Here is a 57,213-nt window from a genome sequence, read left to right on the forward strand (position 1 = left end):
TGATGATTGGTTCGGCTATTTCGCTGGATGTGATTGACGAGGAAGTTATGGCGCCGGGAAGATTTGATGTTCTTGTTCCTATTTTCCCACCAAATGTGAAAGAAAGAGCAGAAATGATTCAGTTTGCGATGCTCAAAAACTTAGAAAAAACATCGACTCTATTTAAAATATTAGAAAAAAACAATGCAGATCATCTGCCGTTTTGGAATGAAGTTGCTTTGAAGATGAAAGCCTTTAGCAACACGATGGTTATTGACTTTACACAGAGTTTAAAGAAACGAATTCGAAATCAATACTTAAAATCTCGAGACGAAAACCTGAAAATAGACATCAAACTTTTGGATGGTGCTTTGCGAGATTCGGCAAGTAAATTAACTTCGGAATACCTTGATCAAGTTCAGCAGTTCTTGCATGAAGTGATTGTAAATAATTATGATGATTTTGTAAGTCGAATAAAAGATTTACAACAAGAACTTGACGCTTACAAAGTGGTTGAAGAACCGAGAAGAGCAATTGGTTTTCAAAATACCAATGGTGAAAAAAAGTAGGAAAGTCAACTAACAAGGCATTACTAAAACCAAATTATCCGTAAATTTGCCATCTTAATTACGCAACATTGATCAACCAAGACCTCTTAAAAGAAACCCAATCTCGAATTGAAGATTTGTATAAATATTTGCAAATCGAAAAAAAGAAAATTGAAATTTCCAATGACGACGAAAAAACGGCGGCACCCGAATTTTGGGACAATCCAAAAGAAGCGGAAGTCTTCCTAAAACAGCTTCGTTCCAAGAAAAAGTGGGTTGAGGAGTATGAAGAAATTTATACGCAATTTGAAGATTTACAGGTTCTAAGTGAGTTTGCAAAGGAAGATCCCGATTCGGAAACAGAATTGGAAGAAACCTTCCCTCAATTGGTGGAAAAAATTGAGAATTTGGAGTTCAAAAACATGCTTTCCAACGAAGGTGATGAACTTTCTGCGGTTCTTCAAATCACCGCTGGAGCTGGTGGAACCGAAAGTTGCGATTGGGCTTCGATGCTGATGCGTATGTACACGATGTGGGCAGAAAAACAAGGCTACAAAATTCGAGAACTGAATTTTCAAGAAGGTGATGTTGCAGGTGTAAAAACCGTGACCTTAGAAATCGATGGCGAATACGCTTTTGGTTATTTGAAAGGCGAAAATGGTGTTCACCGTTTGGTGCGTATTTCTCCGTTTGATTCCAATGCAAAACGTCATACAAGTTTCGTTTCGGTTTATGTGTATCCGTTGGTTGATGACACGATTGAGATTAACATTAATCCTGCGGATATTAGTTTTGAAACCATGCGTGCCTCTGGAGCCGGTGGGCAGAACGTAAACAAGGTAGAAACGGCAGTACGATTGCGACACGCTCCTACCGGAATTATTATTGAAAACTCAGAATCGCGTTCTCAGCTTCAAAACAAGGAAAAAGCGATGCAACTTTTACGTTCTCGATTGTACGAAATGGAATTGGAAGAACGTATGCGAGCTCGAAACGAAATTGAAGCCAACAAAATGAAAATTGAATGGGGAAGCCAAATCAGAAACTACGTCATGCATCCGTACAAATTGGTGAAAGACGTTCGTTCCGCGCACGAAACTTCCGATGTGGATGGCGTTATGAATGGCGATATCACGCCTTTCCTAAAAGCCTATTTAATGGCAGATGGAACAGCTGTTGGTGAAGATGATTTAGAATTTTAAATTCAAAACATAGAAAGTAAATAAGGAAATCGAATATCGGTTTCCTTTTTTAGTTACATTTACCCAAAATCAGCAATTTGAAAGAGCAAATTTCCCAATTCTTCTACGATCACGGTTTATTTAGTCCATTGGATTTCACGGATCCGGTGACGTATTTTATTCCTGGATTTATTTTGTTGATTCTTGGCGAGACTTTTTTATATCAAATTCCGCAAAAGCTTTTCACGAAAAACCTCGTAAAAGATGAAGTTTCGAGCATTGGTTTGGGAGTTGGCGCCGTATTTTTAGATTTCGGAATGAAAGCCGTTTCATTGGGCTATTTTTTCTGGATTTATAACAATTTCCGTTTGACGGATATCTTCGGAGTCTCAAGTTTAGCTGAATTTGCCACTTGGAAATGGCATAAAGAGCATTGGTGGCTATGGTTTTTGGTGCTTGTCGTGCAAGATTTTGGATTTTATTGGCATCATCGATTGAGTCACAAAATCCGTTTGTTTTGGACGGGACACGTCAATCATCATTCGGCGAAGCACTTGAGTTTTGCAATTGCTCTTCGGCAAGGCTGGTTTGAGATTGTTTATCGTGATATTTGGTATATTCCTTTTGTGTTGATCGGTTTCCATCCTTTGATGATTGCGATGATGCATCAATTCAACTTAATTTTTCAATTTTGGCCACATACCAATGCGATTGGAAAGCTCGGTTGGTTTGATCGCGTTTTTAATTCGCCTTCCAATCATCGTGTCCATCATTCCCGTCAAATCGAAGAACTCGACAAAAATTACGGCGGAATCTTAATGCTTTGGGATCACCTTTTTGGAACCTACCGTGCAGAAAAATCAAAAATTCACGATTACGGAATCCTTCATAACATCAACACCTACCATGTTTTTCATATTGTTTTTGATGAATTTGAAGCGATGATTCGAGATGTAAAATCAGCGCCAAATTTAAAATCAAAACTAGCCTATATTTTTAAAGCTCCAGGCTGGAAACACAACGGACCGGATGAGCGAATTGACACCTTGCAAAAAAACTCACGCTAGATTGTGTTAAAAATATCCTAATAATTTTTATTCCTTACTCAATTCCATTATTTTTGTAGAAATCATAAACGAAATATGGATCATTTTGAAAGTTGGAAAGACCTCCTAAATCCGGAGTTTTATATTAAAATGGGTGGATTTTGGCTGGTATTGTTTATCATTTTTGCAGAAACAGGCCTTTTCATCGGTTTTTTCTTACCTGGAGACAGTTTACTTTTTATTTCTGGAATTTATGCACGTGAAATTATCGCCGAGACTTTTGGTTCGTTCGGAAGCGATTTTCTGGACACGACAATTTTAGCGAGCTGCATTGCTTTGGCTGCAATTATCGGTAATGAAGTGGGTTATTTTTTCGGTTTAAAAACGGGACCTTCTTTGTATAAGAAAAAAGACACGTTACTTTTCAAGAAAAAATATCTGTATCAAGCGAATGATTTCTTTGAGAAACACGGCTCATTAGCCGTTATTCTAGCAAGGTTCCTTCCTATTGTACGAACTTTCACACCCATTGTTGCGGGAATCGTTCGCATGGATAAAAAACGTTTTTTACGTGACAATATCATCGGAGCTATTCTTTGGTCGTTTTCTTTGGTGTATGCGGGACATTATTTGGACAAAGTATTCATCGATAAATTCGGGATCGACTTAAAGGAGCACCTTGAATATATTATTCTTATCTTAGTACTCATAACTACATTGCCTGTTATATTAAAGATTGTTTTTGGAAAAGCCGAGGCTCCTAAAGACTTTCCTGAATAACCTTAATTTTTCACTATGGAGGAAATGGTCGTTCTCATCAACGAAAATGATGAAGTAAAGGGATTAATGGAGAAAATGCAGGCGCACAAAACTGGACTACTTCACCGTGCCTTCTCCGTATTTTTATTCAACAATCAGGGCGAAATGTTGCTTCAAAAAAGGGCAGCGCACAAATACCATTCACCAAACCAATGGACGAATGCCGTATGCTCGCATCCTCGTGATGGCGAAACGTATAAAGATGCCGCTTTACGAAGGTTGAAAGAAGAGTTGGGAATTGAAGTGGAAATTGATCATAAATTTTTCTTCATTTACAAGGCGGACGTTGGTGATGGACTTTGGGAACACGAATTAGACCACGTTTTTGTAGGAAACTATCAAGGAGAATTTCAATTAAATCCGGAAGAAGTTTCGGAGGTTCGTTATATTTCTCAAGAAAATTTGGAAAAAGAAATGACCGAAAACCCTGCGAATTTTACAGAGTGGTTTAAGATCATTTTAAAAGAATATCAAGAACATTTATAAAATCAAAGACATGAAAAAATGGATTTGGATTTCTTTGGTTTGGCTACTGGCAACGTCGTTTAGCTTCCTAAAACCACAAGTTCTAGAAACATCAAACTTCAAAATGGACTATCCAGAAAACTGGAAAATAACCAATGATGACGGAATTTTTAATGTATTTCCTGATAATGAAATTGGTGCAATTACCATTTCAGGATATGAAAACCTTAATCTTCCCGATGCGGATGTTAAAAAATTTATTCTAGAACTTAATTCAGCCAATCAGCCAGAAACAGCCGTAAAATCTAAAAAAGTAGGCGGTACCACCGAATACTATTACGATTTTGAAGATCAACAATCTAAAATTACGGTGATGACGAAGCTCATCAAAAAAAATAATTTGGTGTACATCATCACGCTTAATTGCAAAACCAAATATTGGAACGGGCAATATAGAAGTCAATTTTTGGAAACATATAATAGCTTTAAACTCAAAAAATAAAAATGAAAAAAACTCCACTTTACGACAAACATGTCTCTTTAGGGGCAAAGATGGTACCTTTCGCAGGATTTGATATGCCTGTACAATATTCGGGTGTTACCGAAGAACATTTCGCTGTACGTGAAAAAGCTGGAATGTTCGATGTGTCTCACATGGGACAATTTATGATTGAAGGACCAGGTTCTGTCGAACTTTTACAATATGTTGCTACCAACGATGTTACGACTTTAGAAAACGGAAAAGCACAATATACGTGTCTTCCAAACGGAAATGGCGGAATTGTAGATGATTTAATCGTTTACAAAATGGCAGATGAAAAGTATTTTGTGGTTGTTAATGCTTCAAATATCGATAAAGACTGGGCGCATATTTCAAAATACAATGAAAAATTCGGTGCAAAAATGACGAATATTTCAGATGAGATGTCGCTTTTAGCAATTCAAGGTCCGAGAGCAACGGAGATTTTACAAAAACTAACGGATGTCAATTTAGCAGATATTCCGTACTATCATTTCACTGTTGGCGCTGTAGATGGTGTTCAAGACGTGATTATCTCAAATACAGGATATACAGGAAGCGGAGGTTTCGAAATTTATTTTAAAAATGAAGCCGCAAACCAATTGTGGGATGCGCTAACAGAAGCGGGTAAAGAAGAAGGCATGATTCCTTGCGGATTGGCTTCTAGAGATACATTGAGACTAGAAAAAGGATTTTGTTTATATGGAAATGATATCGACGATACAACATCGCCGCTAGAAGGAGGTTTAGGTTGGATTACCAAGCTTGATAAAGGCGATTTCGTAGATCGTGATTTCTTAGCAAAACAAAAAGAAGAAGGTGTTACTAGAAAATTAGTTGGTTTCGAATTGGTTGACAAAGGCGTTCCAAGACACGATTATCCAGTTGTAGATGCAGAAGGAAACGTTATTGGGAAGGTAACTTCGGGAACCCAATCTCCAATGAAGAAAACGGGAATTGGTTTGGCTTATGTTGCTAAAGGGCATAACAAAATCGGTTCTGATATCTTCATTCAAGTACGAAATAAGAATCTTGCAGCGAAAGTGGTGAAAACTCCTTTTATATAAGTAAAAATTCAAAAAATACTAAAACCATTCTTCTTCTTGAGAATGGTTTTTTTTTATATATTTAAGCCAAATTAAATGCATGAAAAAAATCGTTTCACTTTTCATTTTATTTGTATGGTCAAGCTTTTACCAAGCTCAGGAGTATCAAATTATTTATAATTTCAAATACAAAAGAGATTCCCTTTCAGACAATTATAAAACCGAACCTTTTGTTTTACAAATTGAAAAAGACATCTCTAAGTATATGTTGAAATCAATGGTTGATAATAACAAAAAATTAGGCCCAAACTCTAAAATGTTCTACAGTCTACCTCAAGAACAAGTGGTTTCCAGAAAAAGACAAACCAACGAATTCACAAATTATGATGCTCAAGGAATGGCGTATTATCAATATCCATCTCAATCTACTATAGATTGGAAAATTGAGACCGATACGAAATCTGAAAACAACTATCAGCTGCAAAAAGCGACAGCGAAATTTGGCGGAAGATCTTGGGAAGCATGGTTTATCAAAGACATTCCTTTATCCGAAGGACCCTTTAAATTCTACGGATTACCAGGTTTGATTTACGAAATCAAAGATTCCAAAAATAACTTCATTTATAACTTAACTGAAATAAAAAAATTGGATACGCCATATGATACCTCCAATATTTTAGAAACGCATTTCGGAACAAGCCCCGTAAAGATTGACCGCAAGAAGTATGAAAAAATTATCCTAAACGATTATAACAATCCATATGCAGAATATCGAAGCATGAAAGAAGGAAGTTGGATGATTGGTGTGGATAAAGATCGTACTATAGAAACAATAAAAGATTTAGATTTGTACGTAAAAGAATATCAAGAACAGAAAAAGAAAAACTACAATCCTGTTCAGCTAGATCAAGCTATACAATTTCCAAAATAAAACAAAAAGAGGCATACAGCCTCTTTTTTATTTTTCAAAATAGTCGTTTAATGCTTCGACGTTTTTTTTATCATTTCCAATGAAAATAGCATCATCCGAAATAAAAACAGGACGCTTCAAAAACGAATAATGATCAAGAATCAATTTCTTAAAATCCTTTTCTTTCAAGGATTTAACATCCAATTCACGCGCTTTTATTTGAGTTGATTTTTTACTGAACAAAGCTTCATACGATTTTGTTCGAGCATGCATTTCTTCTAATTCGGCTTCTGTAATCGGTTCCGATTTTATTTCGCGAAGTTCCCAACCTTCCAAATCGAGCGGACTCATAATTTTCTTATTGGTACCGCAGGTTTTCAGATAAAATACTTTTTTCATACCTCAAAAATAAAGCTTCCTTCAGAAAACCCCAAAATTTACCTACCTTTAATTGAAATTAGATAAATCGATATGCAAAACACAACCACTTTTCAGTTTATATCCGAACCGAGCGATGTTAATTATGGCGGCAATGTTCATGGCGGAAGCGTGATGAAATGGATTGATCAAGCGGGTTACGCTTGTGCAAGTTCGTGGAGTTCGAGTTATTGCGTTACGGTTTATGTGGGTGGAATTCGTTTTTATTCGCCTATAAAAATTGGACACATTGTAAAAGTTGAAGCCGATGTTATCTACACCGGTTCTACCAGCATGCATATTGCGATTAACGTGTTTTCACGGAACATCAAGCGAAAAGAGTTTGAAAAGAAAACGCATTGCATTATTGTTTTTGTCGCTGTTGATGATGAAGGAAACCCCATTCAAGTTCCGAAATTCACTCCAACGACAGAAGCGGAAGAAAAATTGGAGCAATACGCCATTAAATTAATGGATTTGCGACGTCAAATCGAAGATGAAATGAAACCGTTTTTATAATGAATCGGAAAACATTTCTTGCTTCTAGTGGACTTTTGGTTTTTGCTTCTTGTCTTCCAAAAAATATGCTGAATCCATCAAAAAAAAATTTGGGGTTGCAACTTTATACCATTCGGCATTTACTTGAAAACAATGTTGAAGAGAGTTTATATCATGTTTCGCAATTAGGCTTTCAAAATGTTGAAATTTACGGATACAACGGGAAATTCTTTGGAAAAACCATCACCGAATTTGGCGAAATTTTAAAGAAAAATAAGCTAAACGTTTTAAGTTCACATCATTCACTTTCTGATTTCAAAAATGAATCATTCTTTGAAAAAGCATGTCAAGATTTACAATATTTAGGTTGTCAATACATGATTCTCGCCTATCTTCAACAAGAAGAACGAACTGAAAAAAGCTATCAAGAACTTCCAAAAATTTTAGAAAAAGCGGCAGAAATTGCTAAAAAATATGGAATCCAAGTTGGTTATCACAACCATGATTTTGAATTTAAAGATCGTGTAGATAATCAAATTGCATATGATTATTTACTCACCAAAACCCCGAAAAATATAGTTTTCGAAATGGACTTGTATTGGATATATCAAGCAGGAAAAAATCCAATTGAGTATTTCAATAAATACCCGAAGCGTTTTTCTTTGTGGCATGTAAAAGATCGTGATCCAAAAGATTTCTCGTTTAGCGAAATTGGAAATGGAACTATTCCCTTCCAAACAATTTTTGAAAATCGAGATTTAGCAGGACTAAAACATTGGTTTATTGAACAAGATGAAAGTAAAAAACCAATTTTGGACAGTCTAAAACAAAGTGTTGACTATGTTAATCAACACGCCTATTTTAAGTAAAAAAACCGGACTAATCATCAAAACGCTCTAATTGATCCGTTGCGTTGTAAGGTGCATAACTCTTGGCTTCTTCCCGAAATTTGACAATTTGTTTAGCATTTAGAGTTTTATCTTTTAGTAATTTCTTGGCATAAACTTCAATTTGAGCATTGTAATAGTCTTGAAATTCCTGATTTCGGAAGCGTCCAAAATCATCGTAATACGAACACATGCCTCCGTAAAAATAACCCAGTTCTTTGAACGTTTTAGGATCAACACCTTCATTCGCTCCAAAAACCGCACAGTAAACAGGAATTGGATCAGCGATGACATACGGCTCTCCCGTTTCTTTGTAATCCAAAATATAGTTCATTTGCTTTTCTGAAAACTGATATTTAAAATCTTGCACTCTCTTTTCCCCTTGAAGCAAACCTAAAAACGTATTGCCACCATACGAGTTTTCTATTTCAGCATAAACCATCACCCAGCCTTTCTTAAGAAATGAGGTATAATTCAGGATTTCAGGCAAAGAATAGACCTGCAAAATTGTATTGGTAACACCCGAATAATCTACTCCATCCTTACGATCTGCAAAATAAAGAATCAGCTTTTCACCATCCGCATGTGCCGTTTCCAAACGAATACAGTTTTTGTAGGGTTCAACCGTCCACAAAACTTCATTCATACGATAATTCTTTCCACCCGTTTTATAGGCTTGATCCCATTCGGAATAACCCGTTAAGTCTAAATATTTTTCATTAACTACCTTTGCTTGCGCTTCAAAAATCTTATGATTAAAATTCACTCGAATATGGTATGTAGGATCTTCTTCACGTCCATTATTTTCATGAACATATGCGAATCCTTCCGAATCTTTTGGATTAAAAAAGTACGTTAAAGCAACTCCATTTTCATGTTTATAAACCAAATTATCCGTCAATTCATAGGGAACAAATTGAGCTTGAGAAAAGATATTAATTACTAAGAAAAGTGCGATGTAGAGTTTGTTCATCCTAGATTTTTTGCATTTTTTATAGAATGGAAAAATACTAAATATTTGAAATTATCTTGTAATACTAAAGTAAATTATAAACATTAATTTTAATAAAAATACGTCTTATGAAAAGAAAAACCCCTATTTTGACTTTGACATTCGTAGCTGCGGCTTTTGCAATAAGCTGTGAAAAGAAAGAAGTTGTGGTTCACAATCCGAATACGGAAACACAATCTAGTGAAACCCAAACCATAGAACAAGTTCCTGGTGATGTGACTAACAGTGCGACTTTTAAAGACATGCCGCAGACGATTAAAACATTTCTTGATGAGCATTATGCAAAAGTTCCTATCGTGAAATACGAGAAGAAGACCGAAACATTCGATGGCACTTCGTACGAGGTACGTCTGAATTCTGGTGTAAAAGCGGAATTTGACGACAAAGGAAATTGGAAGGAAATTGAAGATGCTGCTGGAGTTCCTAAATCCTTAATATCTAAGGAAGTGCAAACCTATTTTGACACCAATTTTAAAGGAATAACCATTAAGAAGATTGAAAAAGATAAAAAATCCATCAAAGCCGAACTTGCTAACGGCACCGAATATGAATTTGACCAAAACGGAAAGTTCATCAAAATGGATCCATAAAAAAAGCCTCAACATTGAGGCTTTTTTATTTATAGAAAAGGGGTTATTATCTCGCGATATTTACCGCTCTTGTTTCTCTAATTACCGTGATTTTCACTTGTCCTGGATATGTCAATTCATTCTGAATTTTCTCTGAAATATCGTACGACAATTGTGCTGCTACCTCATCATTAACCTTTCCACTTTCTACCATCACGCGAAGCTCACGCCCTGCTTGAATCGCGTAGGCACTAGAAACTCCATCAAAGCTTAAAGCAGCTGCTTCAAGATCTTTAAGACGTTGGATATAGGATTCTAAAACTTGTCTTCTTGCGCCTGGTCTTGCTCCCGAAATCGCATCCGCAACTTGGATAATTGGTGACAATAAAGAAGTCATTTCAATTTCGTCATGATGCGCTCCAATAGCATTGATTACTTCTGGATTTTCTCCAAATTTCTCTGCCCATTGCATACCTAATAGCGCGTGTGGAAGTTCTGATTCTTGCTCAGGAACTTTACCGATATCGTGTAATAGACCTGCTCTTTTCGCCAACTTCACATTCAATCCTAATTCCGCAGCCATCGTCGCAGCTATATTTGCTACTTCTCTCGAGTGTTGCAATAGGTTTTGTCCGTATGAAGAACGGTATTTCATTCTACCCACGATTTTCACCAATTCTGGGTGCAATCCGTGAATTCCTAATTCAATAATCGTACGCTTACCAACTTCGATAATTTCCTCTTCAATTTGCTTTCTCGTTTTATCCACCACTTCTTCAATACGAGCTGGGTGAATTCTACCATCGGTAACCAAACGGTGTAATGACAATCTTGCGATTTCTCTTCTTACTGGATCAAAACACGATAACAAAATTGCTTCCGGAGTATCATCTACGATAATTTCAACACCTGTTGCTGCTTCTAAAGCACGAATGTTACGTCCTTCCCTACCGATAATTCTACCTTTAACTTCGTCCGATTCAATATTGAAAACAGAAACCGAATTTTCAATCGCTTGTTCTGTCCCAATTCTCTGAATGGTTTGGATAACAATTTTACGAGCTTCGTTTTTTGCATTCATTTGAGCTTCCTCCATGATGCTTTGTACGTGTGCTTGTGCTCTTGTTTTCGCTTCTGCTCTAAGTGATTCTACCAATTCCGCTTTTGCTTCGTCAGCTGAATAATTAGAAATTTTCTCTAAAATTTCCACTTTTTGAGCCGTTATTTGGTCTAATTCCGCTTGTTTCTTTTCAACAATTTCCGTCTTCTTCGAATAATCAGCAATTTGTCGATCCAAATCTTTTTCTAGTTTGGATGTCTTACTCAATTCATCGTTTAGCTTTTGCTCTTTTTCCTTCGTTCTTTTCTCTACTTCTTGCATTTTCTTTTCTCTTCCTTGAATATCCGCATCATGTTGCGATTTCAATTCTAAGAACTTTTCTTTTGCCTGAAGTTGTTTCTCCTTCTTGATCGATTCTGCCTGTACTGAAGCTTTTTCTAGGGTGTTCTCTGCATTCTTCTTCGCATCTTCCATTATGAATTTTGCTTTAGAATTAAGTGAACTTTTGGAAAATAACAATCCCGCCAAAGCTCCTACAATAAGGCATACAAGGCCAACGATTATAGGTATAGTCATATATTTATGTTTTATTTATGTTTCGTATTCGTTTTGTCCAATAAAAAAACCTACAACAATTCAAAGATTGAGAGTAAACTCCTAATCAACACGATTTGAACTGATTTTCACTTTCTGTAATCCGCGAGATGCGGCACGCCATTAAGTGAACATTTGTTCGGTAATTGTTTAGCGTTGAGTTTACCTTTAATGTGTTAGAACTATTGTAGGCAGTCGTTAAAATATTGTGCAGTCTAATCCTCCAAGAGCGAGTTAAGCTCTTTCACCTTCTCTAAGGAAGAGACCATATTTTTATCTAAATTAAGCTGAACTACTTCGGCACTAGCTCCCAATTTCAGGGCGCACATCGCTAAAGCATCTTGCTTGTCTTTAACATCAAAACTTGCTTCAAAATCTTTGATCATTCCTTCAATCTGTTTTCCTACACGACGAAGGGTTTCTTCTTCGGCAGCAGGGACATTCAAAGGATATGTTCTCCCGGCAATATTGATGGTAATTCTTCTTACTTCCATTATAAGCCGCTATTTTGAAGTTGGGCAATACAGAAATCTACTTCTTTTATCAATCGGTTAATGTGATTTTTCATTAAACGATTATGTTCTGGATTTCCCGATATGGTTGCGTGCAGTTTTATGTTTTTGTTGTCTTCTACCAATTCCTGATTTTTCTTCTTCTCAACATGGTATTTCTCCTTCATTTCGGCTAAATCTTCGGATACTTGAAGATAAGTTTCTTGAAGACTTTGATAGTCTTTTTTAAGCTTCAAAATCTTTTTTTCTAGTTCTGAAAAATTACTTTCAAGTTCTTGTAGCATCTCTAGGAATCATTCTAACCTATGCAAAAATAGGAAAAATACTTATTAAAAGATAATTTTTGACGAAGTATTTAGTTGAAAATTAAAAAAAGAGAAAAATTGATATTTTTCTCTTCATTTTGGTATCTAATTAAAATTTTGAATAATCTTATTCGAATTTCAACACAAACATAAAGGCTCTAGATTGGGCTTGTGAAATTCCTGCAGCCCAATATGGTGGTGTCCCTGCATTATCTTTCACAATTTCATTGTTGGTGAAAAATGTTCCTCTAAAAGCGGGAGTTAGTTTAAATCGTTTAAAATAAAATTGCATTCCGATTTCTGCAGTCCATCCAAAATTATGCGTCGTAGAACGAAATGTGTTCTGCATATTATCTGTTTCCGACTTTTCATTACTTTGCAAATTCACTAAATAATTAATCCCCGCCGCAGCGTAAGGTCTCGAGTTGTACCAACGATCTCCGTGATATTCCACCAATAAAGGAATATCAATATACGTAGACTTCACCGTTTTGTACATATCCGTTTCTGATAAGGTACGAACAAGTGTAGGATCGGTTATAAAACGATCATTTGCCTGCGTATCGAATGTTAAATCTCTTTGTACAAACTGAAGTCCGGGTTCAATACGTAAATCAAAACTCGAATTCAAACGCATTCTACCAATTAAACCTGCCCCAAAACCCATAGATGATTCAGATGAAATTAGATTTTTCTTTCCATCTTCACTCATCCCGTATTTCGGATCAAGAATTAATTTATAATCGTAGTTATTCGCCGCGAGATAAAAACCCCAACTAAATTTTTTCTCATCAAAATCTTCCAAATTATCCATACGATCTCTCGTATTGAATAACTGCGCCTGAAGCTGAATTCCGGAAAACAATCCGAGAAGCAATATTAAAGAGGTTCTTGTCTTCATAATCTATTTCGTTGCTTTATAAATAGTGGCAATTCCGAAGGTTAGTTTTTTATAAACCACTTCCGAGTAGCCTCGCTGTTGTAGTATACTTTTCATAATCGCACCGTATGGAAACGCCTCTACAGAATCTGGAAGATACGTGTAGGCACGATCGTCTTTCGATACCAACTTTCCGATACGTGGCAATATATTTTTAAAATAAAACATGTAAAACGGTCGCATCATGCCCTGGACTTTAGAAAACTCTAAAATATAAACACTACCACCTACTTTTACCACACGCTTCAACTCGTCTAAACCTTTTTCAAGATTTTCAAAATTACGTACTCCAAATGCAACGGAAACAGCATCAAATTTATTATCTTCAAAAGGAAGATTTTCTGCATCCCCTTTCACCATTGTGATTTTATCTTGAAGATTTTGTTGCTTTACTTTCTCGATTCCAACGTTCAGCATTTGCTGTGAAAGATCTAGTCCAACAACATTAGCTCCTGTTCCTTTTTGAATTGTAATAGCCAAATCTCCTGTTCCTGTTGCGACATCTAAAACCAGTTTTGGATTATCATTTTTCATCCATTTTACCAGTTTATTTCGCCACGTAACGTCTATTTTCATAGAAAGCATACGGTTCAACAAATCGTATTTTGGTGCGATGTTGTCGAACATATCTTCTACTTGATCTTTCTTGCTCTCGGTGTTATTGTATGGGGTAACTTCTTTCACAGTTAAAAATTATAATATTCTTTATAGTATATGATATAGTCGTCTTTGCGGAAAATTTTTGTTCGCGTTTCAACTTTGTCAATATTTTTAATGAGTTTATCATAATCCTCATCAATATTGTAATAAAAATCGTCCGAATACAACTTTTTAAAAAGCTTAGGCGCTCCAAAATACGGCTTTCTATCAATCGTTGTTGATCCTAAAGCAGAAAGCAATGAATCTTTTTTGATGTTGTACCCGTAATATTGGGTATTAATGTAATAATCGGCATGTGTAATATTCAATAAACCACGTAGTTTATTCACCTGAAAGATAGAATCGTACATCAATTTCTTATCTTTATCGTACACCTTGATTGCATTTTTTCCCTTTTCCAAATCAATTTTTACATATTGTCCAGGTGCAACGATTTTCTCGGTACCGTTATTAATCTTGAAATAATAAGGTTTATCAGTCGGATTATCTACGAGATATTCATTTTTCTTAGCAAGAAATAGGAAGTAAACCCCAAACGCAAAGATAAATATCAATAAAGCAGCAAAAAGTCCGAATAATGAAGGATTTTTCTTCATTTTAAGAATCAATTTTGTGCAAATGTAAGAATATTTTTGCATTGTCTTTAATTGCAGATTTATTCTTAAATTTGCTTCTTTAATTATTTTTAAATCTACTATGCCAAATACCATAATTATTGGTTCGGGAAGTTACATTCCAGAGAACATCATTGAGGGTAAAGACTTCCTAAATTCGGAGTTTTATGATGACAATTATGAAAAAATCGACAAGCCAAATGATGAAATCATCAGCAAGTTTGTAGAAATTACCGAAATTGAAAGAAGGCGTTATGTAGATGAAAATCTTTTGAATTCGGACATCGGAGCTATCGCTGCACAAAGAGCTTTAGACGATTCTGGGTTGGACAAAGAAAGCATTGATTATATTATTAGTGCAACGAATTTCGGAGATATCGACACAAATGGTCAACAAAGTTTCATGCCTTCACTTTCGGCATTAATTAAGAATAAATTAGGAATCGAAAATCCAAAATGTATTAATTACGACATGATTTTCGGTTGTCCAGGTTGGGTTGAAGCGATGATTTTAGCCGATGTTTTAATTAAGAGCGGACGTGCAAAAAACATTATCGTAGTTGGTTCAGAAACATTAAGCCGTTCTACTGACCCGTACGATCGTAATAAAATGATTTTTGCTGATGGCGCTGGAGCCGTTGTTGTAACAGCAACAGAAGAAGAAAATGTTGGAATAATTGCAGATTCTACATTGTGTTTCAATGGTGAAGAAGTTTGTTATCTAGAAAATTCACATACGTTGAATCCAAATGCAGATCAATCTAAAAAATACATTCGTATGCGTGGAAGAAAAATCTACGAATTTGCGTTGAAAAACGTTCCACCAGCGATTAAAGAAACCATTGATAAAGCAGGAATCAACATTACAGATATTGACAAAATCCTGATCCATCAAGCGAATGCAAAAATGGATTACGCGATGATTTCAAGACTTTACAAATTATACGGAATCAAAGATTACGATCACGCGATTTCACCGATGACCATTCAAGAATTCGGAAACACTTCAGTAGCCACCATTCCTACGATGTTTGACCTGATTCGTAAAGGAAAAATGGAAGGTCACACATTCAAAAATGAAGGATTCATCGTATTTACATCCGTTGGTGCTGGTATGAACATCAATGCGATCGTTTATAAATTTCCGAAAAACTAGTGAAGCGAAATTTCATCATTTTATCAGGAATCATGTTCCTGTTGGAGATTTATGTCTATCAGGCATTTAAATCCATTTTAGAACACCCTTGGCAGAAAATTCTTTATTGGATTATTGCCATCGTTCCTTACTTAGCCGTGGTTTGGCTGGGTTTTAGCATCGAAAAAACGGATAAGAGTCCACTAAAAATCCAAATTGTAACAGTTGTAGTTTTAGCAGTCATTCTCCCTAAACTATTTATCATCATTTCTTTATTGATTGATGATTTAACTAGATTATTTGGATTTATAATTTCCTATTTTTCCTCTGGAACCACATCCTATCCAGGAAGAAGAAAATTCATTGGTTATGTTGGAATTGGTTTAGCAGCTACTTTTTCCGCATTAATTTGGGACGGCGTATTTTTTGGTCGTTTCCGATTTAAGGTTCGAAGAGTTAAAGTAAAACTTAACAATCTACCAGCAGCATTCAAAGGTTATAAAATTGTTCAAATTTCTGATGTCCATTCAGGAAGTTTTTCAAAACCTGAGAAGCTTCAACACGCAATTGATTTAATTAATGAGCAAAATGCAGATTTAATTTTGTTCACTGGTGATATGGTCAATAGTACTGCAGAAGAATTCATTCCATTCATTCCTTTGTTTTCGCAAATTAAAGCGAAAGATGGAAAATTAGCTACTTTAGGAAATCATGATTACGGAATGTATCATTATACGAAGGTTGAAGATGGACGTGAAAACGTTAATCGACTTATTCAATACGAAAAGCAAGCTGGATTTGACATGCTACGAAATGAATATCGTATCATCGAGAAAAATGGTGAAAAATTGTATATCGTTGGAGTTGAAAACTGGGGACTTCCTCCTTTTCCGCAGTTTGGGGATTTGGATAAAGCGACTTTAGGCCTACCAAAAGACGCAGCAAAAATATTGATGAGCCATGACCCTACTCATTTCGACGAAATCGTTAAAAAACACCCTTCTAACATCCAATTAACTTTATCTGGACACACACACGGAATGCAGTTTGGTTTAGATTTGAAAAACACCAAATGGTCGCCCGCTCAGTATCGTTATCCGAAATGGATGGATTTATATGAAAGTCTAGGAAAATACTTGTATGTGAATCGAGGTTTTGGTGTTATTGGTTTCCCTGGACGTGTGGGAATAGACCCAGAAATCACGTTGTTTGTATTAGAATAACCCATTATAATAAAAAGATAAAAAGCCTCAAGTATGAGGCTTTTTTTATTGATCAAAATTCATTGTCTAAAACAAAAAAGCTTTCAGAAATCTGAAAGCTTTTGCGATCCGGACGGGACTCGAACCCGCGACCTCCGCCGTGACAGGGCGGCATTCTAACCAGCTGAACTACCGGATCAATTTTTTGAAAAGTAATTGATAAAACTTTATGCGATCCGGACGGGACTCGAACCCGCGACCTCCGCCGTGACAGGGCGGCATTCTAACCAGCTGAACTACCGGATCAGTTTTTTGAAAAGTAACTGAAAACTTTTTGCGATCCGGACGGGACTCGAACCCGCGACCTCCGCCGTGACAGGGCGGCATTCTAACCAGCTGAACTACCGGATCAATTTTTATAAGAACTCCTTTTCTTTAGGTGAGTGCAAAATTACGCTTTTTTCCCAATCCTGCAAATGTTTTTAAAAAATAAATGCTTCCCAATAAGGAAAGCATTCATTTTCAGTTTATTTTTTTTCTTATAAATGAGCAGACAATTTCTCAGCAATAACTTCTTTTGGACTTACCCCTACCAATTTGTCTACCACTTCACCATTTTTGAAGATCAACAAAGTAGGAATATTTCTAATTCCGTATTCTACAGAAACGTCTTGGTTGTTATCAACATCAACTTTTCCTACAACTGCTTTACCATCAAAATCGTTAGAAATTTCATCAACGATTGGTCCCAACATCATACATGGACCGCACCATGCTGCCCAAAAATCTACCAATACTGGTTTATCCGAATTAAGTACTGTGTCTTTAAAATTGCTGTCTGTGATTTCTAATGCCATAATATTTTTATCTTTAATTGTATATACAAATGTACTAAAATAAGTGCGACTCCAAAATTATCCGCTCCTATTGCTTTTATTGGTAATTTCTATGAAAGTTCCGCTTGAATTCCCTTTACCGCACTGATTAACTGATCGATATCGGCTTTTGTTGTGTAATGGCTAAAGGATACTCGTAACGGTGTTCCGTTCTCCATATCGTTTTCATCCAAGATCATTAACATAACTGTTGACGGTTGCGCTGCTCCAGAAGAACATGCACTTCCTTGTGAAATTGCAATTCCTTTCATATCCAATTTCAACCCAATTAATGGATCTTTGAATGGTAGTAAAACGTTCACCAAAGTGAATAAAGAATTTTCCTTTTCATTGGATCTTCCGTTGAATTTTACATTCGGAATATTTGCTTTGAATTGCTCGATTGTATAATCTTTGATTTCTTGAATTTGTGTTGCATACGCATCCAAATTCTCAATACACATATCGAATGCTTTTCCTAAACCCGCGATTCCTGAAACGTTTTCTGTTCCTGCTCTAAGTTCACGTTCCTGCGTTCCACCAGAAATCATTCCTTTTAGTTTTGTTGATTTCTTGATGTAAGCAAATCCGCTTCCTTTTGGCCCGTGGAATTTATGTGCACTGCATGATGCAAAATCAATATTGATTTTTGAAAAATCCAAATCCAAATGCGCTACCGTTTGCACCGTATCCGAATGGAAATAAGCATTATACTTTTCACATAAAGCTCCTATTTTCTCAATATCGTAGATGTTTCCGATCTCATTGTTTGCATGCATCAACGTCACCAAAGTCTTTTTATCCGAGCTTTTGAGAGCTTTTTCTAAATCTTCAAGAGATAAGTCACCTTGGTTATTTGGACGCAAATACACTACTTCTACTCCCTTTCTGTTTTTCATATCGCGAACCGATTCGGCAACGCATTTATGCTCAAGAGGCGAAGTAATAATACGTTCAACACCCAAAAACTCAACACAAGCTTTAATAATCAAGTTATTGGATTCGGTACCGCAAGACGTAAAAATAATTTCGTTAGACTGTACATGAAGTGCATTTGAAATATTCTTCCTAACATTCTCAATTAACGCTTTTGCTTCTTGCCCAAAACTATGAGTAGAAGAAGGATTCCCGTAATTAATTTTCATCACATCCACCATTGCATCAATTACTTCTACTGAAAGTGGTGTTGTAGCGGCATTATCCAGATATACTTTTTCCATTTTTAAACTTGCTATTTTGTCGATTTATTTGCGCAGCAATTTAGTGAATTTTCTCTGATTTTCCGAATCCAAAAAAACGCCTTAAAACGAAATATTTTCACCATTTTAAAATAAACCATCTCAAAAAGTGAATGAAAACAAAAAATCCACCCACGAATTAGGATAGATTTCAAAATATTTACTGAATAAAATTTTATGTTTTAATTCGCTTAATGAAAGAAACGGAAATAACTTTCGTCTGCCCAAGAAAGCATTGGTTTGTCACCGGAAGTATCTCCAAAAGCAATCGATTTGTCATACCGAAGGCCTTCTATTGCTTTTTTAATGCGAAACACTTTCTCCTCGCCATTACAATTTTTCGTGATAAAATTACCTGTAAAAACGCCATTTGAAAACTGTGCTTCTGTCGCTAACAAATTCATATTGAATTGCTTTGCAAACGGGCGAACCCAAATATCCAAAGAAGCTGTCACCAAATAAGATTCCGTAGCGGAACGATCAATATTCTGAATGAAATCTAACGCATTTGTGCGAATTAATTTTGGATATTCTTTATCAAAAAACTGTTGCGCTTTTGTTGTAATTCGCTCCTCCGATTGGCCTTTTAAAATGGAACCAACGAAACTTTTTTTCACTTTTTCAGCATCTGCTAATTTCAACTTCAGCAAAATAAAAAGAGGAACGTGCTTCAAATATTGAACATGATATTTTTTCGAATTATAAAATTTCAAAAACAAAAACATCGTGTCATGCTGCGTAAGCGTACCATCAAAGTCAAAAAAATACAACTTTTTCATCCGATTACATTTTTAGTTTTTTGAAAATAAACTCGGGAATATTTCGGATTATCATCATAATTAAAGCCCAAATAGGTAAAACGTATGCAACATTTTTTTTGTTTTTGTAGGCTTTATAAATACAATTTGCAGCTTGTTGCGGTGTTGCCGTTAGTTTTGGATTCAATGGTAAACCTTCCGTCATTTTTGTAGCCATAAATCCTGGTTTCACCGTAAGAACATGAACTTTTTTATCAAACAAGAAATTTCGCAACCCACTTAAATACGCTGTGAAACCCGCTTTGGCTGATCCGTAAATAAAATTACTTTGACGCCCTCTTTCGCCCGCAACTGATGACAGTCCAATGATTGTTCCGGTACGTTGAGATTGAAATTTGTGCGCAAAAAAGTTCATTAAAGGAACCAATTTTGCATAATTAATATCGATAATGAGATCCGTATTTACATTGTCATACAGGCCTTCTTCGGAATTTTGACCAAGATATCCAGAAGCACAAAAAAGCAAATCTGATTTAATATGATCCAATTTGTGATAATCAATTTCCTTCGTCAAATCAACTTCGATAACCTCCGATGGTTGAAAATATTTAACATCAATATGCTTTGCAAATTTTTCAGTTGTCTCTCTATTTGAAGTCAGCAAAAACAACGTTGAATATCTTTTTCCTTCCATTAAAACCTTTTCTACAAAGGCTTGGGTAACTTCAGAATTCGTTCCTAATACAATCATGAAATGGGTTTCTACTTAGAAAATTTTACTTTTATCCGTTAACGATTCTTTTGTGTTGATGTGAAACAAATTTAGAATTAGTCACATTCTGAAGATAGTTTGTTAAGCTTGATTTACTCATACAATCCTTTGTTAGATATATTCTTCCGCCATATTCTTCAACAATTTCATCTAAAGTTTTGATAAGCTTCGGTAATTTAGAGTTCACTTTAAAATCTAAAGCCAATGTATAACCTTCCATTGGAAAGGAATTATAGGCTTGTGGATTATCTTTTCCGAACAGCTTCAAAACAGCCAAGAATGAGCCATTTCCAGATTTTGCAATTGCTGTAAGAATCTTAGTCATCCCTTCTTTCCCTTGAGCTTTTGGAATTACCATTTGATATTGGATAAATCCTTTTTTACCGTAAATTTTATTCCAATCATTCACAACATCTAAAGGATAAAAAAACGTATCATAATCTACAAAACCATGAACTTCTTTCTTTCGTTGTTTATTGAAATACAACCAATTAAATATCTTAATACTCAATTTATTTAGGACAAATCCGGGAAAATAAAAAGGAACCGTTGGGTGTGGTTTCGATTTTAATTTAAACGGATTATTTTGCAATTTTGGAGACAATTCTGCTTTTAAAGCATGTTCGCCACGCATTAGAATTGAACGTCCAATATTTTTTCCAGTTTGCAGACAATCAATCCAAGCAACGTTGTACGTCCAAGATTCCGATTCTTCAAAAAGTTGGAAAATCTCATCCAAATTATTTGCTTTGATACTTTCTTGACGAATGTAAACCGATTCGATATTTTTTAACTTGATTTTTGCAGAAAGAATAATTCCCGTAAGTCCCATTCCACCAATCGTTGCCCAGAAAACCTCAGTATTTGATTCAGGAGAACAAATCAAAACTGAACCATCTTCCTTCATCAACGAAAACTCCAAAACATAATCTGAAAAACAGCCTTCTGCATGATGATTTTTCCCATGAACATCAGAAGCAATTGCACCACCAACACTCACGAATTTGGTTCCTGGAGTCACGTGCAAAAAATATCCTTGTGGCACAGAAACTTCTAAAATCTCTGATAAAAGAACACCTGATTCGCATTCAATAATGCCATTTAAACGGTCAAAACTAATAAACTTATTAAGTCTTCGTGTCGAAAAAATCGCATCACCTAAAGAAGCGTCACCATAGCATCTTCCGTTTCCACGAGCGATAACTTCTTTATTTGAAACGACAAATTTTTGAATTTCAGCAATAGAATCAGCCGATTTCATCACGGAATCGACGATGGGATAATTTCCCCAATTGGTTACTTTTTGTGTTTTTAAATTCTTCATCATCTTTTCATCATCAATTATGGTAATAAATCAACATCATAAATGTGATCGCCCAAAGAGCAATGGTAACCTGTATATAATGATCTTTATAAACAATTTTTGTTGGAGATTCAGTTCTGTTATAGACCAAAGTTTGCTGCAAATACCTTAAAAAGGCAAAAACAACAAAAATAAAAGTGTAGAAAACTTTCATTCCAAATTTTTCCTGAACTTCTGGCGTCACGGTAAACATCAAATACGAAACGATCGCCAAAGTCACCGAAATAGACAAAGCGATATCCGAAAACTGCACATTATAGCCGTCCAATGAACGTCTCGTTTTTCCAGAAATCTGCGCGTTAATTAACTCTCCACGTCTTTTTCCGATTGCTAAAACTAATGCCAAAAGGAATGTCAACAAAATAGCCCATTGCGAAATCGGAATTCCAGTTGCGTAACCTCCCGCCAAAACTCTTAAAACAAAGCCCATAGCAATGATACATACATCAATAATGGCTACATGTTTTAGTTTAAACGTGTACAAAAGGTTCATTACGAAATACGTCGCAATGATAATGGCGAACTTCCAAAATGAAACTTGGAAATAACTTTCTCCAAAAAATATCAAGGTAACCACAGAAAGCAAAAGAAATACAAAAATCCCAACTGCGGTTGGTTTTGAAATCGCTCCACTTGCTAAAGGTCTATTTTTCTTTTCAGGATGTTTCTTGTCGGACTCAATGTCCATATAATCATTAACAATGTAGATTGAGCTAGCCGTTAATGAAAAAACGATAAATGCGAAGAAACTTTGAAGTAATAGGTTTTGATGAAAAAAATTACCTGAAAAAAACAATGGTCCGAACACAAATAAATTCTTCACCCATTGTTCTACACGAAGCAATTTTAAATATTTTTTCATCCGATTCTCTTGTTTGTTGCAAAAATAGCAATTTTCTTTAATAATCACGCTTAAAATCAACAAAAAAGGCCGCAATCTGCGGCCTTCATTTTCCTATAAATATTGATTAATTGCCCGATTGAGCATCTTTGATCATATTTTCATTTGCTGTAATTGCAAACTCAACTCTTCTGTTTTGAGCTCTACCAGCATCGGTATCATTTGTAGCGATTGGTTCTGCCTCACCAACACCCATTGAATTCATACGGCTACCAGCAATTCCTTTAGAAAGCAAATAACTCTTAACCGAGTTTGCTCTTCTTTCGGAAAGTTTCTGATTGTACTCATCAGCACCTTTGCTATCTGTATGTCCGTAAATATTAATATTCGTGTCTGGATTATTAGCTAAAACAGTTACTAATTTATCTAAATTCGCTTTTGCAGTCGCTGTAAGATCGGATGAATCAAATCCAAAGTTGACCATATTTTCTTTCAAAGTAACTTTGATACCTTCACCTACTCTTTCTACTTCAGCACCTGGTAAAGTTTCTTTAATCTCTTTAGCTTGCTTGTCCATTTTGTTACCAATAACGTTACCAGCAACACCACCAACAATACCACCTAATACAGCACCAACTGGAGCATTTTTACCTTTACCGATATTATTTCCAAGAATACCACCAATTACAGCACCTGCTGCAGTACCGATTGCGGTTCCTTTTTGTTGATTGTTCGCATTTTGAACAGATTCACAACTCGTAAAGATCAATGCTGATCCTAAAAATAAAGCTGCTACTTTTGTTTTTGTTATATTGATATTTTTCATATCTGTAGTTTAATTTTAATTTGTACTTAATTAGTTAACTTTTGTAAAGTTGTAAACGACTCTTACCGTTTCACTTGTTGTTGGAATATTTTGTTCCAAACTAAAACTTGAATCGGATTGATTTACTAATCTCAAGCTATATCCTGAAATATTTTGTTTCGCTTTTGTTCCATCGACAACTTTTTTAAATTTGAATTCTGACCCATTAACCACTTCAAATTTAATTGGTTGAACAATTGAAGGACAAGAACCTCCACCATTCACAGTATATGATCCTGTATAATTATTCGGAACTAATTTCCATTGAGAACCTACGAAACATTGAGCATCTGCACCTTCGTCAAATGGTTTTACTGAATAATTTTTGTCATAATCTACACTCGTGATTTGCCAGTCTCCTTTAAGTTTTAGAAATTCGGCTTTGTTAGATTGCGCTGTTTTTGCTGTTGAACATGATGCTAAAATTGCTGTTCCAAAAATTCCAGCTAAAATTATATTTTTCATAGTCTAAATGATTTTTGTGTTTAGGTCTATTACAAAACTATGCCAAAATTCGCTATTCTCAATAAAAAAAGCCTTACAACAAGGCTTTTTTTTCTTACATAATTATTTTTTCGAGCTTTTTTTAATCGGCATTGTCTTTTTCGGAATCGATTTTATCTGTTGTCCATATTTTTCATAAGCATATTGAGCTGCTTTCGCGACATCAATTACGCCTCCCGCTTCAGAAATCGAGTCGAATCGAGCATTTTCAGGCGGAGCTAATTGTGCATTCACTGTTGATTTATTCGCTGTACGAACTAACGCTTCAATAATTTGATTCGGTTTCAAATACGGCATATATGCTAACAAAACGGCAGCAGCACCAGCAACAACTGGCGATGCCATAGATGTCCCTTGCAAATACTCATATTTTCCGTCTGGAACTGTAGAGTAGATTTTGTCTCCAGGAGCAAAAACATTCACCATTTTCTGATTGTAATTAGAAAAATCAGCTCTTAAGTTAACGTTATCATTTGTAGATGCTCCCACCACGATCATGTTATCAATAAACGGCGCAGCATCGCTTGATGTCGTAAAATTGGTAGGATAATAACGATGAACAGCAATATCTTCATTTTCATTCCCAGCTGCTTTCACCAATAAAACTCCTTTATCTTGTGCATATTTAAAAGCATCCCAAACGTGCTTTTTTCCAGGCGACATTGGTTTTCCAAAGCTCATGTTCAAGACTTTAGCACCATTATCAACCGCATATCGTATCGCATTTGCAATATCTTTATCACGTTCATCACCATCAGGAACCACTCTAACAGACATAATTTTAGCCACTTTACTTGCAACACCATATTGTGTTTCATTTCCTTGCGGATATCCTGCAATAATCCCCGCTACGTGCGTTCCGTGTTGCGCGTCGGGGCCTTCATAATGGTTATTTCCGTAAATCTTTTCAGCGTAATTATCGTAATCATCGCCAACAAACTCAGCACGTGGATCAAAATCTAAATTATATTGGTAAAGAGCACTTGTTTCGTATTGTTTAAGCGCATCTTTCATCAATTTATCTAAGAATTCTTTGACTTTATCCGAAGATTTCCCTTGAACTTCAGGATCCGATTGTAATCGTCCCAAAAAGTCTAAAGCAATGGCTTCATCTTGAGTTGAGGGTCTAATTCCTTTCAAGACATCCATGGTTAAATTCTGACCATTCAAAAGCGTGACCATTGTTGGAACCAACGATTCCATTTTTTTGAAGAATGCGTAATTCTGTCTTGCCTCAATACTTTTCGTGTTGAAAATTTGTTTCGATTCCATATAGGATTGAAACTCATCCGGCATTTTGGTTTGATTTGCCTTATTTTCAGCAGAATTGGAGCCTTCAAAAATCGGTTTGTATTTTTTGACAATACGAGTTACCTCCATATTGTCAATATTCACGTCGCCTTTTTTGTTTCCAAGGAAATTCCAACCATGAACATCATCAACATAGCCATTTTTATCATCATCAATACCGTTTCCAGGGATTTCTTTGGTATTCGTCCACATGTTTTTCACCAAACCAGGATGATCGACTTCTACACCACTATCCAAAACACCAACAATAACGGGTTGCGATTTTAAACCTTTCGATTCAAAAAATTGATATGCGGCATCGGTATTGACACCAAAAACGTTATCTTTTTGATAATTTTTATGATACCACGTTTTCAATTCAGCTTCTGCTTTCTCTTCGTCTGCGGTTTTTGAATTTTGAGCCCAACCCAATCCTATTCCTAAAAATAAGGCGGCGGCGATGTACATCTTTTTCATATTCGTTCTACTTTGAAAATGTTATTTTTCTGCCTTGTTCGGCAATTTTCCAAGAAATCATATCATTAAGTGGTTGCAATTCCGAATTAAGTTTTTCAATAATTCCAGCTTTTGGTTTGATATGCGTAATAATCAATTTTACCTTTTGCAATGCTTTTTTTCCAGTTAAATTCTGCAAAACAAGCATTTCCTCATGAAGTAATTTGGGTGTCAAATGTCCAAATAACTTATCATCTGGTTGATCATTGGCGTACGAACACTCCAAAGCGATACCACGTAATTTATTCTCTTGGATTAACTGCGCAATCGCTTTCCAAAGGTTTTTTAATTGATTGGATTTTTCAATGCGATCGGCACCAGTATCTCCTAAATACAAAAAGTATGCATCTTTTGAATTCTTTAACAAAATTGCGGAGCTCAAATTTTCACCAACGTGACTTAACGGAAATATTTTGGCCTTCAAATCCGTGTTTTTCACTACAAACCAAGTTCCGAATTCTAGATTTTCGTAGGTGTATTTTCCTAAAGCAGGTTTATCGCCTTCATTGGTAAAATTCCCCCAAACATCCCATCGAAACACATGATTTTTAAATGCATCTAACGTATTTTTTGATCCGTAAAGGTATTTCGGACTATCTTCTGGAGAATTGATAATCAACCCCGACGAATGATCAAAATGTGGATGCGAAATAAAATAGCCTTTGACTTTATCTTTAACAAATTGAGAAGGCTCTTCCGTTTTGTTTTCCTTTGTTAAATAGGTTCGAACACCCGAAAAAACCGTTCCAGCATCCAAACTTAAATAGTTTTCATTGGAACCCGAACCAATTAAATACGCTGATAAATTGGCTTCATCAACACCACCACGAACGCCAATAGGAATTAACGTGAAATCCTGTGCATGAACGATTATTGAGCTAAAAACGGCGCAAATTAGTAAGAATCCTTTCATGATTTAATTTGTTTTAAATACGCTAGACTTTCAGGTCCCAAATTACACATCACATCCAGAATCGAGAGATTTTCAATAAATCCAAATTTTTCATCAAAGGTTTGATAGTAAACTGGAAAACCGAATTCTTCTTTAGATTTTGCAGAAAATTGGTTTCGATAATCTGTTCCATCAAAATCTATTACATAATCTTCTGTCAACTGAAAAGGAATATCCATTTTCAAAATTTTGAATAAAACTTCCAACGCATTTCGATTGAAATTCAACAAAGAACGCTCTTCAAAAAAAACAATTGATTTTATTTTATCTTCATAAAATTCAAAATACGGCGAACCTCGATAGGCCGATTCAATTGACTTCCAATGCTGTTTTCTCCAATTTTCAACATCAGAAATTTGAATATCTTTCATCAATCGACTTCCAGAATGTTGAATCGGAATCATCAACGAAAGCTTTCCATTTGCTGCATAAATACTCGTTCTGTTACGATAAGTTTGCTTCGGAAATGTCTCAAACTGTTCAAACAAAACTGGCAAACTTTCCTTTACCAAAGCGGAAAACCAAGCAACTGGTGGAAAATAAAATATGGGAAATAGGGATTTTTGCATAGGTCTCACAAATTTGAGAATTCTTAAAATAAAGACAGGATGTTCTCAAAACTCACATTTCGAAAACATCCTGCTTGCCTTTACGAAAGGCGATTATTGAGTGTATTAATCTTCTTTTTTCTTTTTGAATAGTTTTTCAAAAAAGTCCCATCCGAAAAACAACACCAAAACAGCTACAGCAACCCACCAATACGATGTTTTATTGGCATCGCCCGTGTTCGTCGCTTTAAACATTCTATCCCAACGGATTTTCTTTTTCGGTGCTTGGAAATCGGAATTAGAATCGGCGAAAACCCCTTCTAAACTCAACCAAGTAAACATAGGCTTCCCAACGATATGTGTTTCTGGAACAAAGCCGAAGAAACGTGAATCTAAAGACGCGTCACGGTTATCCCCAATCATCATATAGTAATCATACTTCACGGTATATTGTTTCGATGGAGTTCCGTTGATAAGGAATTGTCCATTTTTAGTTTCCAACGTATTTCCTTCGTATTCGGTGATCATTTTCTGATATTCAGGAAGATTATCCGCTGTCAATGTAATGACATCTCCTTTTTTAGGAACACGTAATGGACCATACCAATCAATATTCCAATCTTTGTTGTTCGGGAAAATCGTGTTCGAGACATTGACTTTATTCGTAAACACCCATTTTTCAGCCTCTCGGCTTTTCTCCATATCTGGATAGTATGAAATATCTTTTTCACCTTTAGGACGAATATCCTGCGAAATCGAAACAACACCTTGGAGTTCTTTGAATTCTTTTGCAAACTTATCTGTTAACCCACTAAAACGATAATTGTAACTTCCATTTCCAAGATCTTGAACGTTTACTGGCAAAAATCCATATGCATTATAAATCATGTCCATATCCAACATTTGGTTGGTTTTAACATTATAAGCATGCTGAACTTCGGCATCACCCATTCTTTTTTCTGGTTGACCATTTACGAATAATTCACCATTACGGAACTCGATCGTTTCACCAGCTGCTGCAACCAATCTCTTTACATACGGATCTTTACGATCAATTGAAGTATGCACTGAATCTGCTGGATAGTTGAAAACAACAATATCATTACGTTTTGGTTTTTCCCAACCTGGTAATCTCAAATACGGTAAAGAAACTCCATCAGCATAGGATTTCGGATCATCTTTTGGATTTCCATTTCCTCCTTTATCAAAAATTGTACTTTGCAAAAACGGAATTGCCAAAGGACGCATCGGCATACGATATCCATAATTCAATTTATTTACAAAAAGGAAATCACCCACCAAAAGCGTTCTTTCCATAGAACCTGTCGGAATCCCAAAAGGCTGCGTTATAAACGTATGAATAATCGTTGCAAAAACGACAGCAAATGTAATAGAACCAATAAAGGTATCTTTTTTCTTTGCCTTGCGCTCCTCTTCTGTTAAATACTGATCTTCCTCTTCTTCAATCTCAGTATTTTCAGAATAATTAACAATAGCCATATAAATAAATGGCAAAATCACCGTTAAAATTCGATCTTTAAATAACGTTTTCCCAAATTTTTTCATTAAAAACAAATGAAAAACCGTCATCATAATCGGTCCAACAATAGGAAGATACGCTAGAAACGCCCACCATTTCGGATGTTTCGTTTCTTTTTGGATAATCATATAGTTATAAAACGGAACAAACGCAAAAAGCGGATTGTAGCCCATTTTTTTGAACAATTTCCATGTTGATACGCCCATTAAAACAGACAAAATCAGAACATAAACCGTGTAGGTTAAAAAATAATTCATCGTACTTATTTGAAGTTGATTAATTCATTAGTTTATAGACATTGAAAAATGTTACAGTCCTAAAACATCTTTCATGGTAAAGTTTCCTTTTTTCCCGACAAGCCATTCTGCAGCAACCACGGCTCCAAGAGCAAAACCATTACGGTTATGTGCAGTATGTTTAATTTCAATTTCGTCTACTTGCGAACGATAATATACGGAATGCGTTCCCGGAACTTCGTTTTCACGAATGGCGAAAATCCCCAATTGGTCGCCCGAAGTTTCTTCCAATTTCCAAGAATTGAATTCTGGATTATTGTTGATTACACCTTCTGCTAACGTAATAGCCGTTCCGCTAGGTGCATCCAATTTATGAATATGGTGAATTTCCTCTAACTGAACTTGATAATTCGGAAAAGGCTTCATCATTTGAGCCAATTTTTCGTTTAAGGCAAAAAATAAATTTACCCCTAAAGAAAAATTAGAACCGTAAATAAAACCAGTTTCGTTTTGGATACAGATTTCTTCAATTTCCGCTTTCCTTTCTAACCAACCAGTCGTCCCGCAAACGACAGGAACTTGATTTTCAAGACAGAATTTGATATTCTCAAAAGCCGCTTCAGGATTAGAAAATTCGATTGCAACTTCGGCTCCATTTAAGGATTCAAGAGTAGGTTTTTCTTTCAAACGAGCCACAATTTCGTGACCTCTTTCCGTGGCAATTTGATCAATAATTTGCCCCATTTTTCCGTAACCTACTAAAGCTATTTTCATTCTTGTATTTTAAAATTTGAAATTGATACTTAATCCTGCTTTTGCATTCTGATTCGAGAACTCATCATAAATAACCGTTGGCCTAATCGCCAAATCAGGATCGTGTTTTTGATCGTATAAATGTGCATCAACAACGGCATCAATGATATTCAAAGCGTACACCAAACCGGTGATGGCGATAGAATAATCGCGTTGACGTTTGAATTTATCTTGCGTCCGCCCCAAAACCTCTTTGTTGATTCCTGGAATATCGGAGAACTCATGTGTTTGTCCATTAAGCTCCGCAAGAAAGGCATTTCGATACCGGTTGTACTTTTTGTTATTCCACAAAGCAATTCCAACTCCCGTTCCGATTCCGCCCCAAACCACAGGTATTTTCCAATATTTTTTATTGTAATATTGTCCCAAACCTGGCAAAACAGCAGAATACAGTCCGGCTTTTGTTGGACTGTATTGAGGTTTTGAGATCGGTGCATTCACGGTATTGATATCCTGAATAACATCCGTATTTGTTTTGATGGTGTCGCTTGAAACCGTTGCGGGGGTCGCAACTTTTAAAGTATCTACCGGCGTTACTTGTCCAAATACAATTTGAACTGCAAAGCCGAACACCAAAAGAAAAAATTTATTCTTCATTCTTGATTCGTGACAAGATTTGCTCTAATTCTGCTTCGTTCTTAAAATCTAAAACGATTTTTCCTTTTTTTCCGTTGGCAGCGGTTTTAATTTCCACTTTAACATCCAAAATATCTGACAAATCTTTCTGAACTTTCTTGTGAAAATTAGAAATTGACTTTCCCGCCTTTACGGATTTATCCTGAGGCGCTTTCAAAGCTGTTGCAGCTGCTTCCGCTTGGCGAACGTTCAATTTTTCTTTAACGATTAATTGAAATAATTGAATCTGCAAAGCCTCCGTTTCCAAACTCAAAATGGCACGTCCATGTCCCGCTGAAATTTCAGAACTACGAACCGCATTTTGAATATCTGGACTCAACTTCAACAAACGAATCGAGTTGGTAATCGTGCTTCGCTCCTTCCCAATTCGACCACTCAAATTTTCTTGCGTCATCCCAATTTCCTCTAAAAGACGTTGGTAGGTTAATGCAATTTCTATCGGATCAAGATCTTCACGCTGAATATTTTCCACCAAAGCCATCTCCAACAATTCTTGGTCATTAACCAAACGAATGTAGGCTGGAATTGTCTTTAAACCCGCAATTTTAGAAGCTCTATACCTTCTTTCACCCGAGATAATCTCGAATTTATCTTTGTCTTTTCGAAGGGTAATCGGCTGGATAATCCCTAAATTTTGTATCGATTGCGCTAGATCGGCTAAAGCTTTTTCATCAAAATAGGTTCTAGGCTGCGTCGCATTGGGATAAATATCTTCAATGGGAACTTCTACAATATTCCCCACCCATTTATCTGCGCCTTCGTCTGTTGCCGAATTAATGCTAATTTTAGATTCTGAACTCAGGATTGCTCCCAAACCCCGACCCATGGCTCTTTTCTTATCTTTCAATACTTTCTGATTTTAAATTTTTAGAATTGTTTTCGTTTTTCAACAAAACTTCTTCCGCTAATTGAATATATTGGATCGCTCCTTTACTTTCGGCATCGTACATTAAAATACTTTCCCCAAAACTAGGTGCTTCACTTAAACGTACATTTCGGCTAATAATTGTTTCGAAAACCATTTCTGGGAAATGCGAATTTACTTCTTCCACAACCTGATTAGACAATCTCAAACGGCTATCAAACATGGTTAAAAGCAAACCTTCAATATCCAAATCGGCATTATGAATTTTCTGAACGTTTTTAATTGTGTTCAACAATTTACCCAAACCTTCCAATGCAAAATACTCACATTGAATCGGAATAATCACAGAATCTGCCGCTGTAAGCGCATTAATCGTAATTAAACCCAAACTAGGTGCGCAATCAATCACCACATAATCGTATTGACTGCGAACAGGTTCTAGTGCTTTTTTCAACATATATTCTCGATGATCACGGTCTACCAATTCAATTTCAGCAGCAACCAAATCAATATGAGATGGAATAATATCTAAATTTGGAGACGATGTTTTTTGAATACATTGTTGTACATCAACGCTATGCTCCAACAAATGATAAGTAGAAAATTTCACTTCTTCCACCCCCAAACCTGAAGTTGCATTAGCCTGAGGATCCGCATCAATGATCAAGACTTTCTTTTCTAAAACCCCCAATGCTGCAGCCAAATTAACTGCTGTGGTTGTTTTACCAACACCTCCTTTTTGATTTGCAATTCCGATTATTTTTGCCATATTTCTTTTTCTCGAATTCAAAAATACGATTTTTTTAATTTGAGCGGTTATTGTTAATAACTACAAAACAGGTAAAGTATTGTGAATCATAGATATATCTAGAAAAAAAATTATCCACAATTTTAAAAAATTGTGGATAAAAATATATTGAATTCCCTTCTTTATTCGAACATCATCGAAATTGGGAATTTAAAATAACTACGAACGGTTTGCCCTTTCACTTTAGCCGGAGTCCATTTTCCTTTTACACTTTTAATGGTTCTTTCTGCTTCTCTATTAAAAGCCGCATCTTTACCAGCTGCTTTCACACTAGAAATGCTTCCATCACGCTCTACAATAAAAGTAATTACCGCACTCATTTTGTCACCCGAACCTTCAAACTGATTGGTGTCAAAATTCCCCATTACTTTATTTCGGAACGAATTAACACCACCCATAAAATCAGCTTCCACATCGACATTAACGACAGGATCATCACTTACCACGGGCTTCTGAGCAGGAATAACATCAACTTTTCCTGTTCCCAGATCAGCAACAAACGGTTTTGGAGGCGTAATCACACTTTCTGGTGGAACATCTTTGATCTCTTCAAAACCTTGAATTCCTGGATCCGTTACTTTACCTACCGTTTTTTCAACAGGTGGATTATTTGTTGGAGTTGGTAAAACACTAGCTTTCGATTGTACAACTTGTGGAGTTTCTGGTAAAACTTCTTTTGGTGGCACAACAACTTCCTCATCATAGATACGAGTTAAGTCGATGTTAACTTCCGGTTTTGAAGGAGGCGCCATTACCGCATCTGACTTTAAAGCATTAACCACAAAAGGCGTCGCAGCAACCGCTACAAACAAGCCCAACCCAACAAACAAAGCACGTGTAAGCATTCTGTCCGATTCCATACGTAAATCGTAGGCGCCATAGGCCTTGTTACGGCCTTCGAATAGGATTTCATTAAAATGAATGTCCTCTTTTTTGAATAGATTTTTCATCATAAAAATATTAAGGTTATACATTTGGTTCAAAAAACATTCATATTATTAGTTTGGTAACCCTTTTCTCATTTTGATTTAATCTTTACAAATTATTTGCCAAAATTTTACATAATCTTCATATATTTCAGAATTTAATTATAAGTATTATCCTATACATATTAATAAAAAGAAAAAGCCCCCTAAACAGGAGACTTTTTAAAACTTATGGAATAAGGATTTATTTAAAATAAATCTTTTCTAATAATATTCTGACTTCGTTCTGGACCTACAGAAACCAAATACACATTAATACCTAAATAATTCTCGATAAATTCGATGTATTTTTTGGCATTTTCTGGAAGTTCATCGTATGATCTTACTTTCGTAATATCTTCGTCCCAACCTTCTAACTCTTCATAAATTGGTTCGTAGTTGTATAGTTTTGTTGTTGATGATGTAAAATAATCAATGATTTTTCCATCTTCCGTTTTATATTTCGTAACGATCTTCAATGGCTTGATTCCCGTCATAACATCCAACTTCGTAATCACCAAATTATTGATTCCGTTAATCATACAAGCATGTTTCAACGAAACCAAATCTAACCACCCTGTTCTTCTTGGACGCCCTGTTGTTGCACCAAATTCGTTACCGACTTGTCTGATATGCTCTCCTAATTCATTATCCAATTCTGACGGAAAGGGACCATGACCAACGCGCGTACAATATGCTTTGGCAACACCAATTAAGTTTTGCAAACTTGTCGGCGGAACTCCAGCTCCTGTACAAACACCTCCAGTTGTAGGTGACGAAGACGTTACATATGGATATGTACCAAAATCAATATCCAACATAAGAGCTTGCGCTCCTTCGAAAAGGATATTTTTCCCTTCTTGAATTGCTTCGTTAAGCTCTAGTTCTGTATCAACAATACGATCTTTCAAAAGTTCACCAATAGCAATATATTCATTATAAATATCGTCAACATTCAATGCGGGTTTTTCAAAATACTTTTCGAAAAGCGCATTTTTTACTTTCAGATTTTTTTCAATTTTTTCGCGAAGCACCTCAGGATTCAATAAATCAATCATACGGATTCCCACACGAGCGATTTTATCTTCATAACAAGGACCAATTCCTTTTTTGGTTGTCCCAATCTGAGTTCCTCCCGTTTCTTCTTCACGATACGTGTCTAGAAGAATATGGTATGGCATGATAACGTGCGCACGACGGCTGATAAATACGTGATCTGTTCTCAAGCCTTTACTTTCAATCTGGCCAATTTCTTTCATGAACGCATTAGGATTCACCACGACACCATTGGCAATAATACATTTTCCTTTGCACTGCAAAACTCCCGATGGAAGCAAGTGAAGAACAAATTTTTCGTCACCAACATAGACCGTATGTCCCGCGTTATCTCCACCTTGGAAACGCACAACATAATCAGATTTTGCCGATAAAACGTCTGTAATTTTCCCCTTTCCTTCGTCTCCGTATTGAAGTCCAACTACAACATAAGTTGACATATATATTTACTTTTTTATTAGATTTCTACAAAAGTACTCCTAAAATTTATGCTTGACAAGAAAAGACTTTAGAAATTCTAAAAATCGTTAGTATCAGCAAGATGTAGAAGTTTAATTCTAAAAACGTCCCATAAAATCAGGATGTCAATTCGCATAAAAGGCTCGAAAATTTCCATACGAGATAAGAAATACCTAAATTTGTACTTTGAAAAATCGTATGGAAAGTATTCAAGTACACGACAAGCATTTCGTTCCTTATTTGAAGCATGAAGAGCTTCAGGAAATCATTAAAAATCTAGCCTTAAAAGTTTACGAAGATTATAAAGACGAAACCCCTGTATTTATCGGAGTTTTGAATGGTGTAATCATGTTCTTTTCAGATTTTTTAAAGTACTATCCTGGAAAATGTGAGATTGCATTTATCCAAATGAGTTCGTATTCGGGAACTCAATCTACAGGTATAGTTTACAAAAAAATGGAACTTACCAAAGAAGTAGAAGGACGACACATTATTTTAATGGAAGACATCGTTGATACAGGAAATACCATCGAAAGTTTATTTGAATATTTCAAAAACACACAACGTCCAAAATCTCTAAAAGTAGCTACGCTACTATTAAAACCAGAGGTTTATACCAAAGAATTTAAGATTGATTATATCGCAAAGGAAATTCCAAACAAATTTGTATTAGGATATGGTTTGGATTATGATGAATTGGGCAGAAACCTTCCCGATTTGTATCAATTAGAAGAAGGAAGAATCAATCATTAAGCATATTTCATTAACTAGATTAGTAATCTTTATAAAACATAAAAATGATTAACATCGTATTATTCGGCCCTCCAGGAAGTGGTAAAGGAACTCAAGCTCAAAATTTGATTAATCAATTTAATCTAAAGCAAGTTTCTACCGGAGACCTTTTCAGATACAACATTAAAAATGCAACTGAATTGGGAACTTTGGCCAAATCCTACATCGACAAAGGCGAATTAGTACCCGATCAGGTAACAATTGATATGCTGATTGACGAAGTTAAAAAACCAACCGATGCACAAGGATTTATCTTTGATGGTTTTCCTAGAACAGCTGCACAAACAGAAGCTTTAGAAAGCATCGTTAAAGAAGTTTTGAATGATGAAATCGACGTTTGTCTTTCCTTAGTTGTTGAAGATGAAATTTTGGTAGAACGTTTACTAAAACGTGGTGAAACTAGTGGAAGAACAGACGATAGCAATGAAGAAATCATCCGTACGCGGATTAAAGAATACTACACAAAAACTGCTGAAGTTGCTGAGCTTTACAAGCAGCAAGGAAAATACGTTGAAATAAACGGTGTTGGAGAGATTGATGAAATTTCTCAAAAGCTTTACGCAGAAGTAGAGAAAGTAAAATAATTTCTAAGTTGGAATTTGAGGTTTGAAATTAATCTCAAATTTCAAATTTATCAAATTTCAAATTTAAGAAATGAGCAACTTTGTAGATTATGTAAAGATTCATTGTACATCCGGTCACGGAGGTGCAGGATCTGCGCATCTTCGCCGTGAAAAATACATTCCCAAAGGTGGACCCGATGGTGGTGATGGTGGTCGTGGCGGACATATTATTATGAAAGGAAATTCTCACGAATGGACCTTACTTCCATTGAGATACACCCGACATATTAAAGCCGACCGAGGTCAAAATGGAGCTAAAAATCAGCTTACAGGAGCTGATGGCGATGATAAATACATCGAAGTTCCCATTGGAACCATAGCAAAAAACGAATACGGTGAAATCATGGGCGAAATCATGGAGGACGGACAAGAAATCGTCCTGATGTATGGTGGAAAAGGAGGTTTAGGAAATGAACATTTCAAATCTTCAACCAATCAAACACCTAGATATGCACAGCCAGGACTTCCTGGTGAAGAAGGCTATATTATTTTCGAATTGAAAATTTTAGCGGATGTTGGTCTAGTTGGTTTTCCAAATGCAGGAAAATCTACCCTTCTGGCATCAGTTTCTGCTGCAAAACCAAAAATTGCTAATTACGCCTTTACTACTTTGACTCCGAATCTTGGAATCGTGAATTACAGAAACTTCAAGTCTTTTGTAATGGCAGATATTCCAGGTATTATTGAAGGAGCGGCTGAAGGAAAAGGCCTTGGACATCGTTTCTTGAGACATATTGAGCGAAATTCAATTCTGCTATTTTTGATTCCAGCCGATTCTGAAGATCATTTCCAAGAGTTTAAAATTTTGGAAAATGAATTAAAAGAGTACAATCCAGAGCTTTTAGATAAAGATTTTATCATTTCAATCTCAAAATCTGATCTTTTGGATGATGAATTAAAAACAGAAATTTCTGCTGAATTCCCAGAAAACAAGCAACCTTTATTCTTTTCAGGCGTTACTGGAGAAGGCTTAACGGAGCTTAAAGACGTGATTTGGAAACATCTTCATGGATAAACTATCGTAATCCAGCCAAAATACTAAGCGCAATACCAAGTATTGTGCTTCCTTTTTTTAAGAATAGATTTATATTACTTTTTCGTACAAACTAAGACCACTTCGTTTTCTGCAAAACCAAAATAAGAATCACCAGAAAATCGAACAACATCAACTAGAAAACCTGCTGCTTTTAATCTTGCTTCTAATCCAAGAATAGAATAAATCCGGACATGATCTTCTTGCCCAAAATGCTTTAATCTTCCCTTATCACTCGTAATTGAATAATCTTCATAAATATCGCCCTCTTTAAAAGGAGTTTGGATTAAAGCAGTTCCATTTGCTTTAAGAACTCGATACAATTCCGACATCGCTTTTTCATCATCAATTATATGCTCCAAAATATGATAGCAAACAATTAAATCAAACGACTCGGCATTCGAGTCAATATTTGTAATATCAAATCGATAATCTGATAAAAAATCATCCGCAAAATCAGAAGAAAAATACTGAATATCCTTTCTTTTTTTCCACTTTTTGTATAAAATTCGAAAAGGCGAAAAGTCCAAAAAGGACATTCCGTCTTTTAAATATTCGTCATATAAAAGTTTGTAAAGTCTTCTTGTTCTTGAAATACTCCCACAAATTGGACAAATTTTATCTCCATTTTCTAAAGTGACAAACTTTTTCAACCTCGTTTCACAAACATTACATTCGTGATCATCGCCTTTGTAGAAAGGAGTTAGTGTTCTTCGTAATTCATCCTCGTAGTTAAACAGCAATTTCTTAGGAAGAATACTTTTAACTGCTTTTTTTAATGAATGATACATACTTTTATATTGGATGAATTAGGAGACACAAAATAACAAATTTTATTCTATTTTGCAGGAATACTTCCTCAACTCTCAGTTCCATTTTTAGCTATTTAATGAGAACAGAAAACTTTCCTTATAAAAAGCTATCTTTGCACTTCTCTGTTATCCAAATACTGGATAAAATTATTTTTAAAAATATACCATTTGAATTTTAAAGAATTAGGAGTTCAGGACTCCATTTTAGAAGCTTTAACAGCACAAGGATACGAAAACCCAACTCCTATTCAGGAAAAAGCAATACCACAAATCTTAGCTAAAAAAGATGTTTTGGGTTGCGCACAAACAGGAACAGGAAAAACGGCAGCTTTTGCTATTCCTATCCTGCAAAACCTTTCAGAAAACACTCAGCATCAAAGTCAAATAAAGGCTTTAATTCTAACTCCAACTCGTGAGTTGGCCATACAAATTGAAGAAAATTTTGTTGCGTACAGCAAAAATTTAAAACTAAAAACTTTAGTAATCTTTGGCGGTGTAAAACAACATCAACAAGAACAACAACTGAAAAGAGGCGTTGATATTCTCATTGCAACTCCAGGCCGTTTGTTGGATTTCATCAATCAAGGTTTGGTAAAACTTCACCATTTACAAGTTTTTGTTTTGGACGAAGCGGATAGAATGCTGGATATGGGATTTGTTCATGATGTAAAGCGCGTTATCAAACATCTTCCTCAAAAAAGACAAAACCTTTTCTTTTCTGCAACCATGCCGAAGGAAATTGCAAATTTGGCTTCGGATATTCTCAGAAATCCAATTAAAGTTGAAGTTACACCAGTTTCGTCAACCGCTCAAACCATTCAGCAAAGCATCTATTTCGTTGAAAAAGATAATAAATTAGATTTGTTAGCGCATATTCTTGAAAATCAAGATATGGATCAGGTTTTGGTATTTTCAAGAACGAAATATGGTGCCGATAAAATTGCGAAAAGGCTAATAAAATCAAATATTAAAGCGCAAGCAATACACGGTGATAAATCACAAAATGCTCGTCAAAATGCTTTAAATAATTTCAAAAATAAAGAAACTCGAGTTTTGGTGGCAACCGACATCGCCGCTCGTGGAATTGATATTGATGAATTGAAATACGTTATCAATTTTGAACTTTCAGATGTTGCGGAAACCTATGTTCACCGAATCGGAAGAACAGGAAGAGCGGGCTCTGAAGGAACTTCTATTTCTTTTGTAGATGGATTGGATTTAGCCAATTTGCGTTCGACAGAAAAATTAATTGGTCAAAAAATTCCAGTTATAAAAGATCATCCTTATCACACTAGCGATTTGGTAGAAATGAAGCGTGATAGCAACAATAAACCCGTTGCATCAACCAAGCCAAAACAGACCAAAGAAAGCATCAGTTATAAAAAGCCGAAGAACAAGAATTTCTTCCGAAAAAAGTAAAAGGAACATTTTTTGTAAAAACTTAAAAAAAGATTTTATGAAATATGTATTTTCACTTTTAGCATTTGTATTATTGATCTCGTGTACAACACAAAAAAATAGCAGTCAATTTTCTAAAATTGAATATGAAGCGGGACCATGTTTTGGATTTTGTCCGATTTATAAAATGACGATAAACCCTGATAGAACAGCCGTTTTGGAAGCCGAACGATTTAACTTTTCCAAAGGAAACTCGAAAGATGATTTTTCGAAACCTAGAGAAGGAACGTTTACAGCAACAATTAAGAAAGAGGATTTTGATAAATTGGTCGTATTACTAAATGATCTTGATGCAAAATCGTTGAAAGATTTCTACGGAAATAAAAATGTAACTGACTTACCAACGTCATATCTTCGTTTAGATTTTACTGATGGAAGCAAGAAACAAATCCAAGACTATGGAAAAAATGGTTCTGACAAGTTAAAAGCTGTTTACAACGCTTTTGAAGACCTTAAAACTTCCCAGTCGTGGACGAAAATTAAATAGAAAACGCTCAGAAATTTCTGAGCGTTTTTTGTTTTATATTTATTATATCAAATTACTATACATCTAATGACTTTATTCGATTAACAAAAGTTCGGGATATAAATCGAGATTCAATATACTTCCATGAGAAAAATGCGCATACAAAAGAAATCATGACGACAATACAAAAGAACTCCCATTTACCGACAACATTATGAAATCCTTTTGAAATTAACATCTGAGTAATTGGGAAATGAAAAATATAAACTCCGTATGTAAAGTCACCATGTTTCCCAAAGTGATTTAAAAATTTAAAATTATATGCAACAAACAATGCAACAATTGCCATTGCAAAAGGCCCGAAAAGCAAAAAAATAGATAAATTGTACTCTAAAAGAAAAACCAGTAATGCTGGAAGCACAAAATATTTGAGTTTACTTTTCAGCCAATTGAAATAATGAAAACACAAAATACCTGCAACAAAATAGCATAATGTACCTGGAAGTTGCTTAGCAATTCTATGATACCCCAAATTGGTTAAAACATTAGAAAAAATAATAGAGCATAAATAAATTAGACCATAAAAAAACCATTTCTTCCTAAATAATTTCTGCTGAATAAATACTAGTAATGGTAGCAATAAATAAAACCCTTCCTCAATTTTAATAGTCCAAAGTGAAGCGTTTACAGTACAGATTGTATTCGGTGAAAAAAAAACGCCTGGCAAACAAGGCTCAAGATAATTTTGATAGATTAAATTAACACCTAAATAATACCAAAATTGTTTTGATGTGAAATATTCTTGAAAACTTAAATAACTAAAAAACGAAAGTAAAACGGCAAAAAGTAAAATAACGAATGTATAAGCAGGAACTATCCTTCTTACCCGTTTTATAAAATAATTTTTTAATGAAGAACTTGAAGACAGACTTTTTGCTATTAGAAAGCCACTAATTATAAAAAAAACTCGAATTGCAATGTAATCCTGAAATAAAAAATGATATGAACTGTAAACATCGCCAGGTACAAGAACACATATATGGTGCCCCATAACTGTAAAAGCTAAAACAAGCCTTATAAAATCAAAATTATTCTGATTAATGTTTATACTACTATCCATAAGATAAAAATGATCTATTAAATAATTGCTATCTCATTAATTAACAAACATTCGCAACGCATTCTCTGTTGTAATTCTATCTATTTCCACAAATGGAAGCCCGTAAATATCAACTAATTTTCCAGCAACGAGTTCGACATAAGCGCTTTCGTTACGCTTTCCACGAAAAGGAACAGGAGCTAAATAAGGAGAATCCGTTTCCAAAACAATCTTATCTAACGGGATTTCGGAAAGAAACTGATCAATTTTTCCATTTTTAAAGGTCACAACTCCACCAATTCCCAAAATAAAGCCTAAATCGATTGCTCGTTTTGCTTGATCTAAATCACCAGAAAAACAGTGAAAAATCCCTCGCAATTTTGGATGTTTTTTACGATCTAAAACCTCAAAAACCTCATCAAAGCTAGATCGTGTATGAATAACAATTGGTAAATCCATTTCAATAGCCCAATCGATTTGCTGTTCAAATGCTTTCATTTGAATATCCAATGTCGATTGATCCCAATATAAATCAATTCCAATTTCGCCAATCGCGACAAAATGACGTTTATCTAAATAGTCTTTGACAATTTCCAATTCATTTTCCCAAGATTCAGGTTTCACAGAACAAGGATGCAAACCCATCATACTGAAAATCTGATCAGGATAATCGGCTTCCAACTTCAACATATTTTCATGGGTTTCCGAATCAATTGCAGGAAGATAAAATCGCTCCACACCTTTATCCAAAGCACGTTGAATCATCTCTGTTCTATCCTCATCAAATTCGGTTGAATATAAGTGCGTATGGGTATCAATCATGAATTACTTTTCTTTAAAGGTTTAATAAATAATAGTATCACAGATGCAAATTGAAGAATAGTTTGTACAACTCCTACAATAATTTGATTATAATCTTGCATCATAAATCCGGACAAATCAGCGAAAATCCCAAGACTTCCCAAACCAAAAAAGAGTAGCAAAACGTATTTCATCCAAGGAATTTGCTTTCGGACTAAAAAAGCTAACATCAAAAATATCACAATCATTCCTATAAAAATTGCATATGCAATTCCATCACGAAGCAATAGGGAATCCGTGAAAAAAGAAATAATCATTAGTAAAGTCGAAACTAAAATCAGATTCGAAGAAATTTTATAATTGATTTCCATGTTTAAAAATTGAATGTTTAACTTTCGCTTGTTGAAGCTTTATTTTTTCTTGAATCTGCTCCTGAAAAGCAATAAACTTTGGATTTGATGGATCATGAGTTCGATGATTCAAACCTTGATAGATTTTAAAATTTTCTGCAACAAATACTTTTGTTTCTTCCGCAAAATACGACTTTGAAAACTTTTCAAAAACATAATTTACCGCCTGCGAATTCGGATGAATCATATCATCTTTATAAAAACGATAATCACGTAAATCATCCATCAAAATCTCATAAATAGGCAAATAATGACAATAATCTAAATCGGAAATCGCATCGTGTAAAGCCGAAATCAGCAAAGCTTTGCTTCGCGTATTTTCTACCATTCCATCTTTGGTGTGACGAACTGGAGAAACACTAAATAGAATCTGAACTTCATCTGGACAAATATCTTTCAACGACAAAATTGTTTCTTCAATATTTTCCACCAACTCTTGATGCGTCAGTAAACGCTTATTAAAGAACTTTTGAGGAATTTTATGACAATTGGCTACACCAACATTTTTGGGCAAAAACTCGTACACAAAAGCCGTTCCATACGTAATGATAATCCAATTGGATTCTTGCAAAAACTGATTTCCTTCTTGGGCACTCGTATTGATTTTTTCCAACGATTTATGCAGATAATTGGAATTAAAACTCGAATGATGCTCCAACGAAATAAATTCGTCGTTATAGGAAATCAAATCCTCTTCTCGATATACGTATGCATCGTGAAGGCGTTGCAAAGCAACACGGATGGAAAACGGATTAAAAATCGTCCCAAAAGGATTGTTCAAGGTTTGCAATTGTCCGTCTGAAAAAAGCTGAGCCATTTCTGTTGCAAAACAAGATCCCATCGTAAAGATTTTATCTTCCATCCCGATTTTCAAAGGAGAATCGGCAATATCTACTTCCGTTCTAAATTTCATAAGAAAAACAAAACTCCAATTTAAACAGATTTTTCAAGGTTCAAATTGGAGGATTTTTTATTTTTAGTTTACTATTAACTTTCTCTTCTTAACAAGTAATTTGCTAACTCGATAAAAGGACGTTTTTTCTCTTCTGGAGCGTCTATTTTATTCAAATATTCTTGAGCAATTTCGTTGTGTTTTTGAATTAAACGAAGTGCCATTTCATCAACTTTAGTTCTACGGAAAATCTTTTCAACACCGTAAATCTTATCCACGTTATCCGTTTTCTTCGTGTACCAATAATCCAACTCCTTCAACTCTTCAGGCGAAGCGTGCTCACGAGCCAAAAGATATAAAACCGTCTTCTTATTTTCGAAGATATCACCTGCATGTTTTTTCCCAAACGACGCTTGATCTCCAAAAACATCTAAGTAATCATCCATAATTTGGAATGCGATTCCGACATGTTTTCCAAAGTTGAAAATAGCTTTTGCATCTTCAAATTTAGCACCCGCAATTAAAGCTCCTATTTCAAACGAAGAAGCACTTAGTAACCCAGTTTTATACGTAATCATACGAATATAATCATCGTAGGTTACATCTTCTTGCGTTTCGAAATTGATATCGTATTGTTGTCCTTCGCACAAAAGCAAACCTGTATGCGTAAACACACGAACACACGCTTTGTACAATTCGGGCTCCAAATCATCAAAAAACTTATACGCTTTCAACAAAAGTCCATCTCCAGATAGAATTGCGGTGTTCAAACCATGAACGGTATGTATTGTAGGTACATTACGACGTAAAGGCGCATCGTCCATAATATCGTCATGAATCAACGTGAAATTGTGGAAATATTCAATAGCCAAAGCAGGTTTCACCGCTTTTTTAAGATCACCACCAAAAAGGTCGTTTGCCATAAGCACCATAATTGGTCGCAGTCTTTTACCACCGTGCGAGATAATATAGTTCATAGGCTCGTACAGTTCTTTCGGTTTATCCTTGAACATGTACCTGTCTATTGCATTTGCAATAAGTTCTTGATAACGATCTAAAAATTCCATAATTTACTATTGTGAAAGGCAAAAATACGCAATTTTACTGCGTAAATAAAATAAAAACTTTGCCTTTTGGGGCAAAGTTTTTTATTTATTCGATTCTAAAAACGAGGTTTTAGAAAGCTAATGTAATAAGATAACAGATTCCTGCAATTAGCGCTGAAATTGGAATAGTTAAAATCCAAGCCCATAATAAGCTTACGGTAACTCCCCAACGTACTGCGGAAACACGTTTCGTCAATCCAACCCCGATAATGGAACCGGTAATGGTATGCGTTGTAGAAACTGGAATACCAAAATGATCTGTGATGAATAATGTTAATGCACCTGCAGTTTCTGCACTTACACCTTCTAGTGGAGATACTTTTGTAATTTTAGTACCCATTGTTTTAATAATCTTCCAACCTCCACTCATCGTACCTAAAGCGATTGCGATGAACGAAACTAGTGGAACCCATAAATAGTGTTCTGTAAAGTAATTAAAACGTTCCGCTGATGGTAAGTCGATATATTGCGCATCGCTAATCATGTTTACATGATAGTAAATAACGGCTGCACCAATAATACCCATTACTTTCTGAGCATCATTCAAACCATGTCCAATACTAAACAATGCGGATGATACCAACTGCATTCTCTTGAATGCTTTATCTGCCTTATGAGGATTCGATCTTTTATACAAATTCACAATAATAATCGTGATAATAATCGAGATAATCATACCGATAATCGGCGCTAAGAAGATAAAGAGGAAGATAGGTATTACCTTATCAAACTTCACCACACTTTGTGTCGTGAGCTGCTTGAGAGCGGCAACCAATGTATCCCAAGTTCCTAAATGTGGTTGCGCTGCAAGTACATCTTGATAGTCTAAAACCAAGGCGTGTGTAAGCGCTGCTCCTAAGAAACCTCCAATCAATGTATGTGATGATGATGAAGGAATCCCAAACCACCAAGTAAATAAGTTCCACGCGATAGCCGCGATAAGTCCTGAGAAAATTACTTCAAGAGTAATAAAATTTTCGTTTACGGTTTTGGCGATGGTGTTTCCGATTTTAAAACCTCCTGGAAGAATGTATGCTGCAAGGAAAAATGCAGCGAAGTTCCATACCGCAGCCCAAAGAACTGCTTGAAAAGGAGATAAAACTTTAGTTGAAACGATGGTTGCAATAGAGTTTGCCGCATCGTGAAAACCGTTGATATAATCGAAAACTAACGCCAGTACAATAATAATTATCAATAAAATTGGTAAGTCCATTTCTGATATATATTTTTAGAGATAATTATGCGTATTTAATGATGATGTTCTCCATAATGTTGGCAACATCTTCTGCCTTATCAGTTACTTCTTCTAGATAGTTTAATACAGATTGTACTTTAATAATACGGATAGGATCGTTCGTTTCGAAAAGTCTCATTAAAGCCTTACTCTGAACGTCGTCTGCTAAATTTTCGAATGAATTAATCTTGATACAAGATTCTTTTACCGCTGCTGGATTTTTGAAATCTTTTAAGTTTTCAACAGCAACTTGAATTTCCAAACAAGCCTTGTGAATTAAGTGAGAGAACTCAGCGTATTCTTTTGTTTCTGGCGTTTTGTAAAGGAAAATATATTTTGCAGATGCATAAAGATAATCTGCAATATCATCTAAACCACTCGCTAATTGAGAAATATCTTCTCTATCAAATGGTGTAATAAAATTCTGTCCTAGCTCCACAAAAACTTGATGCGTATAATCATCATTTTTATGTTCGAAATCGCTAATTTTCTGCATAAACGAATCGTCATTTACATCAAATTCTGTAATTCCATCGTGGAAGAATTTTGACATTTCTACTAGATTCTGTGCAATTTGATCAAACAGTACAAAAAATACTTTGTCTTTAGGCTGGAACGCTTTAAAAAGATTACCTATTCCCATTTTATTTTAATTTAAATTTCGTGGTGCAAATATCCGAATAAACGAGTTTTGAAAAGGAAAATACGTGTTAACTTTCCTTAACATTACCTTAATCCGCCACAGGAACACTACCGTCGTGATCGAACAATTTTTGTCTATCTAGTGTGAAATTCAGTGCGAAATAAGCGAAATGAAAATTACGATCTCCCTTCAAAGAAGAAAATTCTTTTTGCCACATATAGCCCATATTGGCATTCATAAAATCGTTTACTTGATATCCAAATCCTCCAAATAGTCTGTTTCTTTTAAACGTATCTGTGTTAGGACCAACAAAAACTTCTTCAAACGCGTTTAAGAAAACGGTTCCAGGCTTCACTTTATCACTATTCAAAGGCAATGTGAATGACAAACGGTAACGATATCTCTCGTCATTCGTATTTTCATCGGTTTGTGGAAAATTAAAAAATCGCTTTTCCGCACGTAAACGGTGATCAAACTTCGCTTTTCCTAAGTTATGACTGAAAACATACTGCAACCACACACGAATCTCACGTTGATAAAAATCGCTGTCTTTATACGTCCCGTAACGCCCTACTCCAACTAAAACAGCATTCTTTTTGTTAATATGATACGTTGGTCCACCTTTGATTTCGTAATAATCAGGTAACATAAAATCTTCGATGGAACGCGTTTGAACTTCAACATAAGCAGACCATTTGCTGTTATGTTTGTACGTTAACGAAACCATATTAAAATTGGAAGCATGTTCTTTAAAATCAGTTTGAGCACTGATGCTAGCGGCCATAAAGACCAATATAAAACGGATAAATTTCACAAGAATTAATTTATAAAACGCCAAAGATAACACAATTCAAAAAAACGAAAACGAAAAAAGCAGCCTTAAAAAGACTGCTTTTCTATGTTAACAAAAATTAATATCGCAACTTAGTTTGCTACTTCAGCACGCATTTCTTTCCCTTTGAACTTCATCATTGGAAGGCTGCTCATAATTTCGTTTTTGTAATTTTTATCTACTTCGAAGAAAGTAAATTTGTCTAAAATTTCGATATCACCAATATCAGCTCTTTTCTTAGATTTCGCTGTTGCTTTGTTAATGATATCCAACATATCTACTTTTTTCAACTGATCTCTTTTTCCTAGATTAAAGAAGAAACGAACCATGTTTTCGTTGTTTCTCTTTTTCTTCCCTCCACGGTCACGATCTTTGAAGTTTCTGTCGCGGTTATCGCGATCTTTCCCGTAACGATCATCTCTTCTTCTATCTCTTCTTGAAGATGATGTATCTTCTTCACGATATAGTTTTTGAGAAGCAAGGTCATTACGATCTTGGTAAAACAAGATTAAATCTTTCAACTGGAACTGCAATAATTGGTTTACCAATTCTTCTTTTGTGAAGTTGCTAAGATCTGGGATTAACGCTTGGTCAATCTCAAAAATATTTTCATGCTCCGTTAACAATTTTTCGAAAACTCCAGAAACTTGCGCCTTGATGATTTCGTCACCTTTAGGAACTTGTTTTTCTGTAATTTCAATTTTTGTTTGAGACTTAATTTGCTTCAACTTTCTCGTTTCTTCTGGCTTAATCAATGCCATAGAAATACCGTCTTTTCCTGCACGTCCCGTTCTACCACTACGGTGAACGAAAACTTCTGGATCATCTGGCAATGAGAAGTGAATAACGTGAGTAAGAGAATCCACATCCAAACCTCTAGCTGCAACGTCCGTTGCAACCAAAATATCGATGTTTTTCAAACGGAATTTCTTCATTACCGTATCTCTTTGTGCTTGAGATAAGTCACCGTGCAAAGCATCAGCAGCATATCCGTTTTGCATTAAGAAATCAGCAACTTCCTGAGTTTCCGCTCTTGTTCTACAGAAAAGAATTGAATATTGATTCGGATTTGCATCGATCAAACGCTTCAAAGCTTCTTTTTTCTGTCTGTATCCTACCACATAATATTCGTGCGTAATGTTTTTCTTAACGGCGTTAATAGAACCTACTGAAATCTTGTGCGGATTCGTTAAATAATTCTTAGAGATACGCTCAACTTCTTTGTTCATCGTTGCCGAGAACAAAAATGTTTGTTTCGTATCTGGTGTTTCAGACAAAATGGTTTCCAAATCATCTTTGAAACCCATAGAAAGCATCTCATCAGCTTCGTCTAATACCATCCATTGGATATTAGAAAAATCTAATGCCTTTCTACCGATCAAATCGATAACTCTTCCGGGAGTTCCCACAATAATTTGTGGTTTTTCACGTAGAGAGCGTATTTGCTCGGAAATGCTACTTCCACCATAAACCGCTGTGGTTTTAATGTTAGGAAGGTATTTTGTGTAGTTCTTAATGTCTTTGGTGATCTGTAAACAAAGTTCTCGCGTTGGACAAAGCACTAATAACTGGATTTTACGACTTGTGTCGTCTATCATATCCAGAATCGGAAGCGAAAATGCTGCTGTTTTGCCTGTTCCTGTTGCCGCAAGTGCGATTAAATCGCGAACATCCGAAAGGATGAAAGGAATAGTCTGTTTCTGGATTTCTGTCGGCTGTTCATAGCCGAGGTCGCCAATAGCCTGAAGGATCTCAGGACTCAAATTGGACTCCGTAAATAAATTCATGTAAAAGATCGTCTATAATTCGGGGGCAAAGATACGAAAAAAATTTAAAAATCAATTATTTTCAATTATCTTTCTAATAGTTTTGAAAAAACCATTGCAAAAAGCATAAAAAAAAGATGTAAATTTTGATAAATTTTTAATACTCAAATAGCCTAATCAAATACATTTCTACTGTATATTTGTATAAAACATACGAAAATGAGCTTGCAACAAACTTTTCAATTTTTAACGGATTTACAAAAAAACAACAACAGAGATTGGTTCCAAGAAAATAAATCGTATTATCTCGAAGCGCAAAGTAACGTCATTGAATTTGTAGAATCGGTCTTGCAAAAAATGGCTGCGTACGATGAAGAAATTGTGAAAACGGACGTCAAAAAAGCGTTGTTTCGAATTTATAGAGACACCCGTTTTTCAAAAGACAAAACCCCTTACAAAACCAATTTCGGAATTAGTTTAGGCATCGGAAAAGGAAGTCAAAACGCAGGTTATTACATTCACATTGAACCTGGAAAATCTTTTGTTGGAGCTGGCTTGTATCAACCTGATTCCTCAAATTTAAAAAAGATTCGAAGTGAAATTTCTACGTTTAGAAAAGAGTTTTTGGATATTATTCATTCAAAAAACTTTCAGAAGTTCTATCCGGAATTGCATCAAGAAGACAAATTGAAAAACCCTCCGCAAGGTTTCGATAAGGAAAATCCGATGATTGAGTATTTGAAACTGAAAAACGTTCTCGTTTTACACAAACTTTCTGATGCGCAGGTTTTTTCAAAAGATTCGGCTACCTTTGTGAGCGAACTTTTCGAAGTTGCACAACCTTTTAATCAATTCATCAATAACGCTATCAACTAAAATGGAAATCGCTTTCAGGGCATTACAACCCGTAAAAAAAACTTCAAAAGCATTCACAATCATAAAATATGCAACGATTTTATTAATTGTCGGCATTATCATTTCAACAATTGTTCTTTTTCTTCCGCCGTTTTTCCGTTTGGAAGACGATATTAAAGCCATAATCGGAGGACTTATCATGCTTTTGTTGTTTGTCCAAGTTCTGAGGGCCTTTACGTACGTTTTGTTGAAAGGAAAAAAAATAAGTAAGTACACCGGTCATTTAGTTTTAAACTCGGATTCAATCGCCTACAACGACGAAGTTTTCCCGTTAAATAGTCTTGAAAAAATTCGTTTTATTGGTAATGATATTAAAGGTGATTTTCGAGGTTTTGTCGGAAAAGGAATTGATAATCAGATTCAACTTACATTGAAAAACCAAGAAGAAAAAACGTTCTTCTTTGAACAAACCTTGGAACATAATTTAAAATTAGCTGAGGAAAATCTGAACACGTACGTTGATGCAAAACTTCTTGCAAAGTCCAACTACGACAGCATTATGAACAATACCAATTATTATTAATCGGTTATTTAAGAAGTTCTTCGATTGATTTAATCAAAGCTTCATCTGATGGCGAAGTTGCATAATAATGAGCAATTTTTCCTGTTGAATCGACCAAAATAAAACGCGGAACCCAATTGAGATCAATCATATTGGTAAATTCGTTCTTCCAACCTTCTTCGAAAAAATAATTCTCTTTATCAGAAATTCCATATTTCTCCAAACCCTTTTTCCATTGCTCTTCAGAACGATCTACGGAAAAATAAACGACATCCATATTCGGAAAACACTCCAAAAGTTCTTTCGTTTTTGGAAGCGCCAATATACAATCGCGACACCAACTCGCCCAAAAATCAATGAGAATGATTTTCTTGGGATGCTTGGCGAAAATCTCTTTTACAGAAAGCTTTTTTCCATCTTGATTTAAAAGCTTTTGAGTTAACGCTTTCGCTGTGAACTCCGTTTTCATTACAGCGGGAATTTTCTGCGCTTGAAGATTCAACGCAAAAAACAAGACGAAAACTGCTACTATTTTTTTCATTTCTAACTCTTATTTTACTTCTTCTAAAAGGACAATTGAAAACTCTGTATCGAGTTCTACCGCAAGGTCTTTTACTACAACGGTTTTCCCAGAATAAGCGTCTCTAAGTTTTGTCCCGTTTTTGAAAACATAGGCTTCGAATTCGCCACCATTTTTCATTGTTCCATTATACACAAAACCAATCGTTTTCTTACCTTTTGGTAGATCCAAACCTATAACTACTCGATCATTCTGATAGCTTCTGAAAAATACATAAGGATCTCTTGAAATCATTTGATGAACTCCAGCACCCACAGCAGGATGACTTGCTCTAAATTGCCCTAATTTCTGCCAATGTTCTAAAACTTTTTTCGTTTCTGCATTGGATTTGATTTCATCCCAATTCATGTTACTTCGCAAAGTCGCATCACCTTCCGTTCCATCAATAATCAACGATCTCGCCGATTCATCGCCATAATAAATTTGCGAAACTCCCGGCGTAAGTAACAATTTGGTTCCAGACTCTATCGTTCGCTTTCGCTCTTTGTCAAACGGCGAACCATCATCATGTGACGAAACGTAATTCATTACACTTACACCTTTCAAATCTGAATTTAGAATATTCGAATACGATGAAAACAAATCTTCATACGATTTATTAGCATCACCTTTAAAATCAAAATTGATTAAACTCGTAAATCCATTGTCAAAATAATTCACCTTCTTATCGCCAAAATCATACAATTTCTTTTGAGAAATCCCGTATCCATAAACTTCACCAACCATAAAAAACGGTTGATTTTTCTGAAATGAACTTGGATTTTTAGCCTTATATTCTGCAAAAGCATCGTCACAAACTTTCTGAAAATCTTTCCAAACTTGTTCATGTACGTGTTTTACGGTATCAACTCGGAAACCATCAACTCCAAATTCGGTAATATAATCCGCCAACCACTTCATGATATAATACTTGGAAGCTCGTGGAAACTGATATTTCGCAAAAAAAGCATCCAACGATTTCAATTCTTTTTGCAAACGCCCTTCTTGCTTCCATTTATCCAACAAAAATTGCGGAATTTGGACTTCTTTATCATCTTCCGTTAAAATATCGGGTAAATTGGCAACCAATGTACAAGCTGTCGTCGTTTCAAAGCCACTGTACGTACATTGCGGAGAAGTACGCACCCAATCATTCGGATATTTCGGGTCTTGCGAAGTCACTGGTCCAGTGTGATTAATTACCACATCCAAAACAACTCGAATTCCCCTTGCATGCGCTTTAGAAACCAATTCTTTCAACTCTTTTTTAGTCCCAAAATTCGGATCAAGAGACGTCCAATCTTTTGCCCAATACCCATGAAAACCGTAGGTCTTTCCCGTTCCTTCGTCTGTATAACCGTGAATTTGCTCCACCAAAGGTGTCATCCAAATCGCATTGACACCCAAATCAGAAAAGTAATTATTCTCCACTTTTTGAATCACGCCACGCAAATCACCACCTTCGAAACCACGAAGTTTCGATGCCTTTTCCGTTCTTCCAAATTGGACATCATTAGACGTATCGCCATTTTTGAAACGATCCGTCAACAAAAAATACAAATTGGCTCCTTCCCAAACGAAAGGTTTTTCTTGAACTTTGGAAACACTTTGACATGATGTAATTAGCGCTAAACTAGTAATACAAATCATTTTTTTCATGATATTTACTCTAATTTTGGGGATGTACTCAAAGATAGGGAAAAGCAGATGTTTAAAGAAAAACGGATAAAATTTAACATTTTATTAACAATTTTAACTATCTTTGCCTTTCGTCTTAAAAATAAAACATGTCCATTTACAGTTCTTTAGCAGAAAACTTGCAATATTTTGCGCCCAATTTCTATAAAGACAGGTTTTTTAAAAAGTTAAAAAACTTGAGTAAATCCAATGTATTATCTCGAAAAGTGGAGCCCGAATTTCTATGGATTCAGAGTTTTTTAAAACAAGACGACGTTTTTGTAGATGTTGGAGCTAATGTCGGTGCCTATCTCTATGTTTTAGAACCGAAACTTCAACCGAAAAACATCCTTGCTTTTGAACCCAATCAAGGTTTGCAAAAAAGATTGCGACGAATTTTTCCAAAAATTTCCGTTTTCCCTGAAGCGCTTTCCAATGAAAAATGTGTAGCCGAATTTAAAGTTCCAGTAATTGATGGTAAAAAAATCCATTCTCGCGGGACTTTGCAGGTTCAAAACAAGGAAGAACAAGAAGAAAAATCAATACTTCAGAAAGTGGATGTTATCCCCATGGATTTGCATCCAATGATTCAAAAATTGTCAAGATTGAATTTCATTAAAATTGATGTTGAAGGAAATGAATTTCTAACCGTTGAAGGCGGAAAAAACACCATTTTAAAGCATAAACCAACCTTGATGATCGAGATTGAACAACGCCATCATCAAGAACCCATCTGGAATTTTATTGAAAAAGTGAAAAATTGGGGGTACTCAGCCAATTATTTGGACCGTTCTACGTTAGAGATTACAGAATTATCTCAAGAGTTGATCGAAAATCAAGACGCAGCCAACGTAAAACAGCATGAACACTATATTAACAACATCATTTTCATTCCTATTTAGATGAGTGTCGTAGCGAGGCAGAGCTTCAAATATAGTATTATTGGCTACCTGAGTTCGCTCTTGGGGATTTTTTCGGCAATTTTCATTTTCCCAACGGATATGGAATTTTTCGGAAAACTTCGTTTGATTATGAGTGGCGCCGAAATCATCGTTCCCTTTGTTATTGGTGGAATTTCCTATTCTAACGTCAAATTTTTTCTAAAAACGCAACAAGATGGTAAGCATCACAATATGCTATCGCTGTCTTTGCTGATTATTTTCATCAACTTTTTACTCTTTTTTATTGGATTTCTGGTCCTTCCTTACATTTGGCCAAGTTTAAGAGAACTGAAAATATGGCAGTATCGCGAATATGTGATCCCAATGGTTTTATTACTTTCGTTTGCGGGGGTTTTTAATAAATTCACGTCCAATTACAAACGAATAGCTGTTGCCAATATTTTTGACAATTTCTTGCCTAAAATAGCCAATTTGGTTGCTTTTTCGGCTTGTATTTATTTAGGCTTTTCAGAAAGCATTTCGTTTTCTATTTTCGTTTTGTTTTTTATAATTTCTTTAGTTGGATATGTCTATTACACCAATAAATTAGAGCCGGTTCAGATGGATTTTTCTAGAGATTATTTCAAGAAGGAAGATCTTTGGAAGCAGTTTTCAAACTACAGCTTTTTCGCTTTTTTAGGAACATTTGGAAGCTATGTAACCATCAATAACAATATGGTTGGGCAGTATTTCGGACCCGAAGAACTCGCTTCCTACTCGATTATTTATTCCTTGATTTCGATTATTTCCATGCCTCAATTAGGGCTTTTTAACGTATCGGCACCAATTATCAACAAATCGTTAACCGAAGGAAATTTTAAAGAATTGGATGTTTTTTACAAGAAAACATCGCTGACACTTTATTTTATTGGAGCGGTTTTGTTTTCGTGTATCGTCATTGGGTTTCCGTATTTAACAATGATTTTCCCGAAGCTTGCACCACTTCGTGACTTACAACCGGTGATTTGGATTTGGGGAAGCGCAATTCTATTTGATTTGGCGACAGGCTTTAACGGAAACATCTTATCCCTTTCAAAATACTACAAATTCAACATTATTATGATGTTAGTTTTGGCTGCTTTAACACTGATTTTGAACTTCTATTTCATTGAAAACACCAACCTTCGTCTAATCGGAATTGCGATTTCTACAGCGATATCCATTACGATTTACAATTGCGTAAAAGTCGTCTTCAACTATATTAAATTTGACGTTTCGCCTTTCAGTATTGAAATGATTTTCGCGTCTATTATTTGTACGTTGGCGATAACATTTGCTTTGATTTTACCCGATTTTAATAACAATTGGATCAATTTTATCTACAAACCTTTGGTTGTTTTGATCCTTATTGGAATTGGAAATCAAGTTATCCGAATTTATCCTTTGGATAAAGTTTTGAACAAAGGTTTTTTGAAAAGCCTATTTAAATTTTAATCGCTTTCAATAGCGTTTCTTCCAGTTCTTTCTGTACTTTTTCTTTGGAGAAAGAATTCCAATCTATTTTTGAATTTGAAACATCGTGAAGTTGCGTTTCAACATCTGATTCTTCAGAAAAAATAAAAGGAAAATCCGATTGATATTCTTTGGGGAAAACGGCAGGTTTCGCAAATTTAATTGCATCACCAATATTTCCACTCAATTTCGTTTTTCCGTACCATTCTTTTTGAGAAAAAAACTCGGTCTCAATTTGAATAGGACACCAAAGAACATTTCCCGATATTAAAATTGAATCATAGTGTTCTTGCGGAACTTTTTCAGTGAAATACGATAAGTGAATATGATTAGGAAGTTGTTTTTTTGTTTCCAATATCCACTTCAATTCGTATCCCTGTGCTTTTCCAAGTAAAACAAGTTCGGTAGGTTTTTTGAAATTTAAAACCTGTTTCAAAATTCGTTTGTAATCGCGTCGTTTTTGCGAAACTGCTCCTGGAATTACAACTTTAAACACATCAGAACTTTGATTTTCAGTTGATTTCACATAAAATAACGGCAAAAACTCATACTTAGAATTTTCAAACTTCTGGTCTAAAACAAATAAGGTTTTTGCATTTTCATACACGGAATTCATCGAAAATAAACCTTCTTTCGTTGCTAATTTCAAACGATACAAAGTATCTTCTTTTACAATGGAAGACGTCAAATTCTGTTTAGAAGATTTAGAAAACTCCAAATTATGAACAATAATGGCGGTTGGAAACTGCTTTACGATTTTGGAAAACACATTAAAATAGCGATGAACCGTTCCAATAACCACCAAATCCCAAGATTCTTGCTGAAGAACTTGAACTACATTTTTTACATCCACAATTCGAATAGCCGAATCTTGAACATTGAAGATTCTAGAAATCTTCTCCGAAAGAAAATATGAAACCTCAAAAACCTCGGAATCACGCATCAATTCATAAAAATTCGACAAAATATCGGGATGCGTATCCAATTCGATATAAGCGATTTTTAATTTCTGATTTTCTGACATGAAGTTTTCGTTTTGACTTTACAAATATACAGAAGAGCTTTCTTTTTTAAAGATTTAAAAAAAATTCAACACTAGAAAAAAATCAACTTCCTATCTTTGTAAACTTTTAGAAACAAAACCAAGCGATTGATGGTCATTTTATTCCTTATTTTAAGCGTTCTTACAGGAGTTATTCTGGGAAGTTATTTCTGTAAAAATCAAACATTTGCAAAAATGTTACTCATTTTAAGTGCTGGTTTTTTGATTACCATTACGTTTAATGAGGTTTTTCCGCAGGTTTATGAACATGATGATCATTATATCGGATTGTTTGTGATTGCAGGAGTTTTGTTGCAGATGCTCTTGGAAAGCTTAACGAAAGGCTTTGAACATGGTCACATCCACCATCATGATGATGACGAAAAACATATTCTTCCCGTTGCATTAATGGTTGGCTTGTTTATCCATGCCTTTATCGAAGGAATTCCATTGGCTAACGAAACCAACATTGCGAGTCCATATCTTTTAGGAATTGTGGTGCATAACATCCCAATTTCATTTGTTTTAGGCGCGTTCTTATTTGGAAAAAAAGCAAAACCTTCCGCGTACATTATTACCGCGTTATTTGCGCTTTCATCACCTTTAGGAGTTATTTTAGGAAAATATTTCAATCCCGAATGGCAGCCGTACTTTTTAGCTTTAGTAGGTGGAATTTTCATTCATATTTCATCGGTGATTATTTTTGAAAGCAATAAAAACCACAAAATGGATTGGAGCAAAATTATTCTCGTCATAATAGGGGTCGCGCTTGCTTTTTCTATGCATCTCCTTCATGATCATCATCATTAAAAATAAAAAAACTCCGAAAAATTTTCGGAGTTTTTTGATAATTAAAAATTCTAAAATTAGAATTTCCAACCTACACTAACTGTAAATATATTTTGTTTGTTATCCACTTCTGAAACTGCAGAAGAGTCTCCGTAGATATACGTTGTTGGCGAATAATATTGTGACCCTGCACCATCGTTTCCGTATAAGAACGGACTTTGATACGTTGAGCTAATATTTTGATACGCCGCATCAATATAGAATGAACGGAAATCATATCCTAAACCAACACCAAGCGTGTTTCTTTTTCCAACAAACATATTATCGAATCCTTTATCAGAACCTGATCCATCATTATTGAATGCGTTCATTGTAATTTGATCAAATGGACTGTTTGCAAAAGCATATCCAGCTCTCAATCTAAATTGCTGAATACGATATTCTGCTCCTACACGTACTTCCGAAAGGTTTTTGTAGTGATCTGAATAGAAATTTTTGAATTCTTGATCCACATCAGCTACATCAGTACTGTATTTCGGTTTGGTTAATC

63 protein-coding genes and 3 tRNA genes (2 of these 66 cut by a window edge) are annotated in these 57,213 nt (G+C 35.3%); 23 read left to right on the top strand and 43 right to left on the bottom strand.

Annotated features, from left to right (window positions below; genetic code table 11):
• The 8 genes from AC5XHR_RS03425 to AC5XHR_RS03460 form a co-directional block, all read left to right on the top strand.
• Nucleotides 1-548, top strand: partial view of an AAA family ATPase gene (locus tag AC5XHR_RS03425; RefSeq protein WP_495949377.1) — the final stretch only. 796 nt of this gene lie to the left of the window's left edge; only the last 548 of its 1,344 coding nucleotides appear in the window; the start codon falls outside the window, past its left edge; its stop codon occupies nt 546-548.
• A 68-nt stretch (nt 549-616) separates the two neighbouring features.
• Nucleotides 617-1,729 carry a peptide chain release factor 2 gene (gene prfB, locus AC5XHR_RS03430; RefSeq protein ID WP_495949378.1) on the top strand — a complete coding sequence of 371 codons (1,113 nt, stop codon included), beginning with the start codon at nt 617-619 and terminating at the stop codon, nt 1,727-1,729.
• A gap of 77 nt (nt 1,730-1,806) precedes the next feature.
• Nucleotides 1,807-2,775 (top strand): sterol desaturase family protein, encoded by a 969-nt coding sequence (locus AC5XHR_RS03435; RefSeq protein ID WP_495949379.1) that lies wholly within the window; start codon nt 1,807-1,809, stop codon nt 2,773-2,775.
• 75 nt (nt 2,776-2,850) lie between these two features.
• Nucleotides 2,851-3,534 (top strand): DedA family protein, encoded by a 684-nt coding sequence (locus AC5XHR_RS03440; RefSeq protein ID WP_495949380.1) that lies wholly within the window; start codon nt 2,851-2,853, stop codon nt 3,532-3,534.
• A 15-nt stretch (nt 3,535-3,549) separates the two neighbouring features.
• Nucleotides 3,550-4,059, top strand: coding sequence for an isopentenyl-diphosphate Delta-isomerase (idi, locus tag AC5XHR_RS03445; RefSeq protein WP_495949381.1), 510 nt, complete (start codon nt 3,550-3,552; stop codon nt 4,057-4,059).
• A 10-nt stretch (nt 4,060-4,069) separates the two neighbouring features.
• The gene (locus tag AC5XHR_RS03450) at nt 4,070-4,540 is read left to right on the top strand and encodes a hypothetical protein (protein WP_495949382.1); all 471 of its coding nucleotides are present in this window, start codon (nt 4,070-4,072) and stop codon (nt 4,538-4,540) included.
• A gap of 2 nt (nt 4,541-4,542) precedes the next feature.
• Nucleotides 4,543-5,625, top strand: a complete 1,083-nt coding sequence (gene gcvT / locus AC5XHR_RS03455; protein WP_495949383.1) for a glycine cleavage system aminomethyltransferase GcvT — start codon at nt 4,543-4,545, stop codon at nt 5,623-5,625.
• 79 nt (nt 5,626-5,704) lie between these two features.
• Complete coding sequence (locus tag AC5XHR_RS03460) at nt 5,705-6,535, top strand: GLPGLI family protein (RefSeq protein WP_495949384.1); 831 nt, start codon at nt 5,705-5,707, stop codon at nt 6,533-6,535.
• Nucleotides 6,536-6,562: 27 nt separating this feature from the next.
• On the opposite strand, the gene AC5XHR_RS03465 is transcribed toward AC5XHR_RS03460, so the two are convergent.
• Nucleotides 6,563-6,913, bottom strand: a complete 351-nt coding sequence (locus AC5XHR_RS03465) for an arsenate reductase family protein (protein WP_495949385.1) — start codon at nt 6,911-6,913, stop codon at nt 6,563-6,565.
• 72 nt (nt 6,914-6,985) lie between these two features.
• Between AC5XHR_RS03465 and AC5XHR_RS03470 the strand changes: the two genes are divergently transcribed.
• A complete protein-coding gene (locus AC5XHR_RS03470) occupies nt 6,986-7,450 on the top strand; it encodes an acyl-CoA thioesterase (RefSeq protein WP_495949386.1) in 465 nt (154 codons plus the stop codon).
• Nucleotides 7,450-8,298: a sugar phosphate isomerase/epimerase family protein gene (locus AC5XHR_RS03475; RefSeq protein WP_495949387.1), complete on the top strand. Its 849-nt coding sequence runs from the start codon at nt 7,450-7,452 to the stop codon at nt 8,296-8,298. The genes AC5XHR_RS03470 and AC5XHR_RS03475 overlap by 1 nt, the downstream gene beginning before the upstream one ends.
• Before the next feature lie 10 nt (nt 8,299-8,308).
• Here AC5XHR_RS03475 and AC5XHR_RS03480 read toward each other — a convergent pair whose 3' ends face one another.
• Nucleotides 8,309-9,289, bottom strand: a complete 981-nt coding sequence (locus AC5XHR_RS03480) for a hypothetical protein (protein WP_495949388.1) — start codon at nt 9,287-9,289, stop codon at nt 8,309-8,311.
• Between the two features lie 107 nt (nt 9,290-9,396).
• On the opposite strand from AC5XHR_RS03480, the gene AC5XHR_RS03485 reads away from it, so the two are divergent.
• The gene (locus AC5XHR_RS03485) at nt 9,397-9,918 is read left to right on the top strand and encodes a PepSY-like domain-containing protein (protein WP_495949389.1); all 522 of its coding nucleotides are present in this window, start codon (nt 9,397-9,399) and stop codon (nt 9,916-9,918) included.
• Between the two features lie 46 nt (nt 9,919-9,964).
• Here AC5XHR_RS03485 and rny read toward each other — a convergent pair whose 3' ends face one another.
• From rny to AC5XHR_RS03515, 6 genes are all read right to left on the bottom strand, one after another.
• On the bottom strand, nt 9,965-11,533 hold the full coding sequence (gene rny, locus AC5XHR_RS03490) for a ribonuclease Y (protein ID WP_495949390.1): 1,569 nt from the start codon (nt 11,531-11,533) through the stop codon (nt 9,965-9,967).
• A 233-nt stretch (nt 11,534-11,766) separates the two neighbouring features.
• Nucleotides 11,767-12,045 (bottom strand): cell division protein ZapA, encoded by a 279-nt coding sequence (locus AC5XHR_RS03495; protein WP_495949391.1) that lies wholly within the window; start codon nt 12,043-12,045, stop codon nt 11,767-11,769.
• On the bottom strand, nt 12,045-12,347 hold the full coding sequence (locus AC5XHR_RS03500; protein WP_495949392.1) for a hypothetical protein: 303 nt from the start codon (nt 12,345-12,347) through the stop codon (nt 12,045-12,047). Before AC5XHR_RS03500 ends, AC5XHR_RS03495 begins: the two co-directional genes overlap by 1 nt.
• A gap of 148 nt (nt 12,348-12,495) precedes the next feature.
• Nucleotides 12,496-13,269 carry a type IX secretion/gliding motility protein PorT/SprT gene (porT, locus tag AC5XHR_RS03505; RefSeq protein WP_495949393.1) on the bottom strand — a complete coding sequence of 258 codons (774 nt, stop codon included), beginning with the start codon at nt 13,267-13,269 and terminating at the stop codon, nt 12,496-12,498.
• A gap of 3 nt (nt 13,270-13,272) precedes the next feature.
• Nucleotides 13,273-13,992, bottom strand: coding sequence for a bifunctional demethylmenaquinone methyltransferase/2-methoxy-6-polyprenyl-1,4-benzoquinol methylase UbiE (gene ubiE / locus AC5XHR_RS03510; RefSeq protein WP_495949394.1), 720 nt, complete (start codon nt 13,990-13,992; stop codon nt 13,273-13,275).
• 2 nt (nt 13,993-13,994) lie between these two features.
• Nucleotides 13,995-14,564 (bottom strand): hypothetical protein, encoded by a 570-nt coding sequence (locus AC5XHR_RS03515; RefSeq protein WP_495949395.1) that lies wholly within the window; start codon nt 14,562-14,564, stop codon nt 13,995-13,997.
• Between the two features lie 100 nt (nt 14,565-14,664).
• Between AC5XHR_RS03515 and AC5XHR_RS03520 the strand changes: the two genes are divergently transcribed.
• Complete coding sequence (locus AC5XHR_RS03520) at nt 14,665-15,738, top strand: 3-oxoacyl-ACP synthase III family protein (protein WP_495949396.1); 1,074 nt, start codon at nt 14,665-14,667, stop codon at nt 15,736-15,738.
• On the top strand, nt 15,738-16,940 hold the full coding sequence (locus AC5XHR_RS03525) for a metallophosphoesterase (RefSeq protein ID WP_495949397.1): 1,203 nt from the start codon (nt 15,738-15,740) through the stop codon (nt 16,938-16,940). The genes AC5XHR_RS03520 and AC5XHR_RS03525 overlap by 1 nt, the downstream gene beginning before the upstream one ends.
• Nucleotides 16,941-17,044: 104 nt before the next feature.
• Here the strand turns inward: AC5XHR_RS03525 and AC5XHR_RS03530 are convergent.
• The 21 genes from AC5XHR_RS03530 to AC5XHR_RS03630 form a co-directional block, all read right to left on the bottom strand.
• Nucleotides 17,045-17,118: transfer RNA gene (locus tag AC5XHR_RS03530), tRNA-Asp, on the bottom strand.
• 33 nt (nt 17,119-17,151) lie between these two features.
• A tRNA-Asp gene (locus AC5XHR_RS03535) sits at nt 17,152-17,225 on the bottom strand.
• 31 nt (nt 17,226-17,256) lie between these two features.
• Nucleotides 17,257-17,330: transfer RNA gene (locus AC5XHR_RS03540), tRNA-Asp, on the bottom strand.
• A 128-nt stretch (nt 17,331-17,458) separates the two neighbouring features.
• Nucleotides 17,459-17,776 (bottom strand): thioredoxin, encoded by a 318-nt coding sequence (gene trxA, locus AC5XHR_RS03545; RefSeq protein ID WP_495949398.1) that lies wholly within the window; start codon nt 17,774-17,776, stop codon nt 17,459-17,461.
• A gap of 89 nt (nt 17,777-17,865) precedes the next feature.
• Nucleotides 17,866-19,014 carry a cysteine desulfurase family protein gene (locus AC5XHR_RS03550; RefSeq protein ID WP_495949399.1) on the bottom strand — a complete coding sequence of 383 codons (1,149 nt, stop codon included), beginning with the start codon at nt 19,012-19,014 and terminating at the stop codon, nt 17,866-17,868.
• Between the two features lie 209 nt (nt 19,015-19,223).
• The gene (locus tag AC5XHR_RS03555; RefSeq protein ID WP_495949400.1) at nt 19,224-19,811 is read right to left on the bottom strand and encodes an HAD-IB family hydrolase; all 588 of its coding nucleotides are present in this window, start codon (nt 19,809-19,811) and stop codon (nt 19,224-19,226) included.
• A 4-nt stretch (nt 19,812-19,815) separates the two neighbouring features.
• Complete coding sequence (locus AC5XHR_RS03560) at nt 19,816-20,541, bottom strand: SDR family NAD(P)-dependent oxidoreductase (protein ID WP_495949401.1); 726 nt, start codon at nt 20,539-20,541, stop codon at nt 19,816-19,818.
• Between the two features lie 31 nt (nt 20,542-20,572).
• Complete coding sequence (locus tag AC5XHR_RS03565) at nt 20,573-21,886, bottom strand: FAD-binding oxidoreductase (protein WP_495949710.1); 1,314 nt, start codon at nt 21,884-21,886, stop codon at nt 20,573-20,575.
• Nucleotides 21,887-21,899: 13 nt separating this feature from the next.
• Nucleotides 21,900-22,787 (bottom strand): decaprenyl-phosphate phosphoribosyltransferase, encoded by an 888-nt coding sequence (locus AC5XHR_RS03570; RefSeq protein ID WP_495949402.1) that lies wholly within the window; start codon nt 22,785-22,787, stop codon nt 21,900-21,902.
• Nucleotides 22,788-22,893: 106 nt separating this feature from the next.
• On the bottom strand, nt 22,894-23,592 hold the full coding sequence (locus AC5XHR_RS03575) for a YiaD family glycine zipper/OmpA-like lipoprotein (protein ID WP_495949403.1): 699 nt from the start codon (nt 23,590-23,592) through the stop codon (nt 22,894-22,896).
• Nucleotides 23,593-23,622: 30 nt separating this feature from the next.
• Entirely contained in the window at nt 23,623-24,096 is a 474-nt protein-coding gene (locus tag AC5XHR_RS03580; RefSeq protein ID WP_495949404.1) for a hypothetical protein, read from the bottom strand.
• A 102-nt stretch (nt 24,097-24,198) separates the two neighbouring features.
• Nucleotides 24,199-25,902 (bottom strand): S8 family serine peptidase, encoded by a 1,704-nt coding sequence (locus AC5XHR_RS03585; RefSeq protein ID WP_495949405.1) that lies wholly within the window; start codon nt 25,900-25,902, stop codon nt 24,199-24,201.
• A gap of 7 nt (nt 25,903-25,909) precedes the next feature.
• Nucleotides 25,910-26,854 carry a 3',5'-cyclic-nucleotide phosphodiesterase gene (locus tag AC5XHR_RS03590; protein ID WP_495949406.1) on the bottom strand — a complete coding sequence of 315 codons (945 nt, stop codon included), beginning with the start codon at nt 26,852-26,854 and terminating at the stop codon, nt 25,910-25,912.
• Nucleotides 26,851-27,462, bottom strand: coding sequence for a WbqC family protein (locus AC5XHR_RS03595; protein ID WP_495949407.1), 612 nt, complete (start codon nt 27,460-27,462; stop codon nt 26,851-26,853). The genes AC5XHR_RS03590 and AC5XHR_RS03595 overlap by 4 nt, the downstream gene beginning before the upstream one ends.
• A 105-nt stretch (nt 27,463-27,567) precedes the next feature.
• On the bottom strand, nt 27,568-29,238 hold the full coding sequence (gene lepB, locus AC5XHR_RS03600; protein ID WP_495949408.1) for a signal peptidase I: 1,671 nt from the start codon (nt 29,236-29,238) through the stop codon (nt 27,568-27,570).
• A 51-nt stretch (nt 29,239-29,289) separates the two neighbouring features.
• On the bottom strand, nt 29,290-29,991 hold the full coding sequence (dapB, locus tag AC5XHR_RS03605; protein WP_495949409.1) for a 4-hydroxy-tetrahydrodipicolinate reductase: 702 nt from the start codon (nt 29,989-29,991) through the stop codon (nt 29,290-29,292).
• Between the two features lie 9 nt (nt 29,992-30,000).
• Entirely contained in the window at nt 30,001-30,627 is a 627-nt protein-coding gene (locus tag AC5XHR_RS03610) for a DUF5683 domain-containing protein (protein WP_495949410.1), read from the bottom strand.
• On the bottom strand, nt 30,617-31,513 hold the full coding sequence (locus tag AC5XHR_RS03615) for a ParB/RepB/Spo0J family partition protein (protein ID WP_495949411.1): 897 nt from the start codon (nt 31,511-31,513) through the stop codon (nt 30,617-30,619). The genes AC5XHR_RS03610 and AC5XHR_RS03615 overlap by 11 nt, the downstream gene beginning before the upstream one ends.
• Nucleotides 31,503-32,300, bottom strand: coding sequence for a ParA family protein (locus AC5XHR_RS03620; protein WP_495949412.1), 798 nt, complete (start codon nt 32,298-32,300; stop codon nt 31,503-31,505). Before AC5XHR_RS03620 ends, AC5XHR_RS03615 begins: the two co-directional genes overlap by 11 nt.
• A gap of 161 nt (nt 32,301-32,461) precedes the next feature.
• Nucleotides 32,462-33,292, bottom strand: a complete 831-nt coding sequence (locus AC5XHR_RS03625) for an energy transducer TonB (RefSeq protein ID WP_495949413.1) — start codon at nt 33,290-33,292, stop codon at nt 32,462-32,464.
• 221 nt (nt 33,293-33,513) lie between these two features.
• Entirely contained in the window at nt 33,514-34,800 is a 1,287-nt protein-coding gene (locus AC5XHR_RS03630) for an adenylosuccinate synthase (RefSeq protein WP_495949414.1), read from the bottom strand.
• A 217-nt stretch (nt 34,801-35,017) separates the two neighbouring features.
• Here AC5XHR_RS03630 and AC5XHR_RS03635 point away from each other — a divergent pair, with 217 nt between their 5' ends.
• From AC5XHR_RS03635 to obgE, 3 genes are all read left to right on the top strand, one after another.
• The gene (locus AC5XHR_RS03635) at nt 35,018-35,572 is read left to right on the top strand and encodes a phosphoribosyltransferase (RefSeq protein ID WP_495949415.1); all 555 of its coding nucleotides are present in this window, start codon (nt 35,018-35,020) and stop codon (nt 35,570-35,572) included.
• A 44-nt stretch (nt 35,573-35,616) separates the two neighbouring features.
• A complete protein-coding gene (locus tag AC5XHR_RS03640) occupies nt 35,617-36,195 on the top strand; it encodes an adenylate kinase (RefSeq protein ID WP_495949416.1) in 579 nt (192 codons plus the stop codon).
• Nucleotides 36,196-36,265: 70 nt separating this feature from the next.
• A complete protein-coding gene (gene obgE, locus AC5XHR_RS03645) occupies nt 36,266-37,249 on the top strand; it encodes a GTPase ObgE (protein ID WP_495949417.1) in 984 nt (327 codons plus the stop codon).
• A gap of 74 nt (nt 37,250-37,323) precedes the next feature.
• On the opposite strand, the gene AC5XHR_RS03650 is transcribed toward obgE, so the two are convergent.
• The gene (locus AC5XHR_RS03650) at nt 37,324-38,058 is read right to left on the bottom strand and encodes a class I SAM-dependent methyltransferase (RefSeq protein WP_495949418.1); all 735 of its coding nucleotides are present in this window, start codon (nt 38,056-38,058) and stop codon (nt 37,324-37,326) included.
• A gap of 189 nt (nt 38,059-38,247) precedes the next feature.
• Here AC5XHR_RS03650 and AC5XHR_RS03655 point away from each other — a divergent pair, with 189 nt between their 5' ends.
• Nucleotides 38,248-39,498, top strand: coding sequence for a DEAD/DEAH box helicase (locus AC5XHR_RS03655; protein WP_495949419.1), 1,251 nt, complete (start codon nt 38,248-38,250; stop codon nt 39,496-39,498).
• Nucleotides 39,499-39,535: 37 nt separating this feature from the next.
• Nucleotides 39,536-40,024: a DUF6438 domain-containing protein gene (locus AC5XHR_RS03660; RefSeq protein ID WP_495949420.1), complete on the top strand. Its 489-nt coding sequence runs from the start codon at nt 39,536-39,538 to the stop codon at nt 40,022-40,024.
• 55 nt (nt 40,025-40,079) lie between these two features.
• Here the strand turns inward: AC5XHR_RS03660 and AC5XHR_RS03665 are convergent, their stop codons facing one another.
• From AC5XHR_RS03665 to AC5XHR_RS03705, 9 genes are all read right to left on the bottom strand, one after another.
• Nucleotides 40,080-41,123, bottom strand: coding sequence for an acyltransferase family protein (locus tag AC5XHR_RS03665; RefSeq protein ID WP_495949421.1), 1,044 nt, complete (start codon nt 41,121-41,123; stop codon nt 40,080-40,082).
• A gap of 36 nt (nt 41,124-41,159) precedes the next feature.
• Nucleotides 41,160-41,924, bottom strand: a complete 765-nt coding sequence (locus tag AC5XHR_RS03670) for a TatD family hydrolase (RefSeq protein WP_495949422.1) — start codon at nt 41,922-41,924, stop codon at nt 41,160-41,162.
• The gene (locus AC5XHR_RS03675; RefSeq protein WP_495949423.1) at nt 41,921-42,274 is read right to left on the bottom strand and encodes a hypothetical protein; all 354 of its coding nucleotides are present in this window, start codon (nt 42,272-42,274) and stop codon (nt 41,921-41,923) included. The genes AC5XHR_RS03670 and AC5XHR_RS03675 overlap by 4 nt, the downstream gene beginning before the upstream one ends.
• Nucleotides 42,258-43,226, bottom strand: coding sequence for a GSCFA domain-containing protein (locus AC5XHR_RS03680; protein WP_495949424.1), 969 nt, complete (start codon nt 43,224-43,226; stop codon nt 42,258-42,260). Before AC5XHR_RS03680 ends, AC5XHR_RS03675 begins: the two co-directional genes overlap by 17 nt.
• 74 nt (nt 43,227-43,300) lie before the next feature.
• The gene (locus AC5XHR_RS03685; protein WP_495949425.1) at nt 43,301-44,272 is read right to left on the bottom strand and encodes a polyprenyl synthetase family protein; all 972 of its coding nucleotides are present in this window, start codon (nt 44,270-44,272) and stop codon (nt 43,301-43,303) included.
• Nucleotides 44,273-44,381: 109 nt separating this feature from the next.
• Entirely contained in the window at nt 44,382-45,524 is a 1,143-nt protein-coding gene (locus AC5XHR_RS03690) for an inorganic phosphate transporter (protein ID WP_495949426.1), read from the bottom strand.
• A 25-nt stretch (nt 45,525-45,549) separates the two neighbouring features.
• On the bottom strand, nt 45,550-46,188 hold the full coding sequence (locus AC5XHR_RS03695; protein ID WP_495949427.1) for a DUF47 domain-containing protein: 639 nt from the start codon (nt 46,186-46,188) through the stop codon (nt 45,550-45,552).
• An 88-nt stretch (nt 46,189-46,276) separates the two neighbouring features.
• Nucleotides 46,277-46,972 carry a DUF2490 domain-containing protein gene (locus AC5XHR_RS03700; protein WP_495949428.1) on the bottom strand — a complete coding sequence of 232 codons (696 nt, stop codon included), beginning with the start codon at nt 46,970-46,972 and terminating at the stop codon, nt 46,277-46,279.
• Nucleotides 46,973-47,112: 140 nt separating this feature from the next.
• Entirely contained in the window at nt 47,113-48,807 is a 1,695-nt protein-coding gene (locus AC5XHR_RS03705) for a DEAD/DEAH box helicase (RefSeq protein ID WP_495949429.1), read from the bottom strand.
• A 198-nt stretch (nt 48,808-49,005) separates the two neighbouring features.
• On the opposite strand from AC5XHR_RS03705, the gene AC5XHR_RS03710 reads away from it, so the two are divergent.
• Both AC5XHR_RS03710 and AC5XHR_RS03715 read left to right on the top strand, forming a co-directional pair.
• Nucleotides 49,006-49,662: a DUF2461 domain-containing protein gene (locus tag AC5XHR_RS03710; protein ID WP_495949430.1), complete on the top strand. Its 657-nt coding sequence runs from the start codon at nt 49,006-49,008 to the stop codon at nt 49,660-49,662.
• A gap of 1 nt (nt 49,663) precedes the next feature.
• On the top strand, nt 49,664-50,224 hold the full coding sequence (locus AC5XHR_RS03715) for a hypothetical protein (RefSeq protein ID WP_495949431.1): 561 nt from the start codon (nt 49,664-49,666) through the stop codon (nt 50,222-50,224).
• Between the two features lie 4 nt (nt 50,225-50,228).
• Here AC5XHR_RS03715 and AC5XHR_RS03720 read toward each other — a convergent pair whose 3' ends face one another.
• Both AC5XHR_RS03720 and AC5XHR_RS03725 read right to left on the bottom strand, forming a co-directional pair.
• A complete protein-coding gene (locus AC5XHR_RS03720) occupies nt 50,229-50,744 on the bottom strand; it encodes a TlpA family protein disulfide reductase (protein ID WP_495949432.1) in 516 nt (171 codons plus the stop codon).
• Nucleotides 50,745-50,753: 9 nt separating this feature from the next.
• On the bottom strand, nt 50,754-52,421 hold the full coding sequence (locus AC5XHR_RS03725; protein ID WP_495949433.1) for an alpha-amylase family glycosyl hydrolase: 1,668 nt from the start codon (nt 52,419-52,421) through the stop codon (nt 50,754-50,756).
• Between the two features lie 128 nt (nt 52,422-52,549).
• On the opposite strand from AC5XHR_RS03725, the gene AC5XHR_RS03730 reads away from it, so the two are divergent.
• A complete protein-coding gene (locus AC5XHR_RS03730; protein WP_495949434.1) occupies nt 52,550-53,341 on the top strand; it encodes an FkbM family methyltransferase in 792 nt (263 codons plus the stop codon).
• Nucleotides 53,342-54,814, top strand: a complete 1,473-nt coding sequence (locus tag AC5XHR_RS03735) for a lipopolysaccharide biosynthesis protein (RefSeq protein WP_495949435.1) — start codon at nt 53,342-53,344, stop codon at nt 54,812-54,814. It begins immediately after the preceding gene.
• Here the strand turns inward: AC5XHR_RS03735 and AC5XHR_RS03740 are convergent.
• Nucleotides 54,804-55,856 carry a hypothetical protein gene (locus AC5XHR_RS03740; RefSeq protein ID WP_495949436.1) on the bottom strand — a complete coding sequence of 351 codons (1,053 nt, stop codon included), beginning with the start codon at nt 55,854-55,856 and terminating at the stop codon, nt 54,804-54,806. The genes AC5XHR_RS03735 and AC5XHR_RS03740 overlap by 11 nt on opposite strands.
• Before the next feature lie 129 nt (nt 55,857-55,985).
• On the opposite strand from AC5XHR_RS03740, the gene AC5XHR_RS03745 reads away from it, so the two are divergent.
• Entirely contained in the window at nt 55,986-56,684 is a 699-nt protein-coding gene (locus tag AC5XHR_RS03745; protein ID WP_495949437.1) for a ZIP family metal transporter, read from the top strand.
• Nucleotides 56,685-56,740: 56 nt separating this feature from the next.
• Here AC5XHR_RS03745 and AC5XHR_RS03750 read toward each other — a convergent pair whose 3' ends face one another.
• On the bottom strand, nt 56,741-57,213 hold the final stretch of the coding sequence (locus tag AC5XHR_RS03750; protein WP_495949438.1) for an OmpP1/FadL family transporter. Its footprint extends 934 nt past the window's final position; only the last 473 of its 1,407 coding nucleotides appear in the window; the start codon falls outside the window, past its right edge; the stop codon is at nt 56,741-56,743.

The organism is Kaistella sp. CFF1-2, from assembly GCF_059509915.1.

Excerpts from the sequence above, each read along its gene's own strand:
- AC5XHR_RS03440 (WP_495949380.1), top strand. The coding sequence starts at position 2,851 with ATGGATCATTTTGAAAGTTGGAAAGACCTCCTAAATCCGGAGTTTTAT.
- idi (WP_495949381.1), top strand. The coding sequence starts at position 3,550 with ATGGAGGAAATGGTCGTTCTCATCAACGAAAATGATGAAGTAAAGGGA.
- AC5XHR_RS03450 (WP_495949382.1), top strand. The coding sequence starts at position 4,070 with ATGAAAAAATGGATTTGGATTTCTTTGGTTTGGCTACTGGCAACGTCG.
- gcvT (WP_495949383.1), top strand. The coding sequence starts at position 4,543 with ATGAAAAAAACTCCACTTTACGACAAACATGTCTCTTTAGGGGCAAAG.
- AC5XHR_RS03460 (WP_495949384.1), top strand. The coding sequence starts at position 5,705 with ATGAAAAAAATCGTTTCACTTTTCATTTTATTTGTATGGTCAAGCTTT.
- AC5XHR_RS03465 (WP_495949385.1), bottom strand. The coding sequence starts at position 6,913 with ATGAAAAAAGTATTTTATCTGAAAACCTGCGGTACCAATAAGAAAATT.
- AC5XHR_RS03470 (WP_495949386.1), top strand. The coding sequence starts at position 6,986 with ATGCAAAACACAACCACTTTTCAGTTTATATCCGAACCGAGCGATGTT.
- AC5XHR_RS03475 (WP_495949387.1), top strand. The coding sequence starts at position 7,450 with ATGAATCGGAAAACATTTCTTGCTTCTAGTGGACTTTTGGTTTTTGCT.
- AC5XHR_RS03480 (WP_495949388.1), bottom strand. The coding sequence starts at position 9,289 with ATGAACAAACTCTACATCGCACTTTTCTTAGTAATTAATATCTTTTCT.
- AC5XHR_RS03485 (WP_495949389.1), top strand. The coding sequence starts at position 9,397 with ATGAAAAGAAAAACCCCTATTTTGACTTTGACATTCGTAGCTGCGGCT.
- rny (WP_495949390.1), bottom strand. The coding sequence starts at position 11,533 with ATGACTATACCTATAATCGTTGGCCTTGTATGCCTTATTGTAGGAGCT.
- AC5XHR_RS03495 (WP_495949391.1), bottom strand. The coding sequence starts at position 12,045 with ATGGAAGTAAGAAGAATTACCATCAATATTGCCGGGAGAACATATCCT.
- AC5XHR_RS03500 (WP_495949392.1), bottom strand. The coding sequence starts at position 12,347 with ATGCTACAAGAACTTGAAAGTAATTTTTCAGAACTAGAAAAAAAGATT.
- porT (WP_495949393.1), bottom strand. The coding sequence starts at position 13,269 with ATGAAGACAAGAACCTCTTTAATATTGCTTCTCGGATTGTTTTCCGGA.
- AC5XHR_RS03515 (WP_495949395.1), bottom strand. The coding sequence starts at position 14,564 with ATGAAGAAAAATCCTTCATTATTCGGACTTTTTGCTGCTTTATTGATA.
- AC5XHR_RS03520 (WP_495949396.1), top strand. The coding sequence starts at position 14,665 with ATGCCAAATACCATAATTATTGGTTCGGGAAGTTACATTCCAGAGAAC.
- trxA (WP_495949398.1), bottom strand. The coding sequence starts at position 17,776 with ATGGCATTAGAAATCACAGACAGCAATTTTAAAGACACAGTACTTAAT.
- AC5XHR_RS03550 (WP_495949399.1), bottom strand. The coding sequence starts at position 19,014 with ATGGAAAAAGTATATCTGGATAATGCCGCTACAACACCACTTTCAGTA.
- AC5XHR_RS03555 (WP_495949400.1), bottom strand. The coding sequence starts at position 19,811 with ATGAAAAAGTTGTATTTTTTTGACTTTGATGGTACGCTTACGCAGCAT.
- AC5XHR_RS03560 (WP_495949401.1), bottom strand. The coding sequence starts at position 20,541 with ATGATTGTATTAGGAACGAATTCTGAAGTTACCCAAGCCTTTGTAGAA.
- AC5XHR_RS03565 (WP_495949710.1), bottom strand. The coding sequence starts at position 21,886 with ATGAAGAATTTAAAAACACAAAAAGTAACCAATTGGGGAAATTATCCC.
- AC5XHR_RS03570 (WP_495949402.1), bottom strand. The coding sequence starts at position 22,787 with ATGAAAAAATATTTAAAATTGCTTCGTGTAGAACAATGGGTGAAGAAT.
- AC5XHR_RS03575 (WP_495949403.1), bottom strand. The coding sequence starts at position 23,592 with ATGAAAAATATCAATATAACAAAAACAAAAGTAGCAGCTTTATTTTTA.
- AC5XHR_RS03580 (WP_495949404.1), bottom strand. The coding sequence starts at position 24,096 with ATGAAAAATATAATTTTAGCTGGAATTTTTGGAACAGCAATTTTAGCA.
- AC5XHR_RS03585 (WP_495949405.1), bottom strand. The coding sequence starts at position 25,902 with ATGAAAAAGATGTACATCGCCGCCGCCTTATTTTTAGGAATAGGATTG.
- AC5XHR_RS03590 (WP_495949406.1), bottom strand. The coding sequence starts at position 26,854 with ATGAAAGGATTCTTACTAATTTGCGCCGTTTTTAGCTCAATAATCGTT.
- AC5XHR_RS03595 (WP_495949407.1), bottom strand. The coding sequence starts at position 27,462 with ATGCAAAAATCCCTATTTCCCATATTTTATTTTCCACCAGTTGCTTGG.
- lepB (WP_495949408.1), bottom strand. The coding sequence starts at position 29,238 with ATGAATTATTTTTTAACCTACACGGTTTATGTTCTGATTTTGTCTGTT.
- dapB (WP_495949409.1), bottom strand. The coding sequence starts at position 29,991 with ATGAAAATAGCTTTAGTAGGTTACGGAAAAATGGGGCAAATTATTGAT.
- AC5XHR_RS03610 (WP_495949410.1), bottom strand. The coding sequence starts at position 30,627 with ATGAAGAATAAATTTTTTCTTTTGGTGTTCGGCTTTGCAGTTCAAATT.
- AC5XHR_RS03620 (WP_495949412.1), bottom strand. The coding sequence starts at position 32,300 with ATGGCAAAAATAATCGGAATTGCAAATCAAAAAGGAGGTGTTGGTAAA.
- AC5XHR_RS03625 (WP_495949413.1), bottom strand. The coding sequence starts at position 33,292 with ATGATGAAAAATCTATTCAAAAAAGAGGACATTCATTTTAATGAAATC.
- AC5XHR_RS03630 (WP_495949414.1), bottom strand. The coding sequence starts at position 34,800 with ATGTCAACTTATGTTGTAGTTGGACTTCAATACGGAGACGAAGGAAAG.
- AC5XHR_RS03635 (WP_495949415.1), top strand. The coding sequence starts at position 35,018 with ATGGAAAGTATTCAAGTACACGACAAGCATTTCGTTCCTTATTTGAAG.
- AC5XHR_RS03640 (WP_495949416.1), top strand. The coding sequence starts at position 35,617 with ATGATTAACATCGTATTATTCGGCCCTCCAGGAAGTGGTAAAGGAACT.
- obgE (WP_495949417.1), top strand. The coding sequence starts at position 36,266 with ATGAGCAACTTTGTAGATTATGTAAAGATTCATTGTACATCCGGTCAC.
- AC5XHR_RS03650 (WP_495949418.1), bottom strand. The coding sequence starts at position 38,058 with ATGTATCATTCATTAAAAAAAGCAGTTAAAAGTATTCTTCCTAAGAAA.
- AC5XHR_RS03660 (WP_495949420.1), top strand. The coding sequence starts at position 39,536 with ATGAAATATGTATTTTCACTTTTAGCATTTGTATTATTGATCTCGTGT.
- AC5XHR_RS03665 (WP_495949421.1), bottom strand. The coding sequence starts at position 41,123 with ATGGATAGTAGTATAAACATTAATCAGAATAATTTTGATTTTATAAGG.
- AC5XHR_RS03670 (WP_495949422.1), bottom strand. The coding sequence starts at position 41,924 with ATGATTGATACCCATACGCACTTATATTCAACCGAATTTGATGAGGAT.
- AC5XHR_RS03675 (WP_495949423.1), bottom strand. The coding sequence starts at position 42,274 with ATGGAAATCAATTATAAAATTTCTTCGAATCTGATTTTAGTTTCGACT.
- AC5XHR_RS03680 (WP_495949424.1), bottom strand. The coding sequence starts at position 43,226 with ATGAAATTTAGAACGGAAGTAGATATTGCCGATTCTCCTTTGAAAATC.
- AC5XHR_RS03685 (WP_495949425.1), bottom strand. The coding sequence starts at position 44,272 with ATGGAATTTTTAGATCGTTATCAAGAACTTATTGCAAATGCAATAGAC.
- AC5XHR_RS03690 (WP_495949426.1), bottom strand. The coding sequence starts at position 45,524 with ATGGACTTACCAATTTTATTGATAATTATTATTGTACTGGCGTTAGTT.
- AC5XHR_RS03695 (WP_495949427.1), bottom strand. The coding sequence starts at position 46,188 with ATGGGAATAGGTAATCTTTTTAAAGCGTTCCAGCCTAAAGACAAAGTA.
- AC5XHR_RS03700 (WP_495949428.1), bottom strand. The coding sequence starts at position 46,972 with ATGGCCGCTAGCATCAGTGCTCAAACTGATTTTAAAGAACATGCTTCC.
- AC5XHR_RS03705 (WP_495949429.1), bottom strand. The coding sequence starts at position 48,807 with ATGAATTTATTTACGGAGTCCAATTTGAGTCCTGAGATCCTTCAGGCT.
- AC5XHR_RS03710 (WP_495949430.1), top strand. The coding sequence starts at position 49,006 with ATGAGCTTGCAACAAACTTTTCAATTTTTAACGGATTTACAAAAAAAC.
- AC5XHR_RS03715 (WP_495949431.1), top strand. The coding sequence starts at position 49,664 with ATGGAAATCGCTTTCAGGGCATTACAACCCGTAAAAAAAACTTCAAAA.
- AC5XHR_RS03720 (WP_495949432.1), bottom strand. The coding sequence starts at position 50,744 with ATGAAAAAAATAGTAGCAGTTTTCGTCTTGTTTTTTGCGTTGAATCTT.
- AC5XHR_RS03725 (WP_495949433.1), bottom strand. The coding sequence starts at position 52,421 with ATGAAAAAAATGATTTGTATTACTAGTTTAGCGCTAATTACATCATGT.
- AC5XHR_RS03730 (WP_495949434.1), top strand. The coding sequence starts at position 52,550 with ATGTCCATTTACAGTTCTTTAGCAGAAAACTTGCAATATTTTGCGCCC.
- AC5XHR_RS03735 (WP_495949435.1), top strand. The coding sequence starts at position 53,342 with ATGAGTGTCGTAGCGAGGCAGAGCTTCAAATATAGTATTATTGGCTAC.
- AC5XHR_RS03740 (WP_495949436.1), bottom strand. The coding sequence starts at position 55,856 with ATGTCAGAAAATCAGAAATTAAAAATCGCTTATATCGAATTGGATACG.
- AC5XHR_RS03745 (WP_495949437.1), top strand. The coding sequence starts at position 55,986 with ATGGTCATTTTATTCCTTATTTTAAGCGTTCTTACAGGAGTTATTCTG.